The sequence below is a fragment of the Caballeronia sp. GAFFF2 genome, assembly GCF_023631485.1.
Taxonomy (GTDB): Bacteria; Pseudomonadota; Gammaproteobacteria; order Burkholderiales; family Burkholderiaceae; genus Caballeronia.
In genome coordinates, this window is the sequence record NZ_JALQDA010000020.1 from 1 (window position 1) to 51,134 (window position 51,134).

The 51,134-nt window shown below is 62.1% G+C and carries 49 protein-coding genes; 32 read left to right on the plus strand and 17 right to left on the minus strand.

Going from position 1 to position 51,134, the window contains the following annotated elements; all coding sequences use genetic code 11:
- Positions 1–190 precede the first annotated feature (190 nt).
- Positions 191–967, minus strand: coding sequence for an enoyl-CoA hydratase (locus tag NCT04_RS12680; protein WP_250465743.1), 777 nt, complete (start codon positions 965–967; stop codon positions 191–193).
- A gap of 139 nt (positions 968–1,106) precedes the next feature.
- Between NCT04_RS12680 and paaN the strand changes: the two genes are divergently transcribed.
- From paaN to paaK, 4 genes are all read left to right on the plus strand, one after another.
- Positions 1,107–2,816: a phenylacetic acid degradation protein PaaN gene (gene paaN, locus NCT04_RS12685; protein WP_250465745.1), complete on the plus strand. Its 1,710-nt coding sequence runs from the start codon at positions 1,107–1,109 to the stop codon at positions 2,814–2,816.
- A gap of 102 nt (positions 2,817–2,918) precedes the next feature.
- Complete coding sequence (gene paaG, locus NCT04_RS12690) at positions 2,919–3,710, plus strand: 2-(1,2-epoxy-1,2-dihydrophenyl)acetyl-CoA isomerase PaaG (protein ID WP_250465747.1); 792 nt, start codon at positions 2,919–2,921, stop codon at positions 3,708–3,710.
- Positions 3,711–3,768: 58 nt separating this feature from the next.
- Entirely contained in the window at positions 3,769–4,155 is a 387-nt protein-coding gene (paaI, locus tag NCT04_RS12695; protein WP_250465788.1) for a hydroxyphenylacetyl-CoA thioesterase PaaI, read from the plus strand.
- Between the two features lie 70 nt (positions 4,156–4,225).
- Entirely contained in the window at positions 4,226–5,524 is a 1,299-nt protein-coding gene (gene paaK / locus NCT04_RS12700) for a phenylacetate--CoA ligase PaaK (RefSeq protein ID WP_250465749.1), read from the plus strand.
- Here paaK and mltA read toward each other — a convergent pair.
- The gene (gene mltA, locus NCT04_RS12705) at positions 5,521–6,684 is read right to left on the minus strand and encodes a murein transglycosylase A (protein ID WP_284503191.1); all 1,164 of its coding nucleotides are present in this window, start codon (positions 6,682–6,684) and stop codon (positions 5,521–5,523) included. The genes paaK and mltA overlap by 4 nt on opposite strands.
- Here mltA and NCT04_RS34865 point away from each other — a divergent pair.
- Positions 6,683–6,832, plus strand: coding sequence for a hypothetical protein (locus NCT04_RS34865; RefSeq protein WP_284503192.1), 150 nt, complete (start codon positions 6,683–6,685; stop codon positions 6,830–6,832). The two genes, mltA and NCT04_RS34865, sit on opposite strands and share 2 nt — an antisense overlap.
- Before the next feature lie 20 nt (positions 6,833–6,852).
- Here the strand turns inward: NCT04_RS34865 and apaG are convergent, their stop codons facing one another.
- A complete protein-coding gene (apaG, locus tag NCT04_RS12710) occupies positions 6,853–7,227 on the minus strand; it encodes a Co2+/Mg2+ efflux facilitator ApaG/CorD (protein ID WP_244826321.1) in 375 nt (124 codons plus the stop codon).
- 295 nt (positions 7,228–7,522) lie between these two features.
- On the opposite strand from apaG, the gene rpe reads away from it, so the two are divergent.
- The 8 genes from rpe (at position 7,523) to NCT04_RS12750 (ending at position 14,710) form a co-directional block, all read left to right on the plus strand.
- Entirely contained in the window at positions 7,523–8,212 is a 690-nt protein-coding gene (gene rpe / locus NCT04_RS12715; protein WP_244826322.1) for a ribulose-phosphate 3-epimerase, read from the plus strand.
- Positions 8,209–8,949: a phosphoglycolate phosphatase gene (locus NCT04_RS12720; protein ID WP_244826323.1), complete on the plus strand. Its 741-nt coding sequence runs from the start codon at positions 8,209–8,211 to the stop codon at positions 8,947–8,949. Before rpe ends, NCT04_RS12720 begins: the two co-directional genes overlap by 4 nt.
- Positions 8,950–9,334: 385 nt before the next feature.
- Entirely contained in the window at positions 9,335–10,831 is a 1,497-nt protein-coding gene (trpE, locus tag NCT04_RS12725) for an anthranilate synthase component I (protein WP_250465751.1), read from the plus strand.
- A gap of 12 nt (positions 10,832–10,843) precedes the next feature.
- Positions 10,844–11,428, plus strand: coding sequence for an aminodeoxychorismate/anthranilate synthase component II (locus NCT04_RS12730; protein WP_244826325.1), 585 nt, complete (start codon positions 10,844–10,846; stop codon positions 11,426–11,428).
- Between the two features lie 5 nt (positions 11,429–11,433).
- Positions 11,434–12,465 carry an anthranilate phosphoribosyltransferase gene (gene trpD, locus NCT04_RS12735; protein WP_244826326.1) on the plus strand — a complete coding sequence of 344 codons (1,032 nt, stop codon included), beginning with the start codon at positions 11,434–11,436 and terminating at the stop codon, positions 12,463–12,465.
- Between the two features lie 11 nt (positions 12,466–12,476).
- Complete coding sequence (gene trpC / locus NCT04_RS12740) at positions 12,477–13,262, plus strand: indole-3-glycerol phosphate synthase TrpC (protein ID WP_250465752.1); 786 nt, start codon at positions 12,477–12,479, stop codon at positions 13,260–13,262.
- Positions 13,263–13,283: 21 nt separating this feature from the next.
- Positions 13,284–13,937 (plus strand): CYTH domain-containing protein, encoded by a 654-nt coding sequence (locus NCT04_RS12745; RefSeq protein ID WP_250465754.1) that lies wholly within the window; start codon positions 13,284–13,286, stop codon positions 13,935–13,937.
- Entirely contained in the window at positions 13,934–14,710 is a 777-nt protein-coding gene (locus NCT04_RS12750; RefSeq protein ID WP_250465756.1) for a uracil-DNA glycosylase, read from the plus strand. Before NCT04_RS12745 ends, NCT04_RS12750 begins: the two co-directional genes overlap by 4 nt.
- Positions 14,711–14,803: 93 nt before the next feature.
- Here the strand turns inward: NCT04_RS12750 and NCT04_RS12755 are convergent, their stop codons facing one another.
- From NCT04_RS12755 to NCT04_RS12770, 4 genes are all read right to left on the minus strand, one after another.
- Positions 14,804–15,400 (minus strand): FMN-dependent NADH-azoreductase, encoded by a 597-nt coding sequence (locus tag NCT04_RS12755; protein ID WP_250465758.1) that lies wholly within the window; start codon positions 15,398–15,400, stop codon positions 14,804–14,806.
- A gap of 139 nt (positions 15,401–15,539) precedes the next feature.
- Positions 15,540–17,357, minus strand: coding sequence for a M61 family metallopeptidase (locus NCT04_RS12760; protein WP_250465759.1), 1,818 nt, complete (start codon positions 17,355–17,357; stop codon positions 15,540–15,542).
- A gap of 98 nt (positions 17,358–17,455) precedes the next feature.
- Positions 17,456–18,187, minus strand: coding sequence for a DsbC family protein (locus tag NCT04_RS12765; protein WP_244826332.1), 732 nt, complete (start codon positions 18,185–18,187; stop codon positions 17,456–17,458).
- A 30-nt stretch (positions 18,188–18,217) separates the two neighbouring features.
- Positions 18,218–19,390, minus strand: a complete 1,173-nt coding sequence (locus NCT04_RS12770) for a UbiH/UbiF family hydroxylase (RefSeq protein ID WP_244826333.1) — start codon at positions 19,388–19,390, stop codon at positions 18,218–18,220.
- Between the two features lie 240 nt (positions 19,391–19,630).
- Here NCT04_RS12770 and ychF point away from each other — a divergent pair, with 240 nt between their 5' ends.
- The 4 genes from ychF to NCT04_RS12790 all read left to right on the plus strand — a co-directional run bounded on the left by ychF (position 19,631) and on the right by NCT04_RS12790 (position 24,383).
- Positions 19,631–20,725 carry a redox-regulated ATPase YchF gene (ychF, locus tag NCT04_RS12775; protein WP_244826334.1) on the plus strand — a complete coding sequence of 365 codons (1,095 nt, stop codon included), beginning with the start codon at positions 19,631–19,633 and terminating at the stop codon, positions 20,723–20,725.
- A 121-nt stretch (positions 20,726–20,846) separates the two neighbouring features.
- On the plus strand, positions 20,847–21,170 hold the full coding sequence (locus tag NCT04_RS12780) for a DUF3761 domain-containing protein (protein WP_250465761.1): 324 nt from the start codon (positions 20,847–20,849) through the stop codon (positions 21,168–21,170).
- Between the two features lie 178 nt (positions 21,171–21,348).
- Positions 21,349–23,016: an energy-dependent translational throttle protein EttA gene (ettA, locus tag NCT04_RS12785; RefSeq protein ID WP_250465762.1), complete on the plus strand. Its 1,668-nt coding sequence runs from the start codon at positions 21,349–21,351 to the stop codon at positions 23,014–23,016.
- Positions 23,017–23,258: 242 nt separating this feature from the next.
- Positions 23,259–24,383: a DUF748 domain-containing protein gene (locus NCT04_RS12790; protein ID WP_250465764.1), complete on the plus strand. Its 1,125-nt coding sequence runs from the start codon at positions 23,259–23,261 to the stop codon at positions 24,381–24,383.
- Between the two features lie 3 nt (positions 24,384–24,386).
- Here NCT04_RS12790 and NCT04_RS12795 read toward each other — a convergent pair whose 3' ends face one another.
- From NCT04_RS12795 to NCT04_RS12805, 3 genes are read right to left on the minus strand one after another with little or no spacing between them, the layout of a single operon-like run.
- A complete protein-coding gene (locus tag NCT04_RS12795) occupies positions 24,387–25,010 on the minus strand; it encodes an HAD family hydrolase (RefSeq protein WP_244826338.1) in 624 nt (207 codons plus the stop codon).
- Positions 25,011–25,037: 27 nt separating this feature from the next.
- Positions 25,038–26,867 carry an aminopeptidase P family protein gene (locus NCT04_RS12800; protein ID WP_284509354.1) on the minus strand — a complete coding sequence of 610 codons (1,830 nt, stop codon included), beginning with the start codon at positions 26,865–26,867 and terminating at the stop codon, positions 25,038–25,040.
- A 47-nt stretch (positions 26,868–26,914) separates the two neighbouring features.
- Positions 26,915–27,187: a hypothetical protein gene (locus NCT04_RS12805; RefSeq protein WP_244826339.1), complete on the minus strand. Its 273-nt coding sequence runs from the start codon at positions 27,185–27,187 to the stop codon at positions 26,915–26,917.
- Positions 27,188–27,483: 296 nt separating this feature from the next.
- Between NCT04_RS12805 and NCT04_RS12810 the strand changes: the two genes are divergently transcribed.
- From NCT04_RS12810 to NCT04_RS12840, 7 genes are all read left to right on the plus strand, one after another.
- Positions 27,484–28,251, plus strand: coding sequence for a glycosyltransferase family 2 protein (locus NCT04_RS12810; protein WP_250465766.1), 768 nt, complete (start codon positions 27,484–27,486; stop codon positions 28,249–28,251).
- 162 nt (positions 28,252–28,413) lie between these two features.
- The gene (gene hemA / locus NCT04_RS12815) at positions 28,414–29,748 is read left to right on the plus strand and encodes a glutamyl-tRNA reductase (RefSeq protein WP_244826341.1); all 1,335 of its coding nucleotides are present in this window, start codon (positions 28,414–28,416) and stop codon (positions 29,746–29,748) included.
- A gap of 94 nt (positions 29,749–29,842) precedes the next feature.
- Complete coding sequence (gene prfA, locus NCT04_RS12820) at positions 29,843–30,925, plus strand: peptide chain release factor 1 (RefSeq protein WP_244826342.1); 1,083 nt, start codon at positions 29,843–29,845, stop codon at positions 30,923–30,925.
- Positions 30,922–31,758, plus strand: a complete 837-nt coding sequence (gene prmC / locus NCT04_RS12825) for a peptide chain release factor N(5)-glutamine methyltransferase (protein ID WP_244826343.1) — start codon at positions 30,922–30,924, stop codon at positions 31,756–31,758. Before prfA ends, prmC begins: the two co-directional genes overlap by 4 nt.
- A 97-nt stretch (positions 31,759–31,855) precedes the next feature.
- The gene (gene grxD, locus NCT04_RS12830; protein ID WP_244826344.1) at positions 31,856–32,167 is read left to right on the plus strand and encodes a Grx4 family monothiol glutaredoxin; all 312 of its coding nucleotides are present in this window, start codon (positions 31,856–31,858) and stop codon (positions 32,165–32,167) included.
- Between the two features lie 13 nt (positions 32,168–32,180).
- On the plus strand, positions 32,181–32,777 hold the full coding sequence (locus tag NCT04_RS12835; protein WP_250465768.1) for a UbiX family flavin prenyltransferase: 597 nt from the start codon (positions 32,181–32,183) through the stop codon (positions 32,775–32,777).
- A gap of 109 nt (positions 32,778–32,886) precedes the next feature.
- Positions 32,887–33,672: a DODA-type extradiol aromatic ring-opening family dioxygenase gene (locus NCT04_RS12840; RefSeq protein ID WP_250465770.1), complete on the plus strand. Its 786-nt coding sequence runs from the start codon at positions 32,887–32,889 to the stop codon at positions 33,670–33,672.
- Between the two features lie 90 nt (positions 33,673–33,762).
- Here the strand turns inward: NCT04_RS12840 and NCT04_RS12845 are convergent, their stop codons facing one another.
- The gene (locus NCT04_RS12845; RefSeq protein WP_250465772.1) at positions 33,763–35,355 is read right to left on the minus strand and encodes an APC family permease; all 1,593 of its coding nucleotides are present in this window, start codon (positions 35,353–35,355) and stop codon (positions 33,763–33,765) included.
- A gap of 476 nt (positions 35,356–35,831) precedes the next feature.
- Here NCT04_RS12845 and NCT04_RS12850 point away from each other — a divergent pair, with 476 nt between their 5' ends.
- Positions 35,832–36,035 carry a cold-shock protein gene (locus NCT04_RS12850; protein ID WP_016346375.1) on the plus strand — a complete coding sequence of 68 codons (204 nt, stop codon included), beginning with the start codon at positions 35,832–35,834 and terminating at the stop codon, positions 36,033–36,035.
- 64 nt (positions 36,036–36,099) lie between these two features.
- Here the strand turns inward: NCT04_RS12850 and NCT04_RS12855 are convergent, their stop codons facing one another.
- Entirely contained in the window at positions 36,100–37,374 is a 1,275-nt protein-coding gene (locus tag NCT04_RS12855) for an Hsp70 family protein (protein WP_250465774.1), read from the minus strand.
- 197 nt (positions 37,375–37,571) lie between these two features.
- Here NCT04_RS12855 and NCT04_RS12860 point away from each other — a divergent pair, with 197 nt between their 5' ends.
- Entirely contained in the window at positions 37,572–39,059 is a 1,488-nt protein-coding gene (locus tag NCT04_RS12860; protein ID WP_244826348.1) for an MFS transporter, read from the plus strand.
- Positions 39,060–39,108: 49 nt separating this feature from the next.
- On the opposite strand, the gene NCT04_RS12865 is transcribed toward NCT04_RS12860, so the two are convergent.
- Both NCT04_RS12865 and NCT04_RS12870 read right to left on the minus strand, forming a co-directional pair.
- Positions 39,109–39,702 carry a nitroreductase family protein gene (locus NCT04_RS12865; RefSeq protein WP_250465793.1) on the minus strand — a complete coding sequence of 198 codons (594 nt, stop codon included), beginning with the start codon at positions 39,700–39,702 and terminating at the stop codon, positions 39,109–39,111.
- A gap of 210 nt (positions 39,703–39,912) precedes the next feature.
- On the minus strand, positions 39,913–41,196 hold the full coding sequence (locus NCT04_RS12870) for an MFS transporter (protein ID WP_250465776.1): 1,284 nt from the start codon (positions 41,194–41,196) through the stop codon (positions 39,913–39,915).
- Positions 41,197–41,323: 127 nt separating this feature from the next.
- Here NCT04_RS12870 and NCT04_RS12875 point away from each other — a divergent pair, with 127 nt between their 5' ends.
- Both NCT04_RS12875 and NCT04_RS12880 read left to right on the plus strand, forming a co-directional pair.
- Entirely contained in the window at positions 41,324–41,968 is a 645-nt protein-coding gene (locus tag NCT04_RS12875) for a TetR/AcrR family transcriptional regulator (protein ID WP_409014905.1), read from the plus strand.
- Positions 41,965–42,522, plus strand: a complete 558-nt coding sequence (locus NCT04_RS12880; protein ID WP_250465778.1) for a DUF1415 domain-containing protein — start codon at positions 41,965–41,967, stop codon at positions 42,520–42,522. Before NCT04_RS12875 ends, NCT04_RS12880 begins: the two co-directional genes overlap by 4 nt.
- Here NCT04_RS12880 and NCT04_RS12885 read toward each other — a convergent pair whose 3' ends face one another.
- On the minus strand, positions 42,523–43,392 hold the full coding sequence (locus tag NCT04_RS12885; RefSeq protein ID WP_250465780.1) for a class I SAM-dependent methyltransferase: 870 nt from the start codon (positions 43,390–43,392) through the stop codon (positions 42,523–42,525).
- 389 nt (positions 43,393–43,781) lie between these two features.
- Here NCT04_RS12885 and NCT04_RS12890 point away from each other — a divergent pair, with 389 nt between their 5' ends.
- Positions 43,782–44,102, plus strand: a complete 321-nt coding sequence (locus tag NCT04_RS12890; protein ID WP_244826352.1) for a DNA-binding protein — start codon at positions 43,782–43,784, stop codon at positions 44,100–44,102.
- Positions 44,103–44,152: 50 nt separating this feature from the next.
- Here the strand turns inward: NCT04_RS12890 and NCT04_RS12895 are convergent, their stop codons facing one another.
- A complete protein-coding gene (locus NCT04_RS12895) occupies positions 44,153–44,851 on the minus strand; it encodes a FadR/GntR family transcriptional regulator (protein ID WP_250465782.1) in 699 nt (232 codons plus the stop codon).
- 253 nt (positions 44,852–45,104) lie between these two features.
- Between NCT04_RS12895 and NCT04_RS12900 the strand changes: the two genes are divergently transcribed.
- From NCT04_RS12900 to NCT04_RS12910, 3 genes are all read left to right on the plus strand, one after another.
- Positions 45,105–46,229 carry a mannitol dehydrogenase family protein gene (locus NCT04_RS12900; protein ID WP_250465784.1) on the plus strand — a complete coding sequence of 375 codons (1,125 nt, stop codon included), beginning with the start codon at positions 45,105–45,107 and terminating at the stop codon, positions 46,227–46,229.
- 114 nt (positions 46,230–46,343) lie between these two features.
- The gene (locus NCT04_RS12905; protein ID WP_244826354.1) at positions 46,344–47,624 is read left to right on the plus strand and encodes an MFS transporter; all 1,281 of its coding nucleotides are present in this window, start codon (positions 46,344–46,346) and stop codon (positions 47,622–47,624) included.
- Positions 47,625–47,633: 9 nt separating this feature from the next.
- Positions 47,634–49,175: a UxaA family hydrolase gene (locus NCT04_RS12910; protein ID WP_244826355.1), complete on the plus strand. Its 1,542-nt coding sequence runs from the start codon at positions 47,634–47,636 to the stop codon at positions 49,173–49,175.
- Positions 49,176–49,294: 119 nt separating this feature from the next.
- On the opposite strand, the gene NCT04_RS12915 is transcribed toward NCT04_RS12910, so the two are convergent.
- The gene (locus NCT04_RS12915; RefSeq protein ID WP_250465786.1) at positions 49,295–50,935 is read right to left on the minus strand and encodes an NAD(P)/FAD-dependent oxidoreductase; all 1,641 of its coding nucleotides are present in this window, start codon (positions 50,933–50,935) and stop codon (positions 49,295–49,297) included.
- Positions 50,936–51,134: the final 199 nt, after the last annotated feature.

The window sequence follows — 51,134 nt, forward strand, 5'->3', positions numbered from 1 at the left end:
TCGTTTCAGTTACTGTCAACAAGAATTTGAAGCTTTCTTTTCTTGCCCACCGCGCTTCGGAGCGAATACCACCTTTGCCCGCCTCGCCTACTGAAACCACCTCCCGCTTCCTTCGCGTTCATCGAATCGCGAAGGAACGGAATTCTAGTGGGCGCCGGCGAGAATCGCAAGCCCTTTGCGTAGAAGAAACTCAACGGTGTTTGAAGACGGGCTTGCGCTTCTCGACGAACGCGGCCATGCCTTCCTTTTGATCTTCCGTCGCGAAGAGCGAATGGAACAGGCGACGTTCGAAATGAACGCCTTCCGCCAATGTTGTTTCGTAGGCGCGATTGACCGCCTCTTTCGCCATCATGACCGCTGGCAGCGAGAAAGAAGCGATGATCGTCGCGGCCTCGACGGCCTCATCGATCAGACGCTCCGCACCGACGACGCGCGACACCAAACCCGCCCGCTCCGCCTCGCTCGCGTCCATCATGCGCGCGGTCAGGCACATGTCCATCGCTTTTGACTTCGATACCGCGCGCGTCAGCCGCTGCGTGCCGCCCGCACCCGGGATGACGCCGAGCTTGATTTCCGGCTGGCCGAACTTCGCGGTATCCGCGGCGATGATGATGTCGCACATCATGGCGAGTTCGCAGCCGCCGCCCAGCGCGAAGCCGCCGACCGCCGCGATGATCGGCTTGCGAATCGAGCGGATGGTTTCCCAATTGCGCGTGATGTAGTCGCCCTTGTAGGCGTCCATATAGGAATAGCCGGCCATCATTCCGATGTCCGCGCCCGCTGCGAACGCCTTCTCGCTGCCGGTAACGACGATCGCGCCGATATCCTCGTCGGCGTCGAATGCCTTCAACGCCGCGCCCAACTCATCCATCAGCGCGTCGTTCAGCGCGTTGAGCGCCTTCGGCCGATTGAGCGTGATCAGTCCAACCCGCCCGCGCGTCTCCACCAACAGATTCTCGTAAGCCATGCACTCCTCCTTTCGATCCTCAGGTAAGCCCTAATGAAATCACTTGCTTCGCGCTATCTCGATAATGCTAACATTACCAACCAACCGGTCGGTTAATTATTCGATCCGCCGCCATCCGCCGTTCTTACTGCTCGCGACCATGACACATCCGCTCTTTACGAAACATGAGGCGACGCTCGACCAAGCGCTTGCCGCCATCGAGACACGCGGCTATTGGAGCCCGTTCGCCGAAATGCCGAGCCCCAAAGTGTACGGGGAAACGGCAGCTGCGGATGGCGAAGCCGCGTTCAAGGCGCATCTCGGCAAGACGTTCGAGCTCGACCAGCCCTCGACGGGAGAGACGGTCGGTGACGAACGATCGCCGTTCGGCATCGGGCTTGGCATCAAGTATCCCAAGTCTGATCCCGACGCGCTCATTCGGGCCGCTTCCGAAGCGCAATCTGCGTGGCGCGCCGCTGGACCGAAAGCGTGGGTCGGCGTGAGTCTCGAGATTCTTTCGCGACTGAACCGCGCGAGCTTCGAAATTGCGCAAAGCGTGATGCATACGACCGGTCAGGCATTCATGATGGCCTTTCAGGCGGGTGGCCCGCACGCGCAGGATCGCGGGCTCGAAGCCGTGGTCTATGCGTGGGACCAAATGCGCCGAATCCCTTCCGAAGCGCATTGGGAAAAGCCACAAGGCAAGAATCCGCCGCTCGCGATGCAAAAGCGCTTCACCATCGTTCCGCGCGGCACGGGCCTCGTGCTTGGCTGCTGCACGTTCCCGACGTGGAACGGTTACCCCGGACTGTTCGCCGATCTCGCGACCGGCAACGCGGTCATCGTCAAACCGCATCCGGGTGCGATCTTGCCGCTTGCAATCACTGTTCGCATCGCGCGCGAAGTACTGCGGGATGCGGGCTTCGATCCGAATGTCGTCACGCTGCTCGCCACCGCTCCGAATGACGGCCCGCTCGTACAAGAACTCGCCGTGCGGCCCGAAATCAAGCTGATCGACTTCACGGGCAGCACGCAGAACGGCACCTGGCTCGAACGCAACGCGCATCAGGCGCAGGTCTATACGGAAAAAGCGGGCGTCAATCAGATCGTCATCGATTCCGTGGACGATCTGAAGGCAGCGGCACGGAACATTGCGTTTTCGCTCGCGCTCTATTCCGGCCAGATGTGCACGGCGCCTCAAAACATCTACGTGCCGCGTGAGGGTATCCGCACGGCTGACGGACACGTGAGCTTCGACGATGTTGCGAAAGCGCTCGCCGTTTCCGTCGAAAAACTGACCTCCGACCCGGCGCGCGCCGTCGAACTGACCGGCGCGATTCAAAACGATGGCGTCGTCAATCGCGTAGCCCAAGCACGCGAACTCGGCGCGGTTCTCCTCGATAGCCAGACGCTCGCGCACCCGGCCTTTCCCGAAGCGCGAGTGCATACGCCCCTCATGCTCAAACTCGACGCGCGCGCCGATGAAGCTAGCTTCACCAAGGAATGGTTCGGCCCGATCTCCTTCGTCGTGGCGACGGACTCGACCGCGCAGTCGCTGGAACTTGCCGGCTCGATCGCGCGAGAACACGGCGCGCTGACCTTCGCCGTGTACAGCACGGACGACGCAGTGATCGAAGCGGCCTATGACGCAGCCATTCGCGGCGGCGTCGCCCTGTCCATCAATCTGACGGGCGGCGTTTTCGTCAATCAGACTGCGGCGTACTCGGACTTCCATGGCACGGGCGCGAATCCCGCGGCCAACGCTGCGCTGTCCGACGCGGCTTACGTCGCCAATCGCTTTCGTGTCGTGCAAAGCAGAGTCCATGTTGCGCCGAAGGCCGCGACTGCGGAAGCTAGCCAAACGGCATAGGCAAAAGCGACGGTGCAAAAGGCCTATGCCATTCGGCCGAATGGCAAGGGCTCGGACGCACGGCTAGTATCGATTCGAACGATTGGTGATTGAGGAGACGCCATGTCCGGGAAGTCCGTCCTGTTTCATATCGATGCAACGACGCGCGTCGCAACGGTGACGCTCAATCGTCCCGACAAGCTGAACAGCTTTACCCGCGAGATGCATATCGAGCTGAACGACGCGTTGAACGAAGTCGAAGCGAGCAACGCGCGCGCGGTCATCATCACCGGCGCGGGACGCGGCTTTTGCGCGGGTCAGGATCTGGCCGATCTCGACTTCACGCAAGGCGCCACGCCCGATCTCGGCGAGCTGATCGAGGCACACTTCAACCCGCTCGTGCGACGTCTTCAGGCAATGCCATTGCCGATCATCGCCGCTGTCAACGGCACGGCCGCCGGCGCCGGCGCGAATCTGGCGATGGCGTGCGATCTGGTCATTGCCGTGCGCTCGGCCAGCTTTATCCAGGCGTTCGTGAAGATCGGTCTCGTGCCCGACTCAGGTGGAACGTGGCTTCTGCCACGACGTGTCGGCGAAGCGCGCGCGCTCGGGCTCGCGCTGACGGGTGAGAAGCTCGGCGCGGAAAAAGCGCAAGCGTGGGGCATCGTTTGGCGCGTGGTGGAAGACGCCGACTTGACCGACGCCGCGACGCAACTGGCCGCACAACTCGCGCAGCAGCCCACGAAGGCGATAGCGGCGATCAAGCAGGCGCTTCGCGCGAGCGCCAACAACACGTTCGATCAGCAACTCGACCTCGAACGCGATGTTCAACGCGAGTTGGGCGCGTCCCACGACTTCATGGAAGGCGTCGCCGCGTTCAAGGAAAAGCGCGCACCGCGCTTCGAAGGTCTGTGAGAGCCGCAAGGAGAAACCCGTGACGCCTCAACAACTGGCGGAAGCGACCGCCAAGGCAATGTATGAAGCAGACGCCTGCACGCGCTCGCTCGGCATTGATCTCGTCGAAATCAGGCCTGGCTATGCGCGGCTGCAGATGAACGTGCGCCCCGACTTCCTGAACGGCCACGCGATCTGTCATGGCGGCTTGATGTTCACGCTTGCCGATTCCGCATTCGCCTTTGCATGCAATTCGTACAACCTCAGCACGGTCGCGGCGGGCTGTACGATCGAATTTCTGCGTCCGGTTCAAGGCGGCGATCGACTGACCGCCGAAGCGATCGAGCAGACTTTGAGCGGCCGCGCCGGCATCTACGATATTCGCCTGACCAACCGCGAAGGCGAAACGGTCGCGATGTTTCGCGGCAAGTCCGCGCAGATCCGCGGCAACGTCATACCAGTCTGACTGGACCGACCCGAGCAGGCGGACGCGCCAAACATGGCCCCGCTGCATGGCGAGCATGAAGGAGACAACGATGACCACGACGCTGCCGCTCGAGCCCATAGAACAGGCGAGCCGCGACGAACTTCTGGCGCTGCAACTCGACCGTCTGAAATGGACGCTCAAGCACGCCTATGAGAACTCGCCGGTGTATCGGCGCAAGTTCGATGCAGCCCACGTACACCCGGAGGACGTGCAGTCGCTCGCCGATCTCGCCCGCTTCCCGTTCACGACGAAAAAAGATCTACGTGACAGTTATCCGTTCGGCATGTTCGCCGTGCCGCAAGAGCGAATTTCGCGAATCCACGCTTCGTCCGGCACGACCGGGAAGCCGACTGTTGTGGGTTACACGGCGTCCGATATCGACATCTGGGCGAATCTCGTGGCGCGCTCGATCCGCGCAGCCGGCGCGCGACGCGGCGATAAGGTCCACGTGAGCTACGGCTACGGTCTCTTCACGGGCGGCCTCGGCGCGCACTACGGCGCCGAACGCGCGGGACTCACGGTAATTCCCTTCGGCGGCGGTCAGACCGAGAAGCAAGTGCAACTGATACAGGACTTTCGTCCGGACATCATCATGGTGACGCCGAGCTACATGCTCTCCATCGCGGATGAACTCGAGCGGCAAGGCGTCGATCCGGCGAGTTGCTCGCTGCGTCTCGGCATCTTCGGGGCGGAGCCGTGGACGAACGACATGCGTCGCGCGATCGAGGCGCGCATGGGTATCGACGCGGTCGACATCTACGGGCTTTCGGAAGTGATGGGGCCAGGCGTGGCTTCGGAGTGCGCGGAAACCAAGGACGGCCCGACGATCTGGGAAGACCATTTTTATCCCGAGATCATCGACCCGGAAACGGGCGAAGTGTTACCGGATGGCGAATTCGGCGAACTCGTCTTCACCTCGTTGACGAAAGAAGCGCTGCCGATCATCCGCTATCGCACGCGCGATCTCACACGGCTTTTGCCGGGCACCGCGCGCACGATGCGCCGCATGGAAAAGATCACCGGCCGCTCGGACGACATGATGATCGTGCGCGGCGTCAACGTGTTCCCCACGCAGATAGAAGAGTTGCTGCTCAAGCGCCCCGTGCTCGCGCCGCACTACCAGATCGTACTGACGAAGGAAGGTCCGCTCGACGTCCTGACGCTGAACGTCGAGCCTTGCCCCGAATCCGCGCCCGATATCGTCGCGCTCGACGGCGCCAGGGACGCGCTCACTTACGACATCAAGGCGCTGATCGGCGTCAGCGCTATCGTGAATGTGCTCGCGGTGAACGGCATCGAGCGTTCGGTGGGCAAGGCGCGACGCGTCGTCGACAAACGCGCCCGCTAGGAATTCGGCAGCAAGAGCCACATCCGGCCGCCCTGCTTCATGCGGCCGGCAAGATCGCCGGCATCGTCGCCCAGGCCCCAGAAGTAGTCGGCGCGCACGCCGCCCTTGATTGCGCTGCCGGTGTCTTGAGCGAAGACGAGGCGGTTCATCGGCTGATTGCTGAGCGGGCGCGTGGTCTGGAGGAACACTGGCGTGCCGAGCGGGATCGCGGACGGATCCACGGCGATCGAACGTTCGGGCGTCAGCGGCACCCCCAAGGCGCCAACCGGGCCGTCGCCGAGACTCGCGGACACCACGTCGGCCGACGGCATCTCGCGGAAAAACACGAAGCGCGGATTCACGTCGAGGAGCGCATCGACGCGCGCGGGGTTCGCCTTCGCCCACGCCTTGATGCCCTGCATGGTCGCCTGCACCGGCGTGATTTCGCCGCGATCGAGCAACTCCTTGCCGATCGACCGATACGGCTGGTTGTTCGTGCCGCCGAAGCCAACGCGCATCACGCTTCCGTCTTCCATGACGACGCGTCCCGAACCCTGAACCTGCAGGAAGAACGCTTCGATCGGGTCGTCGACCCAGACGAGTTCGTTGCCAGTCAACGCGCCCGAACGTTCGAGCTGCGCGCGCGCAGGCAACGCCGAGCCTTGCTTATAGCGATACGGCCATCGATAAAGCGCGTACTGATAGATGCCGTGCCGCGTACGCGCGCCGCGCAACAACGGCTCGTAGTAGCCGGTTACGAGGCCGTCGAGCGTGCCGTCGGTATTCGCGAGCTGATAAGGCGTGAAGTAGCTCTCGAAGAAGCTGCGCGCCGCCGACATGTCCAGATCGTCGAGCTGCTGTGCCGCCGCGCATGCTCGCTGCCACGGCGCCTGACGCGCGAGACGGCTGCAGTTCTGACGCAGCGCGGCCGTCGCGCCGATGAGTGAATCGTCCTGCCAGCCCGGCACTTGCTGCCAGCTCACCGGCGAAAGACGCGAAGCCGCGCGCTGTCCCGTGATGATCGGCACGCCAGTCGGTGCATTCGCGCCTGGCTTCGTATAAGAGCCGCCTCCGCACGAGGCGACGAGGACCGCGGTTGCAATCGATGCGGCCAGCGCCGCCACGCGCGCGGCTGACCGCGTGAAACGCATACAATGCTCGTTCTTGATGGGAACCGCCATGTCTGATCTGTTCGACGAATATCCAATGCTGGTTTTCGGGCTCGAGGCGCTGGTTGCGCTCGGCTTGCTGATTTTTATCGTCGTGTGGACGAATTCGGGCAAGAAGAAACACCAGAACCGCCAAAACGACGCTGCGAAGCGCCGCTGATTGCCACTAAAACTCCGCGTTCAATGCAGGGTGCGCGGCATGTGCAGCGCGAACTCCGCGACCGGCGCTTCGAAGCGCTCGCCATCTTCCGCCACGCAAAAATAGGAGCCGCGCATCGTGCCCACGGGCGTCGCGATGACGGCCCAGCTCGTATATTCGAAACGCTCGCCCGGCGGCAGAAGCGGCTGATGCCCGACCACGCCGAGCCCTTTTACTTCCTGCACGTGATCGTCGCTATCGGTGATGATCCAGTGACGCGAGATCAGTTGAGCGGTGACCTGACCCGTGTTACGGATCGTCAACGTGTAGGCGAACGCGTATTGACGGTTGTCGGGATCTGACTGGTCCGGCAGGTAGCGCGTCTCGACCGCGACGCTGAATTCGTACTGGCTCATCGTTGTTCCAATTCTATTCGTCGCTGCGCCGCCATTTAGCGCGCAGGTGCCTCATTGTTTCATCGCTTTGCTTCCACTGGTCAAGCATTCTGCTTTATGCAATTCACACTCGCAATACGAATCGCGTGCTCGAGTCAAATCCAAAACTCGCGCCATTTCATTCCGAGTAGCACGTATTAGGCCGTTCAGCCGGGTAACGTGCTGAAAAAACGCGGGTTAGAATCGGTGTTCCAGACATCGAGCCTTAATCCGGCAATGCTTTCGCCGGACGCGGGCCAACTCACTCCACACGTCCATGAAGCAATTCCATATCGCTCCTAGCATCCTGTCCGCCGACTTCTCGCGCCTTGGCGAAGAAGTCCGTAACGTCGTCGCGGCCGGCGCCGACTGGGTTCACTTCGACGTGATGGACAACCATTATGTGCCGAACCTGACGATCGGCCCGGTGGTGTGCGAGGCGCTTCGCCCGCATGTGGACGTGCCCATCGACGTGCATTTGATGGTGCGCCCGGTCGACCGTATCGTGCCGGACTTTGCAAAAGCCGGAGCTAATCAGATCAGTTTCCATCCGGAAGGTTCGGATCATATCGACCGGACCTTGTCGCTCATTCGCGATCACGGCTGCAAGGCGGGCCTCGTGTTCAATCCGGCCACGCCGCTCATTTATCTGGATCACGTGATGGACAAGGTCGATCTCGTGCTCATCATGTCGGTGAACCCCGGCTTTGGCGGACAGTCGTTCATTCCTGAAGCGTTGAACAAGATTCGCGAAGCGCGCACGCGTATCGACGCTTACCGCGAGCGAACGGGCCGCGATATTCATCTCGAAGTGGATGGCGGCGTGAAGGTGGAGAACATCGGCGAGATCGCGGCGGCGGGCGCGGACAGCTTCGTCGCGGGCTCGGCCATCTTCGGCAAGCACGACTACAAGCAAGTAATCGACGCCATGCGCGCCGAACTTGCCAAAGTGGGGAACGCGCAGTGAGCGAACTCACCACCTTTTCGATACGACCCGCGCGACCGATCCGTGCGGCCATCATCGATCTCGACGGCACCATGGTCGATACCGCCGACGACTTCGTCGCCGCGATCAACGGCATGCTCGTGCGCATCGGTCTGGAACAGCAGCCGGTCGCGCGCGATGAAGTCGTGGGTTACGTCGGCAAGGGCTCGGAGAATCTGATCCGCAGCGTGCTCGCCGTGCGCCTGCCGCGCACCGAAGCCGCCGCGCAATTCGACGACGCCCTCGCTATCTATCAAAGCGAATACGCGAAGATCAACGGCCAGTACTCGGCACTCTTTCCCGAAGTGAAGGAAGGTCTGGAAGCCATGCGCGAACTCGGCATTGCGCTCGCGTGTGTGACCAACAAGCCGCATCGGTTTGCGGTGGAGTTGCTGGCGCACTTCGGCATTGCCGAGTATTTCAAGGTCATTCTTGGCGGCGATTCGGTCGCGCAGAAGAAACCCGATCCGCTTCCCATGCTCACCGCGTGCGAGCGGCTCGACGTGCTGCCGCGCGAAACCGTAGCGGTCGGCGACTCCGAAAACGACGCTCTCGCGGGCCGCGCCGCGGGCATGGCGACGCTCACCGTCCCCTACGGCTACAACCACGGGAAAGATGTGCAATCGGTGAAATCCGATGGTATAGTTTCCACGCTGCGCGCCGCCGCAATGGCCATTTCCACTACGCTGGCGCCGCCCAATACCACACTGACTGAATAGTCCATCTCATGTTTCTCAACAGAAAACGGAGTCTGAGCAGCATCGACCGGGGAGCCTGGCCCTGGCGTCGCTGGTCGCGCTAACCTCGCCTGAGGTACGCTGAAGCCATCATGTTCGAGCACGCTTCAGCATCCGTTTTTTGTTTCGCTGCGTATTCCCGCGCCGTTTCCTTTGACTTGTCGCACCGCTTGCTTCGGAACCATTCCGGCGCAACGCACGATAACCGCGTCGTTCTTCAAGACGTCTCTCCTTGCGAGAAACGCCCGCGAAAACGCGTGTCGTCGCGCACCGTTCGACAGCATGGACAACCGGCCGATCGCAGTGCCCCGCTTGTCCCGATGCCGCGCTCAATCAAAAGAATGCGCGGCACGCAAAGGATCGCAACATGACCGAACTCGAATTCCAATCGCTGGCGAACGAAGGCTATAACCGCATTCCGCTCATCGCAGAAGCGCTCGCCGATCTCGAAACGCCCCTGTCGCTTTATCTCAAGCTCGCGCAGTCCGAGCGCAATGGCGCCAACTCGTTCCTGCTGGAATCCGTCGTGGGCGGCGAGCGCTTCGGGCGCTATTCGTTCATCGGCCTGCCGGCGCGCACGGTGGTGCGCGTACAGAACGGCGTGTCGCAAGTCGTGACCGACGGCAACGTCACCGAGACCGATGAAGGCGATCCGCTCGCGTTCATCGAACGCTTCCAGAAGCGTTTCAAGGTTGCCATGCGTCCTGGTTTGCCGCGCTTCTGCGGCGGCCTGGCAGGCTACTTCGGTTACGACGCGGTGCGCTATATCGAGAAAAAGCTCGCGCATACGGCGCCGCACGACGATCTCGGCCTGCCGGACATTCAGCTGCTGCTGACCGAGGAAGTCGCGGTCATCGACAACCTCGCGGGCAAGCTCTACCTGATCGTCTATGCCGATCCCACCAAGGCCGAGGCGTATGCCAAGGCGAAGCATCGGCTGCGCGAACTGCGGGCGCGTCTGCGTGCTACCGTCCAGCCGCCCGTGACGTCGGCGAGTGTGCGCACCGAAACGTTCCGCGAGTTCGCTAAAGAGGATTATCTGAACGCCGTGCGACGCGCGAAGGAATACATCGCGGCGGGCGAACTAATGCAGGTGCAAGTCGGCCAGCGGCTCGTCAAGCCGTTCCGCGACAACCCGCTCTCGCTGTATCGCGCGCTGCGTTCGCTCAATCCGTCGCCGTACATGTACTACTACAACTTTGGCGGCGACGTTCACGTGGTCGGCGCATCGCCGGAAATTCTCGTGCGTCAGGAACAGCGCGCGGGCGAGCGCATCGTGACCATACGTCCGCTTGCCGGCACGCGACCGCGCGGCAACACGCCCGAGCGCGACGCCGAACTCGCCACCGAACTGCTGAACGATCCGAAGGAAGTCGCCGAGCACGTGATGCTGATCGACCTCGCGCGCAACGACGTGGGCCGTATTGCGCAGACCGGCTCGGTTTCGGTGACGGACAAGATGATCATCGAAAAGTATTCGCACGTTCAGCACATCGTGAGTTCGGTCGAAGGCACGTTGAAGCCCGGCATGAGCAACTTCGACGTATTGCGCGCGACCTTTCCCGCCGGCACGCTTTCCGGCGCGCCGAAAGTGCGCGCGATGGAATTGATCGACGAACTCGAACCCGTGAAGCGCGGCTTGTATGGCGGCGCGGTCGGTTATTTGTCGTTCAGCGGCGAAATGGATCTGGCGATTGCCATTCGCACCGGCCTCATTCACAAGGGCAATCTCTATGTGCAGGCAGCGGCGGGTGTCGTTGCCGACTCGGTGCCCGAGTCCGAATGGCAAGAGACGGAGAACAAGGCGCGCGCCGTGTTGCGTGCCGCCGAGCAAGTGCAAGATGGCCTCGACAGCGACTTCTGAGGAGAAAAGACCATGCTGCTGATGATCGACAACTACGACTCGTTCACCTATAACCTGGTCCAGTACTTCGGCGAACTCGGCGAGGACGTGCAGACGTTTCGCAACGACGAAATCTCGCTCGATGAAATCGCCAAGCTCAATCCTGCACGCATCTGCCTGTCGCCGGGACCAAGCAATCCGCAGCACGCGGGCATCACGCTCGACGTACTGCGCGAGTTCTCCGGCAAGCTGCCCATTCTCGGCGTGTGCCTCGGCCATCAGGCCATTGGCGAAGCGTTCGGCGGACGCGTGGTGCGCGCGCAGACCATCATGCACGGCAAGGTGAGCGCGATCGAAACCGACTGTAAAGGCGTGTTCTCCGACCTGCCAAAACACTTCAACGTCACGCGCTATCACTCGCTGGCGATTGAACGCGAGTCTTTGCCCGACTGTCTCGAAGTGTCCGCATGGACGCCTGATGGTGAAATCATGGGCGTGCGCCACCGGGAACTCGAAGTGGAAGGTGTGCAGTTCCATCCGGAATCCATTCTTTCCGAGCATGGTCACGCGCTGCTCGAAAACTTCGTGAAAAACACGGCATCGGGAAAGCGAGCGTGACTGCCATGACGATCACCGCACAAGAAGCGCTGCAACGCACGATCGAGCATCGCGAAATCTTTCACGACGAAATGCTGCATCTCATGCGCACCATCATGCGCGGCGAGATGTCGCCGGTGATGGCCGCTGCGATCATCACCGGCTTGCGCGTGAAGAAGGAAACCATCGGCGAGATCGCGGCCGCCGCGACTGTCATGCGCGAGTTCGCCAATCACGTCGAGGTGGCGGACAACTCCCATTTCGTCGATATCGTCGGCACGGGCGGCGACGGCTCGCACACTTTCAACATTTCCACGGCATCGATGTTCGTTTCCGCCGCCGCCGGCGCTAAGGTCGCGAAGCACGGCAATCGCGGCGTGTCGAGCAAGTCGGGCAGCGCGGACGTACTCGAAGCACTCGGCGTGAATATCGATCTAACGCCGGAACAAGTCGCCGCCTCGATTGCCGAAACCGGCATGGGCTTCATGTTCGCGCCGAACCATCATCCGGCAATGAAGAACATCGCGCCCGTGCGCCGCGAACTCGGCGTGCGGACCATCTTCAATATTCTCGGGCCGCTGACCAACCCGGCGGGCGCGCCGAATCAGCTGCAGGGCGTGTTCCATGAAGACCTCGTCGGCATCCAGGTTCGTGTGATGCAGCGGCTCGGCGCAAACCACGTGCTTGTCGTGTACGGCAAGGACGGGATGGACGAAGTGTCGCTCGGCGCCGCGACCAAGGTCGGCGAATTGAAGAACGGCGAAGTGAACGAGTACGAGATTCATCCCGAAGACTTCGGTCTTCAAATGGTCTCGAACCGCTCGCTGAAAGTGCAGGACGCGCAGGAATCGAAAACCATGCTGCTCGGCGCGCTGAACAACAAGGCGGGTGTGGCGCGCGAGATCGTCACGCTGAACGCGGGCGCGGCGCTCTACGCGGCCGACATCGTCGATTCGATCGCCGAGGGCATGGCCGCCGCGCGCGAAGCCATCGCCAGCGGCGCGGCGCGCGAAAAGGTCGAAGCTCTCGTGCGCTTCACGCAGCAATTCACCAAATAACGGACATCACCATGAGCGACATTCTGGATCGCATCATCGCGGTGAAGCGCGAGGAAATTCGCGCCGCCGAACAAAGCGCGCCGCTCGAAGAACTCAGGCTCGAAGCGAGCGCGCGCGACTTGCGCGATTTCGTCGGCGCGCTGCGTGCGAAGCATGCTGAAGGCCGGGCCGCGGTCATTGCGGAAGTGAAGAAGGCGAGCCCTTCCAAAGGCGTGCTGCGCGAGCACTTCGTGCCGGGCGAAATTGCACGCTCCTACGAGCAAGGCGGCGCCGCGTGCCTTTCCGTGCTCACCGACGTGCAGTTCTTCAAAGGCAGCGTCGCGTATCTCGAAGAAGCGCGCGCCGCGTGCAGCCTGCCGGTGCTGCGCAAAGACTTTATCGTCGACCCTTATCAGATCATGGAAGCGCGCGCGATGGGCGCCGACTGCATTCTGCTGATAGCCGCCGCGCTCGAACTTTCGCAGATGCAAGATCTCGAAGCCTATGCACATTCGCTCGGACTCGCGGTGCTGGTCGAAGTGCACGACGCCGACGAACTGCGAGACGGGCTCACGCTGAAAACGCCGCTCATCGGCATCAACAATCGCAATCTGCGCACGTTCCAGACAACTATCGATACGACCATCGGCATGCTCGAAGCGGTGCCGGACGACCGCATCGTGGTGACGGAATCGGGCATTCTCTCGCGCCACGACGTGGACCGGCTGCGAGCGATGCACGTGCATACGTTCCTCGTCGGCGAAGCGTTCATGCGCGCCGACGATCCGGGCACGGAACTCGCGCGAATGTTCTTCTGACTCTAAAGACGGGACCGAATTTTGGGCATCGAACAGGAAATCAAGCTCGCGCTGCCGCCTTCGCAGCACGACGACGTGGCGCGCTTTTTCGACGAGCGCACCGGTGCGGGCAAGCCGATGGAACTGGCGAACGTCTATTTCGACACGCCGGATTGCGCGCTCGCCAAGGCGAAGTCCGCATTGCGCCTGCGCCGCACGCCCGACCAGTGGCTTCAGACGTACAAGGTGCTGGGCGAATCGAAAGCCGGCTTGAGCCGTCGTCACGAATGGGAGATGCCGGTGGCGGGCGAATCGCTTGAAATCGATGCGCTCCTCGTTTCCTGCGAAGACGAAGCGGCCCGCAAGGCGTTGCAGGACGCCGCGCCGAATCTGATCGCCCTGTTTCGCACGGACTTCCGGCGCATCGTGTGGGACATCGAGCGTGAAGGCTCGCAGATCGAAGTCGCGCTCGACGCCGGCAAGATCACGGCGGACGTGGATGGCGAAAACCATCACGCGGAAATCAGCGAGCTGGAACTCGAAATCAAGTCCGGCGACGCCCAAGCGCTCTCCACGCTCGCCGCCGAATTGCGCGGCGCGTTTCCCGAACTCGACCCGGAAGATTTGAGCAAGGCGGAGCGAGGTTATCGGCTGCGCGAGCGTCCGGAAAGCGCGGTAGACGACGCCGAAGCATGAACCAGCAGCCTTCTCTTTTCGACGAGCCTCGCACGCACGCTAGCGGCTTCATCACGCTCGAAAGCCAGTTCGAAGCGCTGCCCGCTGAATGGCGGCGGCATCTAAAAGCATTTATCGACAGTCCGCGCTATGCGTCGTTGTGCGCTTTCGTGGATGCCGAGCGCGCCGCCGGCAAGACCGTTTATCCCGCCGATGTTTTCCGCGCATTGCGCCTCACCAGTCCTGGCGAGGTCAAAGTGGTGATTCTCGGTCAGGACCCTTATCACGGTGAAGACAAAGGCGCGCCGCAAGCGCACGGGCTTGCGTTCTCCGTGCCCGCTCCCGTGCGCCCGCCGCCTTCGTTGCGCAACATCTTCAAGGAAATCGCCGCGAGTCTGGATATCGTCGCGCCTGCTCACGGCTGCCTCGATTCGTGGGCGAAACAAGGCGTGCTCTTGCTCAACACGTCGCTGACCGTCGAGCGCGATAAAGCGGGAAGCCATGCCAAGCGCGGCTGGGAACAGTGCACGGACACGCTGATCCACGAAATTGCCGAGCGCCACGATGGCGTCGTGTTCATGTTGTGGGGCGCGCACGCTCAGGCAAAACGCGCGCTGATCGACGGCACGGGAAAGGCGCATTGCGTGCTGGAAGCGCCGCATCCGTCGCCGTTGTCGGCGCATCGCGGGTTTCTGGGGTGCGGGCATTTCGTCGCCGCGAACGAATATCTGAAGCGGCATGGGCGCGAGCCGATCGACTGGCGCTTGCCCGCCGAGGCACAGTTGCTCGCCTGAACATCCGCATCAATGCAACGCAATGCAATGCAAAGAGCCCGCCGCGGTCCGAAGACCGGGCGGGCTCTTTTACTTCGGCGTCGAGCTTAAGCCTTACAGCGCCGCGATCGAATCGCGTGCCGAAGCGAGCGCTGCACTCGCGGCCTCCGGCCCCATCGCCAAGCCTTCGGCGTAGATGAAGTTCACGTCCGTCATGCCGAGGAAGCCCAAGAACGTCTTGAGATACGGCGTTTGCGAGTCGTTCGGCGTGCCTGCGTACTTGCCGCCACGCGCCGACACCACGAACACCTTCTTGCCCTTCACCAAGCCTTCGGGGCCGGTCGCGGTGTAGCGGAACGTGATTCCGGCCCGCGCGATCCAGTCGAAATAAGCCTTCAGTTGCGACGACACGCCGAAGTTATACAGCGGCGCCGCGATCACCACGATGTCGGCCGCTTGCAGTTCGTCGATCAGCGCTTCGCTCTTCGCGTTGATGGCGACTTGTTCCGGCGTGCGTTGTTCGGCGGGCGTGAAGAACGCGCCGAGCGTGGCGTCGTCGAGGTGCGTGAGCTGGTCGGCGAGCAGATTGCGGACGACCACGTTCGCGCCCGGATTGCTTTGTTGCAGCTTCGCGGTGAGTTCGTCGGCGAGCAGCGTCGATTGAGCGCCTTGCGAGCGGGCTGCGGAGTTGATCTGGAGAATCGTCGTCATGATGGCTTCCTTGATGGAGGAGCGGGAGCCGTCGGCGCCCGCGTTGGAAGCATTCTTCGTTGTTCGGCGTTCCGGAAAAAGCCGTCCGGCCGTGAAGGATCGTTGCACCAGTAGGACAATCCCCGGTGGGCGCAGCCTTTCAGCCCTTCAGCCAGCGCTCGCGCCATTGTTTCGACGGTCCGCGCCCGTCGATAGCCGTCAGCACGTAACGCGACACTTCGGGGCCGTCGAGCTTCACTTCGGTACGACGCAGTTCGTCGCGGCGAAACGCGTGTACTTCGACCTTCGCACCCGGCAGATAACGCGACAACAGCGCCTCCAGATTCGATCCCGTCACACGCAAACCATCGATGGCCACGAGAACATCGCCCGCCGAAAGCCCCGCCTTCTGTGCGGCGCTGCCGTCGTGCACGACCGCCAGCGTGCAATCCGCGCTGCCCCGCACGCGCACGCCGAGCGACGGCTTGCCGGCCGTGCCGCTCGTCGGCAGATCGGGCGCGAGTGCTATGCCGAACGGCTCGAGGAGCGCGTCGAGCGGCAAGTCGCGCGTGCCGCGCACGCCGTCGCGGAAGAGCGAGCGCAGATCCGCGCCGGTGGCCTCGGCGAAGAGCGCTTCCACTTCGTCCTCGCGGATGCCCCGTGCCTTGCCGAGATAGAAGTCGCGTCCGTAGCGCTGCCACAAGAGACGCATGACATCGTCGAGCGACTTACGGTTGTCCGTCTGCGCGCGGATCGACAAATCGAACGCGAGCGCGACGAGCGAACCCTTCTGGTAGTAACTGACGATGGCGTTCGATGCGTTCTCGTCGGCGCGGTAGTACTTCACCCATGCGTCGAACGAACTCTGCGCCACCGACTGCTTGAGCCGCCCGCTTCCGCGCAACACGCCGCCGATGGTCTTGCCGAGCATCGAGAAGTAATCGCTCGCGGAAATAAGGCCGGTGCGCACGAGGATCAGGTCGTCGTAATACGACGTGAAGCCCTCGAAGAGCCACAAAAGCGACGTGTAATTTTCCTGCGACAGATCGTACGGCGCGAACGCCGCCGGCTTGATGCGCTTTACGTTCCACGTATGGAAGTATTCGTGGCTGCAAAGGCCAAGATACGTGCGATAACCTTCGCTGACTTCGGGTCGGCCAAGCACCGGCAAGTCGCCGCGATTGCAGATCAGCGCCGTGGATGCGCGATGTTCCAGCCCGCCGTAACCATCGCTGACGGCGACCGTCATGAACACGTAGCGATCCACCGGCGCTTTCTTCGTGCGCGGTTCGAAGAGCGCGATCTGCGCTTCGCACACGCGTTTGAGGTCCGCCGCGAGCCGGTTCATGTCGAGCCCGATCACGCGTCCGGAGATCACGATGTCGTGCTTCACGCCATGCGCGGTGAAGCCGCCGAGCGCGAATTCGCCGATCGTCACCGGATGATCGACGAGTTCGTCGTAATTCGCGGCCTCGTACGCGCCGAAACCATGGCGCTTCGTGCCACGCGCTTCGGCAAGCGCCGTGGCGACGCGCCAGTTGCGCAGCGCTCCGCCCTGCGGCGCTTGAATATCGATGATACACGGCGCAGCCGACTGCCCCTCCACCGCGAGAAACACGCTCGTGCCGTTGAAGAAGCCGACGCTGTCATCCAGATGCGCGGCGCGTACCGACATGTCCCACGCGTACACCTCGTAACGCAGCGTGATGGGGCCATCCGCCGGCGCGGCTTGCCACGCGTGCTTGTCGATTTTTTCGATACCGATCTTGCGCCCTGCCGCGTTGAACGCCTGCAACGTGACGATATTGCGTGCGAATTCGCGAATCATGTAGCTGCCCGGAATCCACACCGGCAGCATGAAGCGTTGTCCCGCCGGGTCCGGCGCGGCGACCGTGAGCGTGACTTCGAAGATATGCGCGGCCGGATTCTTCGGAACGATGCTGTAGCGCACCGGTCGATCGAGCGTAGTCGTTGCCATGTCGTGTCCTTTGTTCTTGTTGTGGGCGCGCGGTCGGTGCGCCTTTGAAACCAAAAGAGGCGCCTCTCATGCGCCTCTCGTCGTGGGTTCGGGCCGCCTCAATGCGCGGTCGAAAGTTCCTTCTCCAGCCGGTCGGCGGGAACGGCGCCTGGCAAACGGCGGCCGTCCGCGAGGAACACGGTCGGCGTGCCGCTCACGTTCATCGTGTGACCGAGCTTCAGGTTCTTGTCGATGGCGGTGGTGTCGCACGAGGCGGCCGTGGTCGGCGCCTTGCGGTCCAGCATCCAGCCTTCCCAGCTCATCGCGCGATCTTTCGAGCACCAGATCGACTTCGACTTCGCGGTCGAATCCGGCGAGAGCACGGGATACAGGAACGTGTACACGGTGACGTTATCGATGGACTTCAAGGTCGATTCGAGTTGCTTGCAATACGGGCAATTCGGGTCCGAGAACACCGCGATCTTGCGGCTGCCGTTGCCCTTCACCACTTTCACCGCGTTCTCGAAAGGCAGCTTCGCGAAGTCGATCTTGTTGGTCTCGGAGAGCCGCGCTTCCGTGAGATTCTTGCTGCTGCGCGTATCGACGAGATCGCCGATCAGCACGTAGTTGCCGGTGGCGTCGGTATAGACGATCTGCGAGCCGAGGTTCACTTCATAGAGCCCTGGAATGGGCGTCTTGTCGACACTCTTGATGTTCGCGTCGCCCATGCGCGATTCGAGCGTGGACTTGATCTTGTCGGTGGTCTGGTCGGCCTGCGCCGTACAGCCGAGACCAAGTGTCACGGCGAGTGCCGCGGCCGCTGCGAGTGCCGTTCGAAGTGTGCGTTTCATGTTCTTTTCCTGTATGTGCCTGGCGTGTCTTTAACCGAGCGCGGCCGAAACCAGCCAGCGCTTGACGAGTGGCTGCGCGCCCACGAGCGCCATGCCGGTATTGCGAACCGCGCGCGCAAGCGTGCCCGGCACCGAGAAAAGCCGTTGCAAGCCGTCTGTCGCCAACATGAGTTTTTGTATGTCTTCGCGGCGCGCGCGTTCGTAGCGGCGCAGCAAAATGGGATCGCCAAGATTGCGAAAACCTTCTTTATTGGCGATGACATCCGCGAGCGCGGCGACATCGCGCAAACCGAGGTTCATGCCTTGCCCGGCTAGCGGATGAATCAGATGCGCGGCGTCGCCGATAAGCGCGACACGTGGCGCGATCAGCTTGTCGACCGTTTGCAACGCGAGCGGGAAGCCTTGCGCTGGCGTCACGCATTCGAGCGTGCCGAGCATGTTTTGCGTGGCCTGTTCGACTTGTGCCGCGAGTTGCGCGGGATCGAGCGCGAGGAGTTCGTCGGCGTGTTCGGTGCGCGCGGACCAGACGAGTGAGACGTGATCGCCCGGCAGCGGCAGCAGCGCGATGATTTCCGAGTCGCGGAACCATTGGTAGGCGGTTTCGCCGTGTGGCCGCTCCGCCTTGAAATTCGCGACCACGCCCGTTTGCCGATAATCGCGCCGGTCGACCTTCGCGCCCATTTGCGCGCGCACCCAAGAATGCGCGCCATCCGCGCCGACGATCAGATCCGCTTCGAGCGTCTCGCCGCTTGCAAGCGTGACGTGCGCGGCATCGTCCTCGACCGTCATGCCCTGCGCGCGCGATTCGAACCACGACAGACTCGGCTGGAAGCGCAGCGCGGCGTCGAGCGACTGTTCGATCAGATTCGACTCGACGATCCACGCGAGCTGCGGCACCGAGGCCTGGAACGCGGAGAAGTGCAGTTCCGCGTGCGTGTCGCCGAACACGCGCATGTCGAAGACGGGCCCGAGCCGCGTGCGATCGAGCGCTTGCCAGACGCGCAGCCGTTCGAGCAGCGTCTGCGAACTCGACGAGAGCGCGTAGATGCGCGAATCGAACGCGGCGCCCGCGGGCAAGGCGGCAGCTTGCGGCGCGAGCAACGCGGTGCGCAAGCCGGATTGCGCGAGCGCGAGCGCAGCGGTCTTGCCGACGAGCCCGCCGCCGACGACAACTGCATGAAAGGTCAGGGGATGCGAAGTCATCTGGCCATTATAGCCGTGAGGATTGCAGCGTATTTGGCGCCTGCGCGGCGCTGCGGCGGGCCGTCGCGGAAGGCGGCGCGAAACGCCGCTGCCCGGCGCGGCGGTACAATGGCGGTTTGCCTGGCCGCTCGACGCGGCCGTTGCGCTGGCGGGCGTTTTTGCCAATTCAGCCTTTGCCCGGCGCGCGACTTTTGACGAAACCCGCGCGGCCTGCGCCGTCTCACCAGTTCGAAGGATTCCATGAGCCTCCAATGCGGCATCGTCGGCTTGCCTAACGTCGGCAAGTCCACTCTATTCAATGCTTTGACCAAGGCGGGTATTGCCGCCGAGAACTATCCGTTCTGCACCATCGAGCCGAATGTCGGCGTGGTCGAAGTGCCGGACGCGCGCCTCACCGCGCTCGCCGAAATCGTGAAGCCCGAGCGTATCCTGCCGGCCGTCGTCGAGTTCGTGGATATCGCGGGTCTCGTCGCGGGCGCGTCGAAGGGCGAAGGTCTCGGCAATCAGTTCCTCGCGAACATCCGCGAGACGGATGCGATCACGCACGTCGTGCGCTGCTTCGACGACGAGAACGTGATCCACGTCGCGGGCAAGATCGATCCGCTGGACGATATCGGCGTCATCAACACGGAACTCGCGCTTGCGGATCTGTCGACGGTCGAAAAGGCGCTCACGCGCTATTCGAAGGCGGCGAAGTCGGGCAACGACAAGGAAGCGGGCAAGCTCGTCGCCGTGCTCGAAAAAGTGCGCGCGCAGCTCGACGAGGCCAAGCCGGTGCGTGCGCTTTCGTTGAACGAAGACGAGCAGGCGCTCATCAAGCCGTTTTGCCTCATCACGGCGAAGCCGACCATGTATGTGGCGAACGTGAAGGACGACGGCTTCGAGAACAACCCGTATCTCGACGCCGTTCGCAAGCATGCGGACGCGGAGAACGCGCCGGTCGTCGCGGTGTGCGCGGCAATCGAAGCGGAAATCGCCGATCTGGACGACGCGGACAAGCAGGACTTCCTCGCCGACATGGGCATGGACGAGCCGGGTTTGAACCGCGTGATCCGGGCGGGTTTCAAGTTGCTTGGCTTGCAGACGTACTTCACGGCTGGCGTGAAGGAAGTGCGCGCGTGGACCATTCATATCGGCGATACGGCGCCTCAGGCCGCTGGCGCCATCCATACCGATTTCGAGCGCGGCTTCATTCGCGCGCAGACCATCGCGTTCGATGACTACGTCGCGTTCAAGGGCGAGCAAGGCGCAAAGGAAGCCGGGAAGATGCGGGCCGAAGGCAAGGAATACGTCGTGCACGACGGGGACGTGATGAACTTCCTGTTCAACGTTTGAGCGCCGTCAAGCGTCAAGAATCGTCAAATCGTCTTGCATGAAAAAGCGGAGTGCCCGATAAACGGGGCTCCGCTTTTTTCATGAGCGGTACCCGATAAAAATAAAGGGAGACAAAAAGAAGATGAAAGGACCCGCGTTTCTGCGTTCGCTCGCTCTCACGTGTTGCATTGCATTGTCCGCGAGCGTCATCCCTTGCACACCGGCGCACGCGTACGCGACCAGCGCGAACGCGAACAACTTCAACCCGCAACCTGACGAAAACGACCTCGACAGACATGGCCATTACGTCAACCGCGACGGCAACGTAATCCATGCGCCCTCTCGCTCGCGTTCGGGCGCGGTACCCGAAGGCGCGACCGCGCAGTGCCGCGACGGCTCGTACAGCTTCAGCCGCCACCACGGCGGAACGTGTTCGCGGCATGGCGGCGTGGCGCGCTGGCAATAGCCTGAGCACGCCCGAAGTACAATGACATTCGATCCCGCGCGGCACACGCGCCGGGAAGCGCGTCATCCCGCGCCGACGATTCGCGTCGAATGCCGATAACGCGGCGTGCGCGTCCCGCACGCAGCCGCCCGCGCCCGGCGTTCGCACTCTTCACCACACCATTACAGACAACATCGACATGGCCCAATACGTCTTCACCATGAACCGCGTCGGCAAGATCGTCCCGCCGAAGCGTCAGATCCTGAAAGACATCTCACTCTCGTTCTTCCCCGGCGCGAAGATCGGTCTGCTCGGTCTCAACGGTTCGGGCAAGTCCACACTCATCCGGATCATGGCGGGCGTCGATAAGGACATCGAAGGCGACGCCACGCCGATGCCCAATCTGAACATCGGCTATTTGCCGCAGGAACCGCAACTCGATCCGCAACAAACCGTGCGTCAGGCAGTCGAAGAAGGTCTCGGCGATGTCTTCCAGGCAACCAAGATGCTCGACGAAATCTACGCCGCTTACGCCGAGCCCGACGCCGACTTCGACAAGCTCGCCGCCGAGCAGGCGAAGTACGAAGCCATCCTCGCGACGAGCGACGGCGGCAGCCCCGAGCAGCAACTCGAAGTCGCCGCCGATGCGCTGCGCCTGCCCGCGTGGGACGCGACCATCGAACATCTTTCGGGCGGCGAAAAGCGCCGCGTCGCGCTGTGCAAGCTCCTGCTGCAAAAGCCCGACATGCTCCTGCTCGACGAACCGACCAACCACCTCGACGCCGAATCCGTCGAATGGCTCGAACAGTTCTTGACGCGCTATCCGGGCACCGTCGTCGCGGTCACGCACGATCGCTACTTCCTCGACAACGCCGCCGAATGGATTCTCGAACTCGACCGCGGTCACGGCATTCCATGGAAGGGCAACTACAGCAGCTGGCTCGACCAGAAGGAAGAGCGCCTGAAGCAGGAAGAATCGAGCGAATCCGCCCGCCAGAAAGCCATCAAGAAGGAACTGGAATGGGTGCGCCAAAATCCGAAGGGACGTCAGGCGAAGTCCAAGGCGCGCATCGCACGCTTCGAGGAACTCAACAGCCAGGAATATCAGAAGCGCAACGAGACGCAGGAAATCTTCATTCCCGTGGGCGATCGTCTCGGCAATGAAGTCATCGAGTTTAAGAATGTCAGCAAGGCGTATGGCGACCGGCTGCTGATCGACAACCTCAGCATGAAGATTCCGGCGGGCGCGATCGTCGGTATCATCGGGCCGAACGGCGCGGGCAAGTCCACGCTGTTCCGCATGCTGACCGGCAAGGAGCAGCCGGATTCCGGCGAGATCGTGCAAGGGCCGACGGTCAGGCTCGCCTATGTCGATCAAAGCCGCGACGCGCTTGGCGCCGACAAGACCGTGTTCGAGGAAATCTCCGGCGGCGCGGATGTGCTCACGGTTGGCAAGTACGAAACGCCGTCGCGCGCGTATATCGGCCGCTTCAACTTCAAGGGCAGCGATCAGCAGAAGCTCGTCGGCAATCTGTCGGGCGGCGAACGCGGACGTCTGCATCTGGCGAAAACGCTGATCGCGGGCGGCAACGTCTTGCTGCTCGACGAACCGTCCAACGACCTCGACGTCGAAACGCTCCGCGCGCTCGAAGACGCGTTACTCGAATTCGCCGGCTCGGTCATGGTGATCTCGCACGATCGCTGGTTCCTGGACCGTATCGCCACGCACATCATCGCGTTCGAAGGCGACTCGCACGTCGAGTTCTTCGACGGCAACTATCAGGAATACGAGGCCGACAAGCGCAAGCGGCTCGGCGAAGAAGCCGCGCGGCCGAAGCGTCTGCGCTACAAGCCGATCACGCGCTGACCCTTTGCGTGAACGGATGAGACGAGGAACGCGCGCGCCTATGCGCGCGCGCGCACCGACATCGGACACGAATGCGGCGACTGTCTGAGGCACGTCGCCGCCAGTCTTCACGGCGTCTTTGCGACACGCTAGCGGCGCGACAGAGGCTGAAAAGTACGCGCTCACTTAAAAAAACGATGCACGCGAAATGGCTTACCGCCGAGTGAGCCTCAGGCAGAACCAGTATTCGGGAGACATTGCAGATGGCGCGATCGAAAGCGCAACGGGGAGCGCTTTGGGCAGTCGGAATCGTCGTGGCGATCATCGTCGTGGCGGTTGGCGGGTGGCTCTTCGTCGCGCATCAGATGAAGGAGCGCATTCTCGAAACGCTCGGGCCGAACGGCTCGGCCGAAGAAATCGATGTCGGCTTCGGCCACGTCACACTGTCGCGCGTGCGTCTGCGCGGCCCGCAGGACTGGCCCGCGAGCGACGCCATGCGCGCCGAGCGCATCGTGCTCGACATCGACATGCACGAAGCGCTGCGAAACCGCGTGCATCTGCATGGCGTGAGCGTGGACAACTACTATTTGTCGATCGTGCGTTCCGCCGATGGCCGCGTGCAGATTCTGCCCGGTCTCAAGGAAACCGCGCGCGTCGCCGACGCCAAGCCCGACGCGAAGGAAGACGCGCGCGCGCAGGAAGAGAAGCTCATCGATCGCGTGTCGTTCGAACGCGGCTCGATGGAGTTCTTCGATTCATCGGTGCAAAAGCCGCCGTATCGCGTGTTGATCAGCGATTCGCGTGCGACCATCGACCATCTGCATCTCCCCGCGCTCACCGACCGCACCAATCTGTCGATGTCCGGTTCGATCAAGGGTCCGTCGCATACGGGAACGGTTTCGTGGGGCGGCTGGATGGTCATCGCCAACAAGGATTCGCAGACGCGCGCCGTGCTGAGCGGCGTGGATATCGCGTCGCTCGACCCTTATCTGCTGAAAAAGGCCGGCGCGCGTGCGGCGGTGACGGGCGGGACCATCGACCTCACCGTGGACGCGAACATCCACGATTACCGCATTCACGCGCCCGGCACGCTCACGCTGAATCACTTGCAGATCAGCGACACCGGCAACGGACTCGACACCTTCCTCTCCATTCCGACGAAAGCCGCTGTCGCCGCGCTGAAAGACCGCAAGGATCAGATCAAGCTCGACTTCGTGCTCGACGGCGATCTGCGCGATCCGAAGTTTTCGCTGCAGGAAAGTCTGTCGAAGAAACTCGCCGCCGGTTTTGCGAAGGCGCTCGGTGTGAGCGTCGAAGGCGTGGCCAAAGGCACGGGCGATACCGTGCGCGGTATTGGCAACGCGCTCAAGAGTCTGCTCGGTCAGTAAGCGTCAGATAGGCACGGCGAGCGCGCGCAGCTTCGTTTCGGTTTCCATCGCGCCCGTGTAGTGGATGCCGTGCCAGCCGAGATCCGTCGCGGCCTGCGCGTTCTTCGCGTTGTCGTCGATGAAGACGAGTTCGTGCGGCTGAATGCCCGGCAGATGCTTTTCGATCTCCGCGCGCATCAGCGCGAAAATCTGCGGGTCGGGCTTGACGATTCCCACGCGCCCCGAAACGATGATCTCGCGAAACCGCCGCAACACGTCGAAGCGTTCCCACGCATACGGGAACGTTTCCGCCGACCAGTTCGTCAGGCCAAATAGCGGCACGCCTTCCGCGTCCAGCCGGTCGACGAGCGCCACGCCCTCTTCCAGCACGCCCGACACCATCTCGTGCCAGCGCGCATAGAACGCGCGAATCAGCGCTTCGTGATCGGGATAGCGCGCGATCAGTTCGGCGGTGCCTTCTTCTATGGTCTGCCCGCCGTCCTGCTGCACGACCCAATCCATCTTGCAGACGTTGTCGAGAAACCAGCGGCGCTCGGTTTCGTCCGGAATCAGTTGCCGGTACAAATACTCGCGATCCCAGTCGATCAACACGCCGCCGAAGTCGAATACGACTGCCTTGATGGTCATGGTTTTGCTGCTCCTTCTTGTTTCGGATCAGATAGCCTGCGTACGTTTTTCGAGCCACGCCAACGCCGTGCCCGACACATGCGGCGACACGCGCCGGCGCACTTCCTCGTGATACGCGTTGAGCCACGCGCGCTCGTCCTCGCGCAGCAAGGCCAGGGCGATGCAGCGGGTATCGATCGGGCAGAGCGTGAGCGTTTCGAAGTCGAGGAAATCGCCGAATTCGGTCTTGCCCGCGCTCCGGTTCAGCACCAGATTCTCGATGCGAATGCCCCACTTGCCCGGCCGATAGATGCCCGGCTCGATGGACGTGATCATGCCCTCTTCCATCGCCGTCCAGCTTTCGGCGGGCGCGTAGTGCGAGATGACCTGCGGGCCTTCATGCACGTTCAGAAAGTAGCCGACGCCGTGCCCGGTCCCGTGCCCGTAGTCCGCGCTGGCTTCCCAGATCGGCGCGCGCGCGATGGAATCGAGCATTGGCGAACGGATGCCACGCGGAAAGCGTGCGCGCGACAGCGCCATCGTTCCTTTCAGCACGATGGTGAAATCGCGCTTGTGCTCGGCCGTGATCTCGCCGACGGGAACCACGCGTGTGATGTCCGTCGTGCCGCTCACATACTGTCCGCCCGAATCGATCAAGAGCAAGCCATTGCCTTCTATCACCGAATGCGACGCTTCGGTTGCGCGGTAGTGCGGCATCGCGCCGTTGGCATTGAAGCCCGCGATAGTGCCGAAGCTCAGCGTCACGAAGCCCGGACGCCGCGCGCGCGCCGCCGTGAGCTTTTCGTCGATGGTGAGTTCCGTAATGCGCTCGCGGCCCAGCGCATTTTCGAACCAGGCGAAGAATTCGGCGAGCGCCGCGCCGTCCTGTTCCATCGTCGCGCGGATATGCTCGGCTTCCGCCGCCGTCTTTTGCGACTTCGCGAAGGTGGACGGATTCACGCCTTCCACGATCGTCACCGCCGAGGGCACTTGCTCCAGCAAACCATGCGTGATGCGGCGCGGGTCGATCAGGAGCGTGGCTCGGGCGGGTAGCGCGGCGAGTGCGCGGGGCGCATCGGCGTAAGGCGCGACGCGCACGTTGTCGCGCGCGAGCGATTCCTCGAGCTCGGCCGACACCTTGCCATCGGCGATGAAGATCGTCGCGTCGTCAGTGCCGATCAACGCATGCGCGACGAACACGGGGTTGTAGCTGACATCGCCGCCGCGCAGATTGAAGATCCACGCGAGATCGTCGAGCGTGGACACGAAGTGCCACTGCGCGTCTTTTGCGCGCAAGGCTTCGCGCACCTGCGCGAGTTTGTCCGCGCGGCTCACGCTGGCGTGCGGCGCGGCATGTTCGTAGATGGGCGCCTCAGGCAAACCGGGACGCGTCGGCCAGATGGAATCGAGCAGATCGACATCCGTGCGCAGTACGATGCCGCGTGCCTTCAGCGCATCCGCAAGCGAGCGCGCCGCCGCCACGCCGAGTACGGCGCCATCGACGCCGATGACATCGCCCGAATCGACATGCGCCGCCAGCCATTCGACGTGCGGCGCGGTTTGCTGGCCGCCCATCATCTTCATGAGCACGATGCCGGTGCCCGCCAGTTGCGCCTCGGCTTGCGTCCAATAGCGGCTGTCCACCCAGACGCCCGCGAAATCCGCCGTCACCACGAGCGTGCCGACCGAACCGGTGAAGCCGGACAGCCATTGCCGCCCTTGCCAGCGCTCCGGCAGATATTCGGAAAGATGCGGGTCTGCCGACGGAATCAGCACGGCGGCAAGATTGTCGAGCGCCATCTGGCCGCGCAGCGATTCAATGCGCCGGGCGAACTCGGCTGCGTCGGGAATGGCGGAATGTGCGATGCGGTCGTTCATGAAGTCACCTGCATGGAATGCGTGAGGAAGCGCCGGCGAGCGCGGATTTAGCGACGCGCGGCAAGGCCGACTGTCACCGTCACGACGACGAGCGCGAACACCGTGCACGCGAACCATTCGAGCGTATCGCCGTCGTGATACAGGTTGATGATATTGCCGAACATGCGCGCGACGATTATCGCCAATATGCCCGCGACGATGGCCGTCCAGATTCGCCCCGCCGCGCCTGTGCCCACGCGCCCCGCGCGCCGCAGCGGATGCAGCCACCAACCCGTCGCGCCGATTACCGCGCCCAAAAAGATCAAGCCCGTCCAGCCCATCAGCTACCGCGCCCCTTTGATTGCGATCGAACCGGCGCCGCGCGCCGTTAGCGGTCGAGTTTAGGGGGCCAGGTTGGCGATGGCAAGTGCGTTTCCTTGAACGATTTATGCGACTAAGCTTAAAAATGAAAATATGCCGGGCCGGTAAAATGACCGCTTTAGCCACGCTGATTTAAGGGCGATACTCTAACGAGTCACTGCCCAAGTTCGCGGCATCGATCGAATAGGTTTACAGCGGAAAATAAAGCACCATGATTGAGAAAAGCCTCATATCGCTAAACGGTCTGGAGTTCGTGATGACCTACCGCGGTTCCACGCTGGAGCGGCGTGAAAATCTGCGCGGCATATTGCGCCATCTCGATTCGACTTATTCTGACTACACGGTTTATCTCATCGAAGCCGATGCCACGCCCACCTTCCACTGGTCGGGCCTTGGCGACGAAAAGATCAGGCATGTCTTCGTATGCGATAACGGCCCCTTTCCAAAGGCGCGCCTATGCAATCTGGGCGCGCGAATGTGCACCGGCGACATCATTTGTTTCCATGACGCGGACATGATTTCCAACCCGGATTATCTGCCGCTTTGCATCAACGCAATTCGTCATGGAACGGCAAGCGACGCACTTTGCCCATTCACGAACGTGATTAACGTTACGGGTGTTTATCGCGATGCATTCATTGCTTCCGGAGATTACGCAATACTAAAACCGTTTCTCGAAAGCGACCGGCCCGAAGAAATGGAAATTCTCTATGCGAATACGCCGGGCGCCATCGTGCTCATAAAACGCTCGGATTACATGCGCGTTGGCGGCTACGATCCGCGCTTCATTGGCTGGGGCGGCGAAGATGACGACCTGCTCACGCGCGCGGTGCGGCTCGGCGTTCGTTGGCATTCCGTGCCCGATGCAAACGCGTCGCTGTTCCATCTGCATCACGACAATACTTCGCGGCACGCGGCCATTGCCGCCGCCGAACGAAATCGCGAAGCGGCTGCCGAGACGCATGCATTGTCGCAAGAGGAACTCGAAGCGCGCGCCGCCGAGCTGGCAAAGTACTTCGATTGAGCGCGGCGCTGCGTCCTGGCGTCGCACGAGCGTGGGGCTTCGCGCCAGCTGCAAGCGGCGCGAGCGAACACCAGCCATCCCCTATGCCGCCTATAAATGAAGAGATTCGTAAAACGCTATAATATTGCGCTATCTGAAAGGCCATCGGCTTAGGCCCATTACATGCAGCTCCTCACGATCGGAATCAATCACCACACTGCGCCTGTCGCCTTGCGCGAACGCGTGGCGTTTCCGCTCGAACAGCTGAAGCCCGCTCTGGGCGCGCTGAAGGACATCTGGCTTGGGCCGCTCGCCAAGGTTTCGCCCGAAGCGGCGATCCTCTCAACCTGCAATCGCACCGAACTTTACTGCGCCACCGACGACGCCGCCGCGCGCGACGCTGCCATTCAGTGGATGTCGAAGTACCACAATCTCCCGGTCTCGGAACTCGCGCCGCACGTCTACGCGCTGCCGCAGTCCGAGGCCGTGCGCCACGCCTTCCGCGTCGCCTCGGGGCTGGATTCCATGGTGCTCGGCGAAACGCAGATCGTCGGACAAATGAAGGATGCCGTGCGCACCGCGTCGGAAGCGGGCGCGCTCGGTACTTATCTCAACCAGTTGTTTCAGCGCACCTTCGCGGTGGCCAAAGAAGTGCGCTCCACGACCGAGATCGGCGCGCAGTCCGTTTCCATGGCCGCCGCCGCCGTGCGACTCGCCCAGCGCATTTTCGAAAACATTTCGAGTCAGCGCGTGCTTTTCATCGGCGCGGGCGAAATGATCGAACTCTGCGCCACGCACTTCGCCGCGCAAAATCCGCGCGAACTGGTGGTCGCAAACCGCACGGCCGAACGCGGCGAAAAGCTCGCCGAACGTTTCAACGGCCGCGCCATTCCGCTTTCCGAGCTGCCCACGCGCATGCACGAGTTCGACATCATCGTGTCGTGCACGGCGTCGACGCTGCCTATCATCGGGCTGGGCGCGGTCGAACGCGCGGTGCGCGCGCGCCGGCATCGGCCAATCTTCATGGTCGATCTCGCCGTGCCGCGCGATATCGAGCCGGAAGTCGGCAATCTGCAGGACGTGTTCCTTTATACCGTCGACGACCTCGGCGCGATCGTGCGCGAAGGCAATGCGTCGCGGCAAGCTGCCGTCGCCCAAGCCGAAGCGATCATCGAAACGCGTGTGCAGAATTTCATGCAGTGGCTGGATGCGCGCAGTATCGTGCCGGTCATCCGCCACATGCATACACAAGCCGACGCGCTGCGCCGCGCCGAAGTCGAACGCGCGCGCAAGCTGCTCGCGCGCGGCGACGATCCCGCCGCCGTGCTCGAAGCATTGTCGCAATCGCTCACCAACAAGCTCATTCATGGTCCGACGCACGCGCTCAATCGCGCGACCACGGAAGAGCGCGCCCAGCTCATCGACCTGATGAGCGGCTTCTACCGCCACGGTTCGTCCGACAAGCCGCAAGACGACACGCCTTCGGCGCCTGAATCGTCGCAGTCTCCGGACCGTTAGCGGCTTTCCTCGCTGTTCTCCAATGCCGCGCGGCGCTGACGCGCAGGCATTTCTGATTCCACAATTCTCCGGAGCATCGCTCCAACTCCGCCCGATGAAAACGAGCATGCAAAGCAAGCTCGACCAGCTTGCAAAACGGCAGGTCGAACTCAACGAATTGTTGAGCCGCGAAGACGTGACCGCCGATATGGATCAGTATCGGAAACTCACGCGCGAACATGCGGAAATCAGTCCGGTCGTCGAGCAGTACGCGCTCTGGCGTCAGGCGCTCAACGACGAAGCGACCGCGCAGGAATTGCTGTCCGATCCGTCGATGCGGGATTTCGCCGAAGAGGAAATCGGCGAAGCGCGCGAACGCATGGCGACGATCGAAAGCGATCTGCAGACCATGCTGCTGCCGACCGATCCCAACGACGAGCGCAATATCTTCATCGAAATTCGCGCAGGCACGGGCGGCGACGAATCCGCGCTGTTCGCGGGCGACCTGCTGCGCATGTATCTGCGCTATGCGGAGCGCAACCGCTGGACCGCCGAAACCATGTCCGAGAGCGTGTCCGACTTGGGCGGCTACAAGGAAGTGATCGTGCGGATTGCGGGCCACGGCGCCTTCTCGCGGCTCAAGTTCGAGTCGGGCGGGCATCGCGTTCAACGTGTGCCGGCGACGGAAACGCAGGGGCGCATCCACACGTCCGCGTGCACGGTCGCGGTCATGCCGGAAGCCGATGAAATCAGCGAAGTGGTGATCAATCCGGCGGATCTGCGTATCGATACCTTCCGCGCGTCGGGCGCGGGCGGGCAGCACATCAACAAGACCGATTCGGCCGTGCGCGTCACGCACTTGCCAACCGGAATCGTCGTCGAATGTCAGGACGACCGCTCGCAGCACAAGAACAAGGATCGCGCGCTGAAGGTGCTCGCCGCGCGCATCAAGGACAAGCAGTATCACGAGCAACACGCGAAGGAAGCGGCGACGCGCAAGAGTCTGATCGGGTCGGGCGACCGCTCCGAGCGCATTCGCACCTACAATTTTCCGCAAGGGCGCATGACGGATCACCGCATCAATCTGACGCTCTACAAGCTCGAATACATCATGGACGGCGATATCGACGAACTGATCGGCGCGCTCGTGAGCGAGCATCAGGCGGAATTGCTCGCGGCGCTCGGGGAAACCGAGTGACGACCGCAGTCGATCTGCTGCGTGCGTGTGCGCTGCCGGCGCTCGAAGCGCGCGTCTTGCTGATGCACGTGCTCGGCTGGCGACGCACGCAGCTCATCACGCGCGACCGCGAAGCGCTTGGCGCCACCGCGGTTAGCCGCTTCGAGGCGCTCGTCGCGCGCCGTGTCGCGGGAGAACCGATCGCGCAGCTGACGGGAACGCGTGAATTTTTCGGGCTCGAATTCGACGTGACGCCCGATGTGCTGATTCCGCGCCCGGAAACCGAATTGCTGGTGGAAACGGCGCTCGACGCCATCGCGAATACGCCGAACGCGCGCGTGCTCGATCTCGGCACGGGAACCGGCGCCATTGCGGTTTCGCTTGCGCATGCACGGCCCGACGCGCGCGTGTGGGCAGTGGACCGCTCAGGCGCCGCGCTGGATGTCGCGCGTCGCAATGCAGAACGGCTGCTCGATCCGGCGCGCGCGGGCGGGCCGCTCGCGTTCGTCGAAAGCGACTGGACCGCGAAGGTCGATCCTTCGCTGCTCTTCGAAGCCATCGTGAGCAATCCGCCGTATATCGCAAGCGACGATCCGCATTTGCAGCAAGGCGATCTGCGCTTCGAGCCGCGCGACGCGCTCACCGATGACGCCGACGGTTTGTCCTGCATCCGGACCATTATCGAGCGAGCGCCGTTTCTGCTTGCGCGCCGTGGCGTGCTGTGGCTCGAACACGGCTACGATCAGTCCGACGCCGTGCGCCGACTGCTCACGGCGCGCGGTTTCACCGATGTGCATTCGCTGTGCGATCTGGCGGGAATCGAGCGCATCAGCGGCGGCGTTTTCAATGCCTGAGCGCGGCGGGCGAGCCAGGCAGCGGTCAGCCCGGAATAGCGAAATCCGCTATCATTTCAACACTTAGTCCCCACCGACATCAAAGCGCAGGAACATCATGGAAACGCAAGAACGCATCAAGCAACTCGTCGATCAAAACGCGGTCGTCCTCTTCATGAAGGGCACGGCGCAGTTCCCGATGTGCGGTTTCTCCGGCCGCGCCATTCAGGTGCTGAAGGCGTGTGGCGTCGATCAGATCACGACCGTAAACGTGCTCGAAGACAACGAAATTCGTCAGGGCATCAAGCAATTCTCGAACTGGCCGACCATTCCGCAGCTTTACGTGAAGGGCGAGTTCATCGGCGGCTCGGACATCATGATGGAGATGTACGAATCCGGCGAACTGCAACAGCTCTTCGCCGCTGCCTGAAGTCATTTTCGAAGTGAACGCGCCTGCCGCCCGACGACGGCTCATCGTCGCCATCACGGGCGCCACGGGCGCAATTTACGGCGTGCGTCTGCTTGAAACGTTGCGCCGTTTTCCCGGCGTGGAAACGCATCTGCTCGTTTCCAGCGCCGGCTGGCTCAATATCCAGCACGAGCTGGAACTCGATAAATCCACGGTTCACGCGCTCGCGGACGTTGTTCATAACGTGCGCGATGTCGGCGCGAGCATCGCGTCCGGCTCGTTTTCCACGGAAGGCATGATCGTCGCGCCGTGCTCCATGCGAACGCTGGCAAGCATCGCGCACGGACTCTCCGACAATCTCATCACGCGCGCGGCGGATGTCGTGCTCAAGGAGCGTCGCCGTCTGGTGCTGCTGGTGCGCGAAACGCCGCTCAACCTCGCGCATCTGCGCAATATGACCGCCGTGACGGAAATGGGCGGCGTGATTTTTCCGCCGCTGCCGGCGTTTTATCAGAAGCCGGCGAGCATCGACGAGATGGTGGATCACACCGTCGCGCGCGTGATCGATCTGTTCCAGATCGCATCGCCGGCCGCCGCTGCATGGGAAGGGATGCGCGGCGAAGCGGACTGAGCGTCGCTTCGATTGCAAACGCCGACGACACAATTCATTGCTTCGCCAGCCGTTTATTTCCGCTAATACCGGCCGTACATTGGTGGCATCCAACTCAATGCGCGACGCCATGACTTCCCTCCCCTCCGTTTTCGTTTCCCACGGCGCGCCGACGCTGCCTATCGACCCGTCGATGCCTTCCGGCGAATTCGCCTCGCTCGCTGAAACGCTGCCGCGCCCGCGCGCCATCCTCATGCTTTCGGCTCACTGGGGCACGACGCAACCCGTTGCGAGCATCGCCGAGCGGCCGGAAACCATCCACGATTTCTACGGTTTTCCGCGCGCGCTCTATGAACTGCGCTATCCCGCGCCCGGCGCGCCCGATCTCGCCCGCAACGCCGCCGCGCTGCTCGGCAAACACGGCATTGCTGCGAGCACGACGGAGCACGGCCTCGATCACGGCGCGTGGGTGCCGCTTCTGCTCATGTTTCCCAACGCCGACATCCCAGTCGCGCAACTTTCCATTCAACCGCGCCTCGATGCCGCGCATCACTTTGGTATCGGCCGGGCGCTGCGCGATTTGCGGCGCGACGGCGTGATGATCGTCGGTTCCGGGCAGATCACGCATAACCTGCGCATGGCGGATTTCGGCGCGCGTCCTGAAGATGCCGATCCGCGCGTCGATGAGTTCACGCAATGGTTCGAGGCGCGTCTTGCCGATCGCGACATCGACGCGCTGCTCGACTATCGCGCCCGCGCGCCGCACGCCGCGCTGATGCATCCGACCGACGAGCATCTGCTGCCGGTATTCGGCGCACTAGGCGCTGCGGCGGATGACTATCAGTTGCGCATACAGTCGCTCGGCACTTTCCAGCGCGCGCTCGCCATGACGAACTACGTGTTCGCGGACGCCTGAGGCCTGAACGTACGAGTCGAGCAGGAAAGAACGAAGCCCGCCTGATTGCTCAGGCGGGCTTCGTTTTACCGCTTCTCGTCGACGATCTGTTTACGCGCCGACTTCGTGCTGAATGTCTTCGTGCGCTTCGCGTTCATCCAGATAGTCCGTCCTATAACCGGTGTGTACGCCCCAGAAGTAAAACACGAGCGCGAGCACGGCGACGAGCGCCATGTCCCAGCCATACGGCAACACGCCACTTCCGCCGAATTCCTTGCTGCCGATGAGCGACATGACGGCCATTGTCGGCAGATACGCCACCAGCCACCACGCGGCTTTCAGATCGCGGCCCCATCCCGCGAAGCCGGTCTTGCCCTGGAAGTAGAAGTACACGGGCAGCGCGACGACCATCAACAGAATGATTTCGCCGGTCAGCGGCCACTTTGCCCAGTACAGGACGAGCGACGCGCAGACGAACGCGAACGGCGCGACCAAGCCCATTAAGGGCAAGCGGACCGGTCGTTCCAGATCCGGCGCGGCGCGGCGCAGCGCCATCAGGCTCACAGGCCCGGTGAGATACGAAATGACCGTCGCCACCGAAATCACCGCCGCCAGCGTGCCCCAACCCCGGAAGAAGAACAGGAACACGAACGCGACGAACAGGTTAAACCACATCGCGGGACGCGGCACGCCGTAGAACGGATGCACGTTGCCGAATATCTTCGGCATCGTGTTGTTGCGCTCCATCGCGTAGATCATGCGCGTGGTCGTCGCCATGTAGGTGGTGCCGGTGCCGCTCGGGCTCACGAAAGCATCGACATAAAGAAGCACGGCGAGCCAGTTCAAATTCAGCGCCAGCGCCAGTTCCGCGAACGGCGACGCGAAGTTGAAATGCGACCAGCCCTTCGCGACATCGGCGGGATTGACCGCGCCGATGTAGGCCACTTGCAGCAATACGTAGATCACGAGCGCGATCAGAATCGAGCCGATCACGGCGAACGGGATGCTCCGCGACGGATTGCGCGCCTCGCCCGCGAGATTGACCGGGCTTTGAAAGCCGTTGAAGCTGAACACAATGCCGCTCGTCGCCACCGCCGTCAGCACGGCCGGCCAGCCATAGGGCGCGAAGCTCGACACCGTGCCGAAGTTCTCGGAATGGAACCCTGTATAGATGAGGCCGGCGATGGTCAGGCCGGGAATCAGGAACTTGAAGACAGTGATTGTCGAGTTGGCGCGCGCGAACACCTTCACGCCCCAGTAGTTGAGCATGAAGTACACGACCACGAGCAGCGCCGAGAGGATCAGCCCTGAAGTCGTGAGCGTTTCGTTCACGAAGAGCGCATGCGCCCATTCATAGGGCCACGTGCTCATATATTGAATGGATGCCTCGGCCTCGATCGGAATGACCGAGACGATGGCAATCCAGTTCGCCCACGCGCTGATGAAACCGACGAGCGCGCCATGCGAATAGCGCGCGTAACGCACCATGCCGCCGGATTCGGGAAACGTCGCGCCCAACTCCGCGTAAGTAAGAGCGATCGCCATGATGACGACCGCGCCGATCACCCACGCGACCATGGCTGCGGGACCGGCGATCTTGGCCGCTTTCCACGCGCCGAACAACCAGCCTGAACCGATGATGGAACCGAGGCCGGTAAGCATGAGTGCTATCGGCCCGATATTTCGTTGTATCGAACTCTTCACATTGTTCTCCAGTGTCTCTCGCCTTGCGCTTGGAGGTCAGGCGCACGAATGCACATCCGCCGCGCGCGATGCCGGCCTACGGTCCGGTGATAGGGCGATTTTGGTGCAACCTTGGCAGGTTGGCGCGTAGTGTAACGGTTGCACCTTTCGAATGCAGCGAAGGATTGTCAGCTTTCATCAGTTTTTGCGCGATGAAAGCTACCACACGGCGGTGATAGACAGTTGGCAGTGAAATTATGAAAGATTCGTAAGATACGTTGCGATATCTCAAAAAGTCCCTGCGCGGCAGTCGGATATTATTTGACCGCGAAAACGATTAGCCGTATAAACCTTCTTGCAGGATTTCAAGTGGCGAGTGACTTGTGGTTCTTTCGTAGTTCGCCATCGCGGTACTCCGGTTGGTCCCATTGCCCCTTCCTTGATCTTCATGCACCCTTGGCTTCGGCCTCATTCATCAATTTTTTGGAATAAGTAACATGGAAACCGGTACCGTCAAGTGGTTTAATGACGCAAAGGGCTTTGGCTTCATCACCCCGGATGGCGGCGGCGAAGATCTGTTCGCACACTTCTCGGAAATCCGCATTGAGGGTTTCAAGACACTTCAAGAAAACCAAAAGGTTACCTACGAAGTGAAGACTGGCCCCAAGGGCAAGCAAGCAGCGAACATCAAGCCGGCGTAAGTTTTTATCCGGCTTAGAGAAAACCCCGCCTCGGCGGGGTTTTTTGCATTTGGAACGAGCGCGATCAGGTAAAGACGCGTTGCGCGTAAATACCGAGACCCGTCGCCACGCTGGCAAGTCGATCGCCGAATACGGCTCGTGCGCCGGGAAAAGCCGCCGCGAGCGCATCGGACAGAAAGCGCAAACCGGTGGTGCCGCCCGTGAAGTACACGGCGCCGACATCCGCGTTCGCCACGCCCGCGCGTTTCACCGTTTCCAGCGCCGCTTCGACGATACGCCGCGTCTCGTCCGCTCCTGCTTCGATCAGTTGGGCTTCGTCGAATGCGACGCGCAGCGCTTCCTCCACCTCTTCCATGTCGATCTCGGTTACGCCGCCCGCCGCCACGTCGATCTTCGCTTCCTCAGCGTGCGCGGTCAGCGCATGACCAAGCCTGCGATCGACGACGCGCATCAGCCGGTCATGCAGACGCGGTTCGGGGTAAAGGTGGCGCATCAGTTGCAACTCGCTCACGCGCTTGGGCGTGTAGACGGTATTGATCAGATGCCACGTCGCCAGATCGAAATACACGCGGTTCGGCACTTCGCGCCCTTGCGGATCGAGCGTCTGATAACCGAGTTCGCGCAAAACGGTCGTCAGTTCGACGCGCCGGTCGAAATCTGTGCCGGCCACGTGCACACCGTGATGCGCGAGGACATCGCTTTTTCGGTCTAGCTGGCGAGCGCGCTCGGGCCCCACGCGAACGAGCGAGAAGTCGGACGTACCGCCGCCGATATCCGCGACCAGCACGAGCCCTTCCTGCGTCAGGCGCGCTTCGTAATCGAATGCGGCGGCGATCGGTTCGTATTGAAAGTGAATCTCGCGCAAGCCGATGGCGTGCGCGCACGCTTCGAGTTGCGACTGCGCAAGGCGGTCGGCGCGCGGATCGTCATCGACGAAAAAGACCGGACGGCCGAGAACCGCGCGATCGAGCGGACTTGGCGAGACCGCCTGCGCTTTCTGCTTCAGATGCTGCAGAAAAAGCGTGATGACGTCCGTGTACTTGATGGCGGAGCCGTCGCCGAGATCGGTGCTAGTGTCGGCGAGCGGCGAGCCGAGAATGCTTTTCATCGAACGCATGAGGCGGCCGTCGAAGCCGTCTATATACGATTCGAGCGCGGCGCGGCCATAGGACTGGCTGTTTTCGTCCGTGTTGAAGAAGACGGCCGTCGGAAGCGTGGTTGCCTCGCCCTCGACGGGAGCCAGCCGGATCGAATGGCCACCCTGCGTCTGCGCCTGAATCGCGGCAGGCACGGCGACGGCGGAATTCGACGTGCCAAAATCGATCGCACAGTAGGTCATGGACATCGAGGCAGCGTTACGAGGCAACGCCGCATTCAAAAGTGGACAGGGTTTGTAGCATGTTCGGCGGCATGCATCAACCGCATTCGAACCCGTCTGGAACCGCCACGACGCTTCAACCGGCGCGGAATGCAACTTGCTCGCCAAAGCGGCAATTTATTCACTGTTGCGCGCGCGGATGCAGCGGGCACGAGCCAATGAACGACACTACCTTACCGCAGGAAAATCGTTCGACCGCGAGCGCCAGCGATCGATCCGACATCATAGAAACCGATTTACCGGGACGGCTCGACCGTCTGCCCTGGGGCCGGTTTCATACGTTGATCGTATTCGCGCTCGGCATCACGTGGCTGCTCGACGGGCTCGAAGTCACGCTCGCGGGCGCGGTGGCGAGCGCATTGAAGTCGAGCCCGGCGCTGCACTTCAACAACACGGATGTCGGCATCGCCGGCAGCGCATATATTGCGGGCGCGGTGGTCGGCGCGCTTGGCTTCGGCTGGCTCACGGACCGGCTTGGACGACGCAAGCTCTTCTTCATCACGCTCTTTCTCTATGTGGCCGCGACCGCCGCAACCGCGTTCTCATGGGATCTCGCAAGTTTCGTGCTGTTCCGCTTTCTGACGGGCGCGGGCATCGGCGGTGAATACACGGCCATCAATTCCACGATCCAGGAATTCACGCCTGCACGCTTGCGCGGCTGGACCGATCTCGCCATTAACGGCACGTTCTGGATCGGCGCGGGCATTGGCGCGGCCGGTTCGCTCGTTTTGCTCGATCCGGGCCTGATGCCGCCCGATTGGGGCTGGCGCGGGTGCTTTCTGATCGGCGCGGCGCTCGGTCTCACCATTCTCTTCATGCGGATGTGGGTGCCGGAAAGTCCGCGCTGGCTCATCACGCATAACCGCGTCGATGAAGCGAAGCAGATTGTCGAGGACATCGAAGCGCATTTTCGCAAGCACGGCGTCGAAATACCGAACACGCCGATCAAGCCGCTGCGCCTAAAGATGCGCGAGCACACGCCACTTTCGGAAGTCGCGCACACGCTGTTTCATGTGCATCGGAGCCGCTCGCTGGTCGGCCTCATGTTGATGACCGCGCAGGCGTTCTTCTACAACGCAATCTTTTTCACTTACGCGCTCGTGCTGACGGACTTCTATCACGTGCCGGGCGATCACATCGGCTGGTACGTGCTGCCGTTCGCGGCGGGCAACTTCCTGGGCCCCGTTCTGCTCGGCAAGCTATTCGACGTGCTCGGCCGACGCCGGATGATCGCCTTCACTTACGCGATCTCGGGCGTGCTGCTCACGATCAGCGGATGGATGTTCATGCACGGAATGCTTTCCGTGACCACGCAGACGATAGCGTGGATGGTGATTTTCTTCTTCGCGTCGGCGGCGGCGAGTTCGGCCTATCTGACGGTCAGCGAGACGTTTCCGCTTGAGATTCGCGCGCTTGCCATCGCCGTGTTTTATGCGTTCGGTACGGCGCTCGGCGGGATCATCGGGCCGGCGCTGTTCGGGCAACTCATCGATACGCATCAGCGCGGCGCGGTGTTCGTCGGCTATTTGATCGGCTCGGCGCTGATGATCGCGGCCGCCGTCGTGGCCGGCATCTGGGGCGTGGCGGCGGAGCGCAAGTCTCTGGAAGATGTTGCGCGGCCGCTGTCATCGGCGGATGAGGGGTGATGTCGTACACATCCGCAGTCAAGCGCACCCGCGCCGCGTAAGCCTGGCTTCACTCGAAACTCTTTCCCCACGCGCCTTCGAACGACGTCTCGCCCAGCGCCTTGCGTGCTCGCGGCGCGGCCTCGCGTTCGCGCAGCGCGTCGTCGAGAAGATTCGCGTCGCCGTGATGACCGACTGCGACCATCGCGATGATCTCCACCTCCGGCGGAATCTCGAACGCCGCGCGGAACGCGTCGCGATCGAAGCCGCCCATCTGATGCGTCGCGAGCCCGAGCGCGTGCGCCTGGAGCACGAGCGCCATCGCGGCCGCGCCGGTGTCGTAGAGCGCGGTGCGGCTGACACCCTTCGGCGTGAGCGTCGACGCAGTCACGCAGACCAGCACGGGCACGCGAACATTCCATGTCCTATTGGACGGCGCGAGCGTTTCGAACGCGCGCTGGAACGCGGCTTCGTCGCGATGCCGATCGAACGCGATAAAACGCCAAGGCTGCAAATTGCTCGATGAAGGCGCCCAGCGCGCCGCTTCGAGCAGGCTATGCAGATGCTCGCGGCTCAGCGGCGCGTCGGAGAACGCGCGCGGGCTCCAGCGGCCCGCGAGTAGTTCGTGGATATCGACTTCGGTTGCGGCGGGTTTGGAGGTCATCATTGGAATCCTTCAGCGAATGGAAGAAGCGAGGCCTGCCCATCACGATAACGGCTTGCAGCAGTCAACCGCACAACGCTACCACTTCAATTCAGCACCGTTGCCTCGCGCCGCCCTCAAAAGCGCAAACGGCGCGCATCGGCCCAATGCGCGCCGTTCAAGTATCGAACGACAAGGATAAGTCACGGACTCACACGTCCGCAGAAGCGCTCAAGTGGCGGCGACGCCCATCGACCGCCCCGCGCGATTGATCCGCAGCACCGTAACGGCTGCGACGAGGCAAAGACCGCCGGAGATCATCGTCGCCACGGTGTAGCTGCCGAGGCTCGACCGCAGCATGCCGCCGCCCAGCGCCGCGAACGCCGCGCCGAGCTGGTGCCCCGCCACGATCCAGCCGAAGACGATCGGCGCCGACTCCTTGCCATAGACATCGGTGGCGAGGCGCACCGTCGGCGGCACGGTTGCGATCCAGTCGAGCCCGTAAAACACCGCGAAAAGCGGCAAGCCGAAGAAGTCGATGCCAAACGCATACGGCAGATAGATCAACGACAACCCGCGCAGGCCGTAGTACCAAAACAGCAGCAGGCGCGCGTTGAAGCGATCCGAAAGCCATCCGGAAAGCGTCGTGCCGAACAAATCGAAAATGCCCATCGCCGCGAGCAAGGTCGCGCCTTGCACCTGCGTCATGCCGTAGTCGGAGCACATCGCGATCAGATGCGTGCCGACATAACCGTTCGTGCTCGCGCCGCACACGAAAAAGCTGAAGAACAACAGCCAAAAATCGCGCGTCTTGCTCGCCATGCCGAGCGTGCCGAATGCGACCTTGATCGGATTTTTCGGCGGCGGAATGACGGCGGGCGGCGCGTCCGGGCTTTCGCCGACGGGTCGCAGCGCGACATCCGACGGACGCTCCGGCAGCAGCCACGCGACGAGCGGCACGACGACTGCGGTTGCTATAGCCACGACGAAAACCACCGGCCGCCAGCCGTGATGCTCCGACAACGCCGCGAGAAACGGCAGAAACACGAGCTGCCCGGTCGCCGAACTGGCGGTGAGAATGCCCATTGCAAGCCCGCGATGCGTCGTGAACCAGCGATTTACCACCGTCGCCGAAAGCGTGAGCGCCGCCACGCCCGTCGAGCCGCCGACCATCACGCCCCAGATTACGATCATCTGCCAGGGCGCGGTCATCATCGAGGAGAGGCCGACGCCTGCGGCCAAGGTCGCAAGCGCGGCGAGCAAGGTCGGACGCACGCCGAATCGCTGCATGGCGGCAGCGGCGAACGGTCCGGTCAGTCCGTAAAGCGCAAGGTTGATCGAGATGGCGAGCGAAATGGTTCCGCGCGACCAGCCGAACTGTTTTTCGAGCGGCAACATCATCACGCTCGGCGTCGCGCGCGTGCCGGCCGCCGCCAGCAACACCAGGAAAACGACGCCCACTGCGATCCAGCCGTAATGCACGCGGCCGCCAAGCCGTCTCGCTACCCAATTCATCGCTGCTCCGTTCCGTGAATTTCGTGTTTTACGCGCCGTGACGTTACCGACCTGTCACATCAGAGTTGCGAGCTTAGTTACCGATCGGTAACATGTCAAGACCCAAGCAATATTCAAGGATGCGACTGTGACACGAACTCCCGCCGGCCAGCCGAAAACCCCTGCTCGCCGCAGTGTGCGAACCGACGGCGTGCAGGCTCGGGAACAATTGCTCGATGCCGCGCAGGAACTGTTTTATCGCGAAGGCATCCGCGCGATTGGCGTCGATGCCGTCGTCGAACGCGCGGGCGTCAACAAGATGAGCCTGTACCGGCGCTTCGCTTCGAAAGACGAACTCGTCACCGCGTATCTGCAGCGCATGGACGAAAGATTCCGCAAGCGCTTCGAGGCAAGCGTCGAGAAGCATCCGGGCGCGCCGGCCGAGCAACTCGTTCAATCGCTCGAGGATCTCGTCGGGCGCGCGTCGGCGCCGGATTATCGCGGCTGTCCGTTTCTCAACATCGCGTGCGAATTCGGCGATCCGGCGCATCCCGCGCGGCAATCCGTCGAGCGCAACAAGCACTATCTGATCACGCGGCTCACCGAGATTTCGGCTGCTGCGGGCGCCGCCGATCCCGTCGAACTGGCAGAATCGCTGGCGTTGCTCGTCGATGGCGTCTACGCGACGAGCCAGACTTACGGTCCCGGTTCGGGGCCGATGCGCGCGGCGCCTCGCATTGCGCGCACATTGATCGACGCGGCCTGTAAGCCGCTTATTCAGGATGCACCATGAACGACCGTAGCACCCGCGAAGAAAATGTGATCGCGGCCACGCGCCACTGGCTCACCCGCGCTGTCATCGGCTTGAACCTGTGTCCTTTTGCCAAGAGCGTGCATGTGAAGGGACAGATTCGCTATGTCGTGAGCGACGCGCGCGGCGTGGAAGATGTCGTCGCGGAACTCGCGGACGAACTGCGCCTTTTGCGCGAAAGCGATGCAAAAGACATCGACACGACGCTTTTCATCACGCCGCACGCCTTTGCGCACTTCACCGATTACAACGACGCGCTGTTCTTCGCCGACCGCTTGTTGAACGACATGGGCCTTGCCGGAGAACTGCAGATTGCGAGCTTTCATCCGCAATATCGCTTCGAAGGCAGCGAGCCCGACGACATCGAGAACTTTACGAATCGGGCGCCGTATCCCATCTTTCATTTGCTGCGCGAAGCGAGCATCGACCGCGCAGTGGATGCCTTTCCCGACGCCGCCGATATCTACGAACGCAACATGGAAACGCTGCGTCGCCTCGGTCACGAAGGTTTCGCGGCGTGGATGAAAAGCGACTGATCAGTGCGCGAAGAAGCGCTCGCGCAACTCGTCCAGCCCGAGCGTTTCGAGCACATCCGACAGCCGTTGCGCGGGCCGGGCGCGCGGCAAGTCCTTGAACTGAGCGATGATGAGCTCGTTTTTCATCGAATGTTCCCAGCCTACGAGTTCCGTCACGCTGACCTGATATCCGTGAGATTCGAGCTGCAGGCAGCGCAGTACATTCGTAATCTGGCTGCCGAATTCGCGCGTATGCAGCGGATGCCGCCACATCTCCGTCAGCACGTTCTTCGACAGCGCATGCCCCTTGTTCTTGCGCAGCACTGACGCGACTTCCGCCTGACAACACGGCACCACGACGATGTACTTCGCGTTCTTCTGCAGAGCGAACTGGATGGCGTCGTCCGTTGCGGTATTGCAGGCGTGCAGCGCGGTCACGACATCGATGGAATCCGGCAGCAGATTCGATTCAATCGATTCGGCCACCGACAGATTCAGAAACGACATTCCCTCGAAATCCAGCCGCTTCGCCAATTCCTCCGATTTTTGAACAAGATCCTCACGCGTCTCAATACCGTAGATGTGTGACCGATCGCGCAGAGTCTTGAAGAACAGATCGTAGAGAATAAACCCAAGGTAAGACTTCCCCGCGCCATGGTCGACAAGCGACACCGAACCCTGGCGTTCGTGAACGTCGGCAAGCAGCGGTTCGATGAACTGATAGAGGTGATAGACCTGTTTCAGTTTGCGGCGGCTGTCCTGATTCATCTTGCCGTCGCGCGTGAGGATATGAAGTTCCTTCAGCAGTTCGATCGACTGACCTGGACGGATTTCGTGCTTTGTAGTGGGGTCGGGGGTGCCCGGAGCCGACGCGGAGGACTTCTTGGCCATCGTGAAAGTGACGTGGAAATTAAAAAACGAGGCTAGTTTGCGCCGAATGTGCGCTAACCGCTGGTTCTGCCGACTCGAAAGGAGAAGTTTACCCAAAAGCGCGAAGACGCTCTTGTTCCGCCCAAGTCGACCGGCGATGCAAGACGGCTAGAAAACGCTTGGAACACTTCGTGCATTGTCCGGTATGCGAATCTGGCCGGGACGATGCATAGCGTGGGGAAGAAGCCCGGCGCGCCAATGCAGCAAGGAAGAGCAACAAGCAGGTAGCAAAGCCACGCCTCGACAACGCAGTACGCGTCGTCACCCGCGAGCGGCTTTCGTTACGTAACACCTAACACTCAGCGCGGCGATTGCGACTCGCCGGCGCCATGAACATGGAGAGGACGGCGATGGACGCGATCCCCGACAAGAAAGCAGAAAAGCAGTTTCAGGAGATGCTCGCGGCGCTGACCACGATGCCCGCCTGGAGCGAGAAGCAACAACTCGAACTTGAAATGGCTCGAGAGATTTCGGTGGAGATGCTGCGTCTCGCCGAATCGATGCGCGACGGCTCCACGGATATCGAATCGTGTCTGACCATGCTGAAGTACGCCAAGGTGATGGACTTCGTCCTGACCACGCTCGCCTCGCGCCGCGAGATCGCGCCGCAGACACTGCGCGTGATCTTCAAGCTGGCTGGCCTGAAGGTCGATGAAGCGTATCCCGGCTAACGCGGGCTAACTTTCGAGAGAACCGGTTCGTCTTTGAAGGCGCGCCGGTTTCAGCCTTTGCGCCGTGTCATCAGACGCTCGGCCGACTTGCGCATGTGCCGCTGCATCGCGGCTTGAGCCTGCACCGCGTCCCGCGCTTCGAGCGCCTCGAGAATCTCGAGATGTTCGCCAAGCGCGGCCGCCCAGGTTTCCTCCCCCTCGAAATGTCCGCGTAACGTGGATGACAGCGGACTATGCCGTTCGTCATAGAGACTGCCCACTGTCCTGACCAGCACGTCGTTGCCCGACATCTGCGCGATCGCAACGTGAAACGCGCGGTCGGCGCTCATTGGCACTTGTCCCGCTTCGACTTCGCGCGCCATGGTCTCGTAGACGGCGCGTAGCGTCTTCAATGCCTTTGGCTTGGCAAACGGCGCGACATTCGCGGCAATCGCGCCTTCGATCACGCTGCGCGCATTCATGATCTCGATCGGGCTCTCGCCCAGTTCCGCCTCGGTGGCGGGCGGCTTCGCCACGGGCGTCGCGCAGATATAGACGCCCGAGCCCATGCGAATCTCGACTCGCCCTTCCAGTTCCAGCGCAACCAGCGCCTCACGCACCGAAGGCCGCGACACGCCCAACGTCTGCGCGAGTTCGCGTTCGGAGGGCAACCGGCCGTTCGGCGCAAAGTCCTGCTGTTCGATCAGAGCGCGCAGCTTATCGGCGATCTGAAGGTAGAGGCGACGCGTTTCGACTGGTTTGACACTCACGTGCACACTCCTGCATGTCTCGGGGAAAACGTGGATTGTAATCAGCGGAAGGGTTGACGCACCGTACGAAGCGCGTTCGACCATTTTCAAACGCTTACAAGTGGCTTGACCAATTCCAATTCGAGCCACTAGTATGCATTTCGGTAAGGCCAGATGGGCCATATTTTTTACGGCTGTCTGGAACCGTTCCCAACGACAAAACCCCCTATGTACTTCGCCGTCGCATCGAGCGATGGCGCGATAGCCGCCCGACATGACCAATCCGATTCTCCAGTTCGGCACGAGCCGTTTTCTGCAAGCGCACGTCGACTTCTTCGTGGCCGACGCCGCGCGGCGCGATCCTGCGAAAGCGCTCGGCAAGATCACCGTCGTGCAGACCACGTCGAGTCCCGACAGCCGCGCGCGCGTCGATGCGCTGCGCGCCACGGGCCGCTATCCGGTACGCATTCGCGGACGCGAGCGCGACGCGACCGTCGACACCACCATCGAATGCGATTCGATCACCGAAGCGCTGCACGCCAACGACGACTGGCCGCTGTTGCTAGAACGCATGGAACGCGACGTGAAGGTGATCGTCTCGAACACGGCCGACACGGGTTACGCCCTTTTCGACGAAGACACGGCCGACCTGCTCGATGGCGCGCGTACGCCGCGCGGATTCGCGGCCAAGCTCGCCGTGCTGCTGCACGCACGCTTCAAGGCGAGCGCGGCGCCGATCACGCTGTTGCCGTGCGAACTCGTCTCGCGTAACGGCGACACCTTGCGCGACCTCGTGCTCGACTTGGCACGCAAATGGAATGCGGACGACGCGTTCATCGCTTACTTGTCGAACGATTGCGTCTGGGTGAATTCGCTCGTGGACCGCATCGTGTCGGAGCCTATCCTGCCGGTCGGCGCGATTGCCGAGCCTTACGCGTTGTGGGCAATCGAGCGGCAAGCGGGCATGACCTTGCCGTGCGAACACGAAGACATCGTCGTCACCGACGACCTCGCGCACTACGAGCGCCTGAAACTGCTGCTGCTCAACCTCGGCCACACGATGCTCGCGGAAATCTGGCGCACGCGCGGCGGCGCGCCCGACATGACCGTGCTCGACGCGATGCGCGATTCCGCGTACCGCGAGCCGCTCGAAGCCACCTGGCGCGACGAAGTGCTGCCGGTGTTTGTCGCGCTCGGCAAGGGCGACGTGGCAAGCGACTATCTCGCGAGCGTGCGCGACCGCTTCGAGAACCCGTTTCTCGTGCACAAGCTCGCGGATATCGCGCGTAATCACGACGAGAAGAAAGTGCGGCGTTTTCAACCTGTGGTCGATTTCGCTGCCGAACTCGAACTCGATATCGAACAAAAGCGCCTGCGCGATGCATTGAACGCGCATTGAGAACCGCCAAAGAACGCGGACTCCGTCACACCGTTTTTGAATCACGGCTCACCGCGTCGGCATGGCGGTTTGGGCCGGCAGAAATGAAATGCCATCATCCCGAGGAGACAAACGATGCGCAAAATGCGTTGGGTAGTGATATTTCTGGCCTTTCTGGCCATCGCGATCAATTACATCGATCGCGCGAATCTGGCCGTGGCTGCACCGCAGATTGAAAAGGCGCTCGGCATCGGGCCGGCGGAAATGGGCTTCATCCTGAGCGGCTTCTTCTGGACCTACGCGCTCATGCAGATGCCTTTCGGCTGGTTCGTTGACCGCGTGGGCGCGCGAATCGCACTGCCGCTTGCGGTGGGCTGGTGGTCGGTGTTCACGGCGCTCACCGCCACCGCGACGAGCGTCGCGGGCATGTTCGGCTGCCGGCTGATGCTGGGCGTCGGCGAAGCGGGTGCGTATCCGTCGTGCGCGAAGCTCGTCGCGCAGTGGTTCAAGCCGCAGCAGCGCGCGTTTGCCACCAGCATCTTCGATAGCGGCTCGCGTGTCGGTTCCGCGCTGTCGATTCCTGTCGTTGCGCTCATCATCAGCTCGGTGGGCTGGGAAGCGTCGTTCGTCATCACTGGCGCACTCGGCGCGGTGTGGATCTTGGGCTGGTTCCTCATTTACCGTAATAAGTCGCTCGGCGACCTCACCGGTCCCGTGGATGTCCCGCCGCAACCGGTCGCGCCGAAGAACAAGGTCTCGTGGGGCTCGCTCTTCAAGTACCGCACGCTGTGGGGCATGATGCTCGGCTTCTTCTGCCTGAACTTCGTGATCTACTTCTTCATCACCTGGTTCCCGAGCTATCTCGTGCAGACGCATGGCTTCTCGCTCAAGTCGCTCGGCACGCTCGGCATGATTCCGGCGCTGATGTCCATCCCGGGCGGCTGGCTCGGCGGTGTCGTGTCCGACTCGCTCTTCAAGCGCGGCTGGAGCCTCACGGCGGCGCGCAAGACCTGCATGGTCGGCGGCATGCTGCTGTCGTCGGTCATCACGCTCTCGGCGTTCACCACGAACATCTACCTGATGCTCGGCTTTTTCGGCGTTGCATACGGCAGCCTCGCGTTCGCCGCGGCCAGCATCTGGTCGCTGCCGGGCGATGTTGCACCGACGCCGGGACACGTCGCGTCCATCGGTGGCATTCAGAACTTCGCGTCGAACCTGGCGGGTATCGTCATCACGACGTTCACGGGCGTCATGGTCGAAATGACGAAAGGCTCGTTCACCATTCCGCTGTGTGTTGCAGGCGGCTTCTGCTTTCTCGGCGCGTTCAGCTATCTTGTGATTGTCGGCAAGATCGAACCGCTCAACCGCGCCGAAACGGAAGCCCTCGCCGACAAGCGCGCTCCCTCCACGATCTAAGAAAACATCATGTCCACCACATCCACCGACCATGCGGTCATCCGGCTGCATCCCAAAGACGATGTCGTCATCGCGACACGTCAGCTGCTCTCCGGCGCGCGCATCGCGTCGGAGGATCTCGTCGTCATGGGCCTGATTCCGCCGGGCCACAAGATCGCGACGCGCGCCATCGCCGCGGGCGAGCCCGTCAAGCGCTACAACCAGATCATCGGCGTGGCGAAGGACGCCATCGCACGCGGCCAGCATGTCCATACGCAAAATCTGTCGATGGCCGAGTTCGCGCGCGAGCACGAGTTCGGCATCGACAAGCATCCGACGCCTTTCGTCGATGAACCCGCGACGTTCATGGGCATTCGCCGCGACGACGGCCGCGTGGCGACGCGCAATTTCGTCGGCGTGCTGACGAGCGTCAATTGCTCGGCGACCGTCGCGCGCGCGATTGCTGATCACTTTCGGCGCGACGTTCATCCGGAAGCGCTGGCGGACTACCCGAACGTCGACGGCGTGATTGCGCTCACACATGGCTTGGGATGCGGCATCGACATGCAGGGCGATGGCCTCGCCATCTTGCGTCGCACGCTGGCCGGATACGCGGTGCATCCGAATTTCTATTCGGTGCTCTTCGTCGGCCTGGGATGCGAGACCAATCAGATTTCCGGCGTGCTCGAAGCAAGCGGACTGAAAGACGGCGAGCGTCTGCGCAGCTTTACGATTCAGGACAGCGGCGGGACGAGAAAGACGATCGAGCACGGCATCGCATTGGTCAAGGAGATGCTCACGGAAGCGAATCGCGTCAAGCGCGAGCCGGTGCCGGCGTCGCATCTGATCGTCGGTTTGCAATGCGGCGGGTCGGATGGCTACTCGGGCATTTCGGCGAATCCGGCGCTCGGCGCGGCCGTCGACAAACTCGTCGCGCATGGCGGCACGGCGATTCTCTCCGAGACACCGGAGGTTTATGGCGCGGAACATTTGCTGACGCGGCGCGCGGTCAGCCGTGAAGTCGGCGAGAAACTGCTGACGCGTATCAAGTGGTGGGAGGACTATTGCGCGCGCAACGGTGCGGCGATGGACAACAATCCGTCGGCGGGCAACAAGGTCGGCGGGCTGACCACGATTCTCGAAAAGTCGCTTGGCGCGGTGGCCAAGGGCGGCACGACCAATCTCGTCGAGGTTTATGAGTACGCGCAGCGCGTCGACGCCAAGGGCTTCGTGTTCATGGATTCACCCGGCTACGATCCGATGTCCGCAACGGGTCAGGTTGCTTCGGGCGCGAATCTCATCTGCTTCACGACCGGACGTGGTTCGGCTTACGGCTGCGCGCCTTCGCCATCGCTCAAGCTCGCGACGAACACCGCGCTCTGGGAGCGGCAAGAAGAGGATATGGATATCAACTGCGGCGGCGTGATCGATGGAACGGCGAGCATTGGGCAACTCGGCGATCAGATTTTTCAGATGATGCTGGACTGCGCGTCGGGCGTGGCATCGAAGAGCGAACTGCACGGGTATGGGCAGAGTGAGTTCGTGCCCTGGCAGGTGGGCGTGGTTACTTGAGGTTTTTTGATGCGGATGAAAGGGCGCAACGGTGACGATGCGCCCTTTTTCGTTTTTGAGGCAATGGGCGTTGGTTATGTCTCTTCGACGTTTGCATGGATTGCAAATGAGTCGCGACGTTACCGGACGGCCGCCTCATGTTCCGCCATCATCCTCAACGCGACGGCCTCCGCGACTTCGATTCCGTCGATCGCCGCTGAATAGATCCCGCCCGCATAACCCGCGCCCTCGCCCGCCGGATACAAGCCTTCGACATTGACGCTTTGGTAATCGTCATTATTGCGGCGCACCCGCAGCGGCGACGACGTGCGCGTCTCGACGCCAGTGAGAACGGCGTCGTGCATCGCGAAGCCGGGGATCTTCTTATCGAGCTCAGGCAGTGCTTCTCGGATGGCTTCGATCACATAATCGGGCAACGCGGTGCTGAGATCGGTCGGCTTGACGCCTGGCTTGTACGAAGGCACGACCGATCCAAGCGATGTCGAAGCGCGCCTCGCGATGAAGTCGCCCACAAGCTGTGCAGGCGCGCTGTAATCGCCGCCGCCCAGTTCGAACGCACGCTCTTCCCACATGCGCTGGAAGGCGATGCCCGCGAGTGGACCGCCCGGATAATCTTCCGGCGTGATGCCGACGACGATACCCGCGTTCGCATTACGTTCCGCGCGCGAGTACTGGCTCATGCCATTGGTCACGACTCGGCCGGGCTCCGACGTCGCCGCGACAACCGTTCCGCCAGGACACATGCAAAAGCTGTAGACAGCGCGGCCGTTGCTGCAATGGTGGACGACTTTATAGTCCGCGGCGCCAAGCCGTTCGTGACCGGAAATTTTGCCGAAACGGCTCCGATCGATAATGCCCTGCGGATGCTCGATACGAAACCCGAGCGAAAACGGCTTCGCTTCCAGGAAAACGCCGCGATCGTGCAACATCTGGAAGGTGTCGCGCGCGCTATGTCCGACGGCCAGCACAACGTGATCGCAACGCAGCGTTTCTCCGCTCGACAGGCGTAGACCGCGCACCTTGCCATCGTCGATGTCGATATCCTCGACGCGCTGCTCGAATCGTACTTCGCCGCCGAGTTGATGAATATTCGCGCGCATCTTTTCGACCATGCTGACCAGTCGAAACGTGCCGATATGCGGCCGGCTCAGATACAGGATGTCTTCAGGCGCGCCCGCTTTGACGAACTCGTCGAGGACTTTGCGCCCGTAGTGCTTCGGATCCTTGATTTGACTGTAGAGCTTGCCATCGGAGAAGGTGCCAGCGCCGCCTTCACCGAACTGCACATTGGATTCCGGGTTAAGCTCGTTTCGGCGCCACAGACCCCAAGTATCTTTCGTCCGCTCGCGCACGGCTTTTCCACGCTCGAGGATGATCGGGCGAAAACCCATTTGCGCGAGAATCAGCCCGGCAAACAGCCCACACGGCCCCATGCCGATGACGACGGGGCGAAGCTGGCTCGATGCTTCAGGCGCCTTGGCCACGAAGTGGTAAGCCATATCCGGCGTAATGCCGACATGCGGATGCGGCCGGGCCTTTAGTCGCGCGAGCACCGACGCTTCATCCGCCAACTCCACATCGATGATGTACGTAAGCTTGATGTCGGCGCGCTTGCGTGCATCGTGCGCGCGGCGAAAGACATGGAAGCGCACGAGTTCGCTTGACGTCACGCCGATTTCTCCAAGGCGCGCGATGACCGCAGGCTTGATGGCCGAATCAGGATGATCGAGCGGAAGCTTGATTTCGCTTAAACGTAGCATGGGAACTCGAATGGCAATCGGCTGCGCAATGTTTTGCTGATTTTATCGCGCGATCAAGGCGTGCACGGCTGATCGAATCCGGCAGATCAGCCAAACGCTGCAGAAATGCAAAAACCCCACCTGTTTGGGGGTGGGGTTTTTGTTGCTGCATGAGGAGCCTGACGATTACCTACTTTCACACGGGAGATCCGCACTATCA

Bases quoted from the DNA above. Each gene is read 5' to 3' on its own strand.
- paaI (WP_250465788.1), top strand. From the start codon at position 3,769: ATGTATGAAGCAGACGCCTGCACGCGCTCGCTCGGCATTGATCTCGTC.
- NCT04_RS12905 (WP_244826354.1), top strand. From the start codon at position 46,344: ATGCGCAAAATGCGTTGGGTAGTGATATTTCTGGCCTTTCTGGCCATC.
- NCT04_RS12680 (WP_250465743.1), bottom strand. From the start codon at position 967: ATGGCTTACGAGAATCTGTTGGTGGAGACGCGCGGGCGGGTTGGACTG.
- ychF (WP_244826334.1), top strand. From the start codon at position 19,631: ATGAGCCTCCAATGCGGCATCGTCGGCTTGCCTAACGTCGGCAAGTCC.
- paaN (WP_250465745.1), top strand. From the start codon at position 1,107: ATGACACATCCGCTCTTTACGAAACATGAGGCGACGCTCGACCAAGCG.
- trpC (WP_250465752.1), top strand. From the start codon at position 12,477: ATGAGCGACATTCTGGATCGCATCATCGCGGTGAAGCGCGAGGAAATT.
- paaG (WP_250465747.1), top strand. From the start codon at position 2,919: ATGTCCGGGAAGTCCGTCCTGTTTCATATCGATGCAACGACGCGCGTC.
- NCT04_RS12870 (WP_250465776.1), bottom strand. From the start codon at position 41,196: ATGAATTGGGTAGCGAGACGGCTTGGCGGCCGCGTGCATTACGGCTGG.
- grxD (WP_244826344.1), top strand. From the start codon at position 31,856: ATGGAAACGCAAGAACGCATCAAGCAACTCGTCGATCAAAACGCGGTC.
- NCT04_RS12885 (WP_250465780.1), bottom strand. From the start codon at position 43,392: ATGGCCAAGAAGTCCTCCGCGTCGGCTCCGGGCACCCCCGACCCCACT.
- NCT04_RS12750 (WP_250465756.1), top strand. From the start codon at position 13,934: ATGAACCAGCAGCCTTCTCTTTTCGACGAGCCTCGCACGCACGCTAGC.
- NCT04_RS12770 (WP_244826333.1), bottom strand. From the start codon at position 19,390: ATGACTTCGCATCCCCTGACCTTTCATGCAGTTGTCGTCGGCGGCGGG.
- NCT04_RS12880 (WP_250465778.1), top strand. From the start codon at position 41,965: ATGAACGACCGTAGCACCCGCGAAGAAAATGTGATCGCGGCCACGCGC.
- mltA (WP_284503191.1), bottom strand. From the start codon at position 6,684: ATGGCGGTTCCCATCAAGAACGAGCATTGTATGCGTTTCACGCGGTCA.
- trpD (WP_244826326.1), top strand. From the start codon at position 11,434: ATGACGATCACCGCACAAGAAGCGCTGCAACGCACGATCGAGCATCGC.
- prfA (WP_244826342.1), top strand. From the start codon at position 29,843: ATGAAAACGAGCATGCAAAGCAAGCTCGACCAGCTTGCAAAACGGCAG.
- rpe (WP_244826322.1), top strand. From the start codon at position 7,523: ATGAAGCAATTCCATATCGCTCCTAGCATCCTGTCCGCCGACTTCTCG.
- hemA (WP_244826341.1), top strand. From the start codon at position 28,414: ATGCAGCTCCTCACGATCGGAATCAATCACCACACTGCGCCTGTCGCC.
- NCT04_RS12765 (WP_244826332.1), bottom strand. From the start codon at position 18,187: ATGAAACGCACACTTCGAACGGCACTCGCAGCGGCCGCGGCACTCGCC.
- NCT04_RS12780 (WP_250465761.1), top strand. From the start codon at position 20,847: ATGAAAGGACCCGCGTTTCTGCGTTCGCTCGCTCTCACGTGTTGCATT.
- NCT04_RS12855 (WP_250465774.1), bottom strand. From the start codon at position 37,374: ATGACCTACTGTGCGATCGATTTTGGCACGTCGAATTCCGCCGTCGCC.
- NCT04_RS34865 (WP_284503192.1), top strand. From the start codon at position 6,683: ATGTCTGATCTGTTCGACGAATATCCAATGCTGGTTTTCGGGCTCGAG.
- NCT04_RS12800 (WP_284509354.1), bottom strand. From the start codon at position 26,867: ATGAACGACCGCATCGCACATTCCGCCATTCCCGACGCAGCCGAGTTC.
- trpE (WP_250465751.1), top strand. From the start codon at position 9,335: ATGACCGAACTCGAATTCCAATCGCTGGCGAACGAAGGCTATAACCGC.
- NCT04_RS12900 (WP_250465784.1), top strand. From the start codon at position 45,105: ATGACCAATCCGATTCTCCAGTTCGGCACGAGCCGTTTTCTGCAAGCG.
- NCT04_RS12840 (WP_250465770.1), top strand. From the start codon at position 32,887: ATGACTTCCCTCCCCTCCGTTTTCGTTTCCCACGGCGCGCCGACGCTG.
- NCT04_RS12915 (WP_250465786.1), bottom strand. From the start codon at position 50,935: ATGCTACGTTTAAGCGAAATCAAGCTTCCGCTCGATCATCCTGATTCG.
- NCT04_RS12810 (WP_250465766.1), top strand. From the start codon at position 27,484: ATGACCTACCGCGGTTCCACGCTGGAGCGGCGTGAAAATCTGCGCGGC.
- NCT04_RS12890 (WP_244826352.1), top strand. From the start codon at position 43,782: ATGGACGCGATCCCCGACAAGAAAGCAGAAAAGCAGTTTCAGGAGATG.
- NCT04_RS12865 (WP_250465793.1), bottom strand. From the start codon at position 39,702: ATGACCTCCAAACCCGCCGCAACCGAAGTCGATATCCACGAACTACTC.
- NCT04_RS12790 (WP_250465764.1), top strand. From the start codon at position 23,259: ATGGCGCGATCGAAAGCGCAACGGGGAGCGCTTTGGGCAGTCGGAATC.
- NCT04_RS12795 (WP_244826338.1), bottom strand. From the start codon at position 25,010: ATGACCATCAAGGCAGTCGTATTCGACTTCGGCGGCGTGTTGATCGAC.
- NCT04_RS12805 (WP_244826339.1), bottom strand. From the start codon at position 27,187: ATGGGCTGGACGGGCTTGATCTTTTTGGGCGCGGTAATCGGCGCGACG.
- NCT04_RS12860 (WP_244826348.1), top strand. From the start codon at position 37,572: ATGAACGACACTACCTTACCGCAGGAAAATCGTTCGACCGCGAGCGCC.
- ettA (WP_250465762.1), top strand. From the start codon at position 21,349: ATGGCCCAATACGTCTTCACCATGAACCGCGTCGGCAAGATCGTCCCG.
- NCT04_RS12730 (WP_244826325.1), top strand. From the start codon at position 10,844: ATGCTGCTGATGATCGACAACTACGACTCGTTCACCTATAACCTGGTC.
- paaK (WP_250465749.1), top strand. From the start codon at position 4,226: ATGACCACGACGCTGCCGCTCGAGCCCATAGAACAGGCGAGCCGCGAC.
- NCT04_RS12755 (WP_250465758.1), bottom strand. From the start codon at position 15,400: ATGACGACGATTCTCCAGATCAACTCCGCAGCCCGCTCGCAAGGCGCT.
- NCT04_RS12760 (WP_250465759.1), bottom strand. From the start codon at position 17,357: ATGGCAACGACTACGCTCGATCGACCGGTGCGCTACAGCATCGTTCCG.
- NCT04_RS12850 (WP_016346375.1), top strand. From the start codon at position 35,832: ATGGAAACCGGTACCGTCAAGTGGTTTAATGACGCAAAGGGCTTTGGC.
- apaG (WP_244826321.1), bottom strand. From the start codon at position 7,227: ATGAGCCAGTACGAATTCAGCGTCGCGGTCGAGACGCGCTACCTGCCG.
- NCT04_RS12910 (WP_244826355.1), top strand. From the start codon at position 47,634: ATGTCCACCACATCCACCGACCATGCGGTCATCCGGCTGCATCCCAAA.